The organism is Allobosea massiliensis (assembly GCF_042655245.1).
Lineage (GTDB): Bacteria > Pseudomonadota > Alphaproteobacteria > Rhizobiales > Beijerinckiaceae > Allobosea > Allobosea massiliensis.
The window spans coordinates 1-56,047 of the sequence record NZ_JBHSLU010000063.1 but is presented as its reverse complement, the minus strand read 5'-3'; the positions used below and the strand labels follow the sequence as shown (position 1 = coordinate 56,047).

Genomic DNA, 56,047 nt, shown 5'->3' with positions numbered 1-56,047 from the left:
CCTGCTGGCGGCGCTGGGGGAACTCGTCACGGAGAAAGCCGGCGTGCTCAATCTCGGCGTCGAGGGCATGATGCTGTGCGGCGCGGTCGCGGGCTTCGCGGTCGCCTTCAGCACCGGCAGCACGATGCTGGGTCTCGTCGCGGCAATGGCGGCGGGCGTGGCGACGGCAATGGTCTTCGCCGTGCTGACGCTGTCGCTGACGGCCAATCAGGTCGCGACGGGGCTGGCGCTGACGATCTTCGGCATCGGCGCCTCCTCGCTGATCGGGGCGGGTTTCGTCGGCCGCACGATCACACGGCTCGGCCCGGTGTTTCCGGCCGCGCTCTCCGAGCATCCCTGGCTGCGCGCCATCTTCGGCCACGACATCGTCGTCTATCTCTCGCTCGCGCTCGTGCTCGGCGTCAGCCTGTTCCTGCGCCGGACGCGGCCGGGCCTGATCCTGCGCGCGGTCGGCGAGAACGACGCTTCGGCCCATGCCATCGGCTACCCCGTCATCGCCATCCGCTATGCCGCGATCGCCTTCGGTGGCGCGTTGGCGGGGCTGGGCGGGGCCTATTTCTCGCTGGCGCTGACGCCGATGTGGGCCGACGGGCTCACCGCCGGTCGGGGCTGGATCGCACTCGCCCTCGTCGTCTTCGCCGCCTGGCGGCCGGGACGCCTGCTGCTCGGCGCCTATCTCTTCGGCGCGGTGATGACGCTCGAGCTGCAGGCGAAGGCGGCCGGCATCACCTGGCTCGCGCCCGAGCTTCTTGCGATGACGCCCTATCTTGCGACTATCGCGGTTCTGACCATGATGTCGCTAGGCCGCAGATCGGGCCGGCTCAACGCGCCGGCCTGTCTCGGCAAGCCTTTCTCGGCGTCCTGACGCCGCCCCGCAACCGGAGAACCCCTTCATGACCTCGATCATCACCCGCCGCCGGTTCAATTTCGGTGCCGGCGCCAGCGCCGCCGCCCTGCCGCTGCTCGGCACGGGCGCGCGGGCCCAGGCGCCGCTCGGCGTCGGCTTCATCTATGTCGGCCCGATCGGCGACCATGGCTGGACCTGGACGCATGACCAGGGCCGGCTCGCGCTGGAGAAGGAATACGGCGCGAAGATCAAGACGAGCTTCATCGAAAAGGTGGCGGAGGGCCCCGACGCCGCCCGGGCGATCCGCCAGTTGGCCCAGGCCGGCAACCAGCTGATCTTCACGACGTCATTCGGCTTCATGAACCCGACGATCCAGGTCGCGAAGCAGTTCCCGAAGCTGAAATTCGAACACGCCACGGGCTATCAGCGCGCCGAAAACGTCGCGACCTACAATGCCCGCTTCTATGAGGGGCGCGCCGTGATCGGCACGATCGCCGGGCACATGTCGAAGTCCGGCCAGGCCGGCTACATCGCCTCCTTCCCGATCCCCGAGGTGGTGATGGGCATCAACGCCTTCACGCTCGCGGCGCGGAAGGTGAACCCGAATTTCCGGACCAAGGTGATCTGGGCGTCGACCTGGTACGACCCCGCCAAGGAGGCCGACGCCGCCAAGGCGCTGATCGACCAGGGCTGCGACATCATCACCCAGCACACCGACTCGGCGGCAGCCCTGCAGGCGGCCGAGCAGCGCGGCGTCTTCGCCTTCGGCCAGGCCTCCGACATGAAGGCTTTCGCCCCGAAGGCACATCTGACCGCGATCGTCGACGACTGGTCGGGCTACTACATCAAGCGCGTCAAGGAGGTGATGGACGGCACGTGGAAGAGCGGCGACGTCTGGGGCGGCATCAAGGACGGCATGGTCAAGATCGCGCCGTACAACGACGCCGTGACGCCGGCCGCTCGTGCCGCCGCCGACGAGGTCACCAAGGGCATCGTCGCCGGCACGCTCCACCCCTTTACCGGGGAACTGAAGGACCAGAAGGGTACGGTGCGACTCAAGGCCGGCGAGAAGGCGTCCGACGAGATGCTGTCCAAGATGGACTGGTATGTGGACGGCGTTCAGGCGTGAGATCGCCGTGACGGTGACGCCATCCACGGCGTCATCCCGGACGTAGCGAAGCGGAGCTCCGGGATCGATCACAGGGAACTGCGCTCTACGATGGATCCCGGATCGGCGCGAGATCGCCGCTTGTCCGGGATGACTTGGAGGTTCACCGGGCCGTCAAAGATTCTCCGGCAAGAACCCCTTGCAGATATTTTAAGCTTGAAACAATATGCCTTCATCGCGCGGTCAAGGAGGTCGAGGGGACCCCTGTCGCACTCCGGCTTTCTCGTTCGTCCCGGGAGGACATCCGACATGACACTCAAGCTTTCGCTTTCGCTCGGTGCCGGTCTGCTCGCGCTCGGCATCGCCTCGGCCCAGGCGCAGGAGCCGCTCAAGATCGGCGTCGTCAGCGTGCTGACCGGCCCGGCGGCGGCACTCGGCCAGCAGGTCCGCGACGGCTTCCAGCTCGCGGTCGACCAGAACGGCGGCAAGCTCGGCGGCGTGCCGGTGCAGATCACCGTGATCGACGACGAACTCAAGCCGGACGTCGCGGTCGGCAAGGTCAAGGCCTATGTCGAAAGCGCGAAGGCGGATTTCGTGGTCGGCCCGGTGTTCTCCAATATCCTCGGCGCGATCGCCAAGCCAGTGCTCGACTCGGGCGCCTTCCTGATCTCGCCGAACGCCGGCCCCTCGACCATGGCCGGCAAGGGCTGCCACCAGAACTTCTTCGTCACCTCCTACCAGAACGACCAGGTGCACGAGGTTCTCGGCAAGCATGCCCAAGACCAGGGCTACAAGCGCGCCTACATCATCGCGCCGAACTACCAGGCCGGTAAGGACTCGCTCGCGGGCTTCAAGCGCTACTTCAAGGGCGAGATCGTCGACGAGGTCTATGCGCCGCTGACCTCGATGGACTTCGCCTCGGACCTCGCCAAGATCGCCTCGACCAAGCCCGACGTCGTCTTCGCCTTCCTGCCGGGCGGGCTCGGCGTCAACTTCGTCAAGCAGTGGTCGCAGGCGGGCCTGCAAGGCAAGATTCCCTTCCTCTCGGCCTTCACGGTCGATGAATCGACGCTGCCGGCGCAGCAGGATGCCGCGGTCGGCCTGTTCGGCGGCATGACCTGGGCGCCGAACATGGACAATCCGCAGACCAAGACATTCGTCAGCGCCTATGAGGCGGCCTACAAGATCGTGCCCGGCTCCTATGCCCAGCAGGCCTATGACGCCGCGATGCTGATCGACTCGGCCGTCAAGGCGGCCGGCGGCACGGCTGATAAGGACAAGCTGCGCGCGGCCCTTAAGAAGGCCGATTTCACCTCGCTGCGCGGCAAGTTCAAGTTCAACACCAACGGCTACCCGATCCAGGATTTCTATCTCGTCAAGGCCGCCAAGCGCCCCGACGGCAAGTTCCAGACCGAGATCGTCTCGAAGGTCTTCACGGACTATGCCGACCCGCACGCCAAGGAATGCCCGCTGAAGTAAGCCTCTTCGTCATTCTCGGGCGAAGCGCAGCGCAGACCCGAGAATCTCTTTCCTGAGATGCTCGGGTCACGCCCGAGCATGACGGGCGACATGACATGACCACAGGCCTCCTTATCGTCCAGATCCTGAACGGCCTCCAGCTCGGCATCCTGCTGTTCCTGGTGGCCGCCGGACTGACGCTCGTCTTCGGCGTGATGGACTTCATCAACCTGGCGCATGGCGTGCAGTACATGCTCGGCGCCTATCTCGCGGTGACCTTCGTCGGCATCACCGGCAGCTTCGTGCTGGGGCTCGTGTTGGCGCTAGCCAGCGCCCTCGTGATCGGGCTGGCGCTGGAGTTCCTGGTCTTTCGACATCTCTACGCGCGCGACCATCTCGACCAGGTGCTGGCGACCTTCGGGCTCATCCTGCTGCTGAACCAGGGCGTGAAGATGCTCTGGGGCGCTGCGCCGCTCTCGGTGCCGGTCCCGGCCTTCCTGTCTGGCAACGTCGCGCTGCTCGACGGCATCCTCTACCCGACCTATCGCTTCGCGCTGATCGGGGCGGGGCTTGCCGTCGGGGCTCTACTCTGGTTCGTCGTCGAGAAGACGCGCACGGGCATGCTGCTGCGGGCCGGCGCCTCGAACGCCCCCATGGTCTCGGCACTGGGCGTCGACATCAACAAGCTCTTCATGATCGTCTTCGCCTTCGGTACCATGCTGGCCGCCTTCGCCGGGGTGATGGCGGCACCGATCCTCTCGGTCGAGCCGGGCATGGGCGACAACATTCTGATCCTCGCCTTCGTCGTCATCGTCGTCGGCGGCATCGGGTCGATCCGGGGCGCCTTCGTGGGAGCGCTGATCGTCGGCCTCGTCGACACCCTCGGCCGGTCCTTCATGAACGACCTGCTGCGGCTGTTCATGAGCGCCCCCTCGGCCCGGGCGGCGGGCGCCGCGCTGTCCTCGATGCTGATCTATCTCGTGATGGCGATCGTGCTGTTCGTCCGGCCGGAGGGGCTCCTGCCCTCGAAGGGCCGGGCATGAGCGAAACCGCCACGACCCGGGCCGGCTCGACCGGGCGCGCGATCCCCCTGCCCGCCCGGCGCCTCCCGCTCGTTCCCATCCTGCTGTTCGGGCTGCTGGCGCTGCTGCCGGTCGCGGTCTCGCTCGGCCTGCCCTCGCACTGGCTGACGCTGGTGACGCGGGCCATGATCTTCGCCATCGCGGCGCTGTCGCTCGACCTCATCCTCGGCGTCGGCGGTCTGGTCTCCTTCGGGCACGCCGCCTTCGTGGGGATCGGCGCCTATGCGACCGGCATCATGATCACGGAAGGTCTGGCGGAGACGCTGCTGATCCTTCCCGTCGTGCTCGCGGTGTGCGGCGTGTTCGCCCTCGTGACGGGCTATGTCTCGCTGCGCACGCGCGGCGTCACCTTCATCATGATCACGCTGGCCTTCGGGCAGATGGTCTACTTCCTGGCGCAGGCGCTCTCCGCCTATGGCGGCGACGACGGGCTGACGCTCTACCAGCGCAGCACGGTGCTGGGGTTCAACGCCTTCGGCAACCGGACCGGCTTCTTTTATGTCGTGCTGGGCGTGCTGCTCGCCTGCTACCTCCTCGTCCGCGTGATCGTCGCCTCGCGCTTCGGCCGCGTGCTGAGGGCTGCGCGCGAGAACGGCACGCGAGTCTCCGTTACCGGGTTCCAGGTCTCGCAGGTGCGCCTCGCCGCCTATGTGATCAGCGGGCTGATCGCGGGCCTGTCCGGCTTCCTGCTCGCCAACCAGACCGAGTTCGTCAGCCCGGCTTTCATGTCCTGGCCGCGTTCCGGCGAGCTGATCTTCATGGTCGTGCTCGGTGGCGTCGGCTCGCTGCACGGCGCCATCATCGGGGCGCTGGCCTTCCTCTTCGCCGAGGACATCCTCGCCGGCTGGACCGAGCACTGGAAGGTCATCTTCGGGCCGATGATCGTGCTCTTCGTGCTGTTCACGCGCGGCGGGCTGGTCGGGCTGATGCGCAAGCTCGGGATCGGCCGCGATGACTGAGCCCGTGCTCGTCCTCTCCGGCATCCAGAAGGCCTTCGGCGCGCTGAAGGTCACGGACGGCGTCAGCCTGTCGGTCGCACCGGGCGAACTCCACGCCCTGATCGGCCCCAACGGCGCCGGCAAGACCACGCTGGTCCACCAGATCTCCGGCATGCTGCGGCCCGACACCGGCAGCATCCGCTTCCGGGGGCAGGACATCACCGGCTTCTCACCGGAAAGACGGGCGCGCGCCGGCCTCGCCCGAACCTTTCAGATCACCTCGACAATCCCGTCGCTCTCGGTGCTCGAGAACGTCGCACTCGGCGTCCAGGCGCGCGCCGCGCATCCGTTGGCGCTGTTCCGAAACGCGGCCCGGGACGAGACCCTGAACGCCCCGGCTTGGGCGGCGATCGAAGCCGTCGGCCTGACGGAGCGTGCCCATGTGCTCGCCGGTCAGTTGTCGCATGGCGAGAAGCGGGCTCTCGAAATCGCGATGGCGCTGACATTGGAGCCCGCCGCGATCCTGCTAGACGAGCCGCTCGCCGGCGTCGGCCGTGAGGAGGGCGAGCGGCTGATCGCGCTGCTGGCGAGCCTGAAGGGCCGCTACGCCATGCTGCTGGTCGAGCATGACATGGAGGCGGTTTTCGCCCTGGCCGACAGCGTCAGCGTGCTGGTCTATGGCCGCGTGATCGCCTCGGGCCATCCCGCCAACGTGCGGGCCGACCCGGCGGTCCGCGAGGCCTATCTCGGCGAGGAGGGGTAGGATGCTCGTCGTCGAGGGCCTCGATGCCGGCTATGGCGAGGCGCAGATCCTGTTCGGGGTCGATCTTTCGATCGGCGAAGGCGAGGTCGTAACGCTGCTCGGCCGCAACGGCATGGGCAAGACCACGACGATCCGCGCGATCATGGGGCTGATCCCGCCGAAATCCGGCCGCGTCAGCGTCGCGGGGCGGGATCTCACCGGTGCCCCCGCGTTCCGGATCGCGCAAGCCGGCATCGGCTTGGTCCCCGAGGGGCGGATGATCTTCCCGACGCTTTCTGTCGAGGAGAACCTCATCGCCACGGCCGCCAGCCGCTTCGGCAAGCCCCGCTGGGACATCGAGCGGATCTACGCTTTCTTCCCGCGCCTGAAGGAGCGCCGCGCCAACCGCGGCAACCAGCTTTCGGGCGGCGAACAGCAGATGCTGGCGATCGGCCGGGCGCTGATGACCAATCCCCGGCTGATCATCCTCGACGAGGCGACGGAGGGCTTGGCGCCGATCATCCGCCAGGAGATCTGGGCCTGCCTTGCGGCGCTGAAGGCCGAGGGCGAGTCGATCCTGGTGATCGACAAGAATGTCGATGCGCTGGCCAAGATCGCCGACCGCCATGTCGTGCTGGAGAAGGGCCGCGTCGTCTGGCGCGGCAGCAGCGACGACCTGCGCAGCGACAGCGCGGTCAAGGACCGCTTCCTGCATTTCTGACGAGCGAGGACATCTGCCATGAAGCCACTGACCGCCGGCGTCACCCGGGCCAATGAGGGGCTCGATTCGATCTCCTGGAACATCCTCGGCCAGACCTATGTGCCGAAGTCGCTGAGCGAGGAGTCCTTCTCCTGGCACGCCACCTTCCCGCCCGGCACCTTCGTGCCCCCGCATATCCACACCACGCAGGACGAATTCATCTACATGCTCGAGGGACGGCTCGACCTCGTCCTCGACGGGGCCGAGAGCCATGCCCTGCCGGGCGACCTGATCCGGCTGCCGCGTAACGTCCCACATGGCCTGTTCAACAAGAGCGATGCGCCTGTGAAGTGCCTGTTCTGGGTGGCGCCGACGGCGCGTCTCTACGATCTGTTCTGGGGCATCCACTCGATGGCCGAGCAGAACCCGGCCGATGTCGTGGCGCTCTCGGCCAAGCACGAAGTCGATTTCCTGCCGCCGCCGCCGGACGGTGCCTGACGCCGTCGAGGTAAGGTTAAGCTGCGGTAAAAGCTGCGCCGGCGCCCGGTTTCCGGCAGACTCCCCCCGATACAGCCTCCGCCCCGGAGGCCTGTCGCGGGAGCCTGCCGATGATCGCCGACCGCCGCCTCGAGACGCGCAGCCGCCTCCACCAGCCGGCTCGCGTCATGTTCAACGGCGAGCAGTCCGTCCTCGCCTGCACCGTTCGCAACCGGTCGCGGACCGGCGCGATGGTGCGCATGGCGGACTGGATCGAGCTGCCGCAGACCTTCGAACTCACCATTCCGGAAGGGCACAGCCGCCGCGTCCGGCAGTGCTGGCGGCGCGGCGACGATGTCGGCGTCGCCTTCCTGACGCCCGAGGAATCCGCCCCCTCGCCTGTGGTCTCGCTGGCCGAGGCGCGAGCTCGGCGTGCGGGCCGCGGCGACACGGGCTGAACCCTGTTCTTTCGCGGATTCGGGCGACCGATCGTTAAACACTGACCGAACCGGTTGCTGCGGCGCAGCGCGGACTCTGGCATGGTTTTCGTGAGGCGGCATGGGGCCGCCCGGTGAAGACGGCCGGACTCGAGCCATGACGACGGAGCGACGCCAGACCCCGCGCCTTCGCTCGCTGCTGGGGGCGCAGGCCCGCTACAACCAGCAGCGCAGCACCCTGGACTGCGTCGTGCGCAACATCTCGGAGGGCGGCGCCCTCATCGTCGTGCCGGAGACGGTGCTGCTGCCCCCGGACTTCGAGCTCGCGATCGCCCAGCGCCAGCGTTGCTACCAGGCCCATATGCGCTGGCGCAGCGGCACGCGCATCGGCGTGTCCTTCGAGGCCGAAGAGGCTTCGCAGCCCGGAGGCTCCTCCGACGCTGACGTCGCGATGCGCCTGCGCATGGCCGAGCGCGACAACGCCCGCATGAAAAGCCGCATCGAGCAACTGACTGAAGCCGGCTGAGCGCGTCAGGCCCTGCGAGCGAGTTGCTCCTGCGAGAAACCCGCCGTGCCGGCATAGGATTTCACGATCGCCTCGCGCTTGGCGTAGCTGAGCACGCGTTCGACATCGTCGAAGCCGTTCGGCGCGAGCTGCTCGACGGCGTCGATGACGCGCTCCGGGCCGCCCTTGCGGTTCAACGCCACGATTTCGGCCGTCGCCGGCAAGCGCTGCGCCTCATAAGCCGCGAGCGCATGACGCGGATGCTCGGAACTCACCAGCCGGTCGGCGAGACAGCGGGCGTCGAGGATCGCCTGGGAGGCCCCGTTCGAACCCACCGGATACATCGGATGGGCGGCATCGCCGAGCAGGGTCACGCGGCCGTGGGTCCAGCGCGGCAGCGGATCCCGGTCGCACATCGGATAGTCCCAGAAACCCGGCGTGGCTTGGATGAGGGCGAGGATGTCGACACCGGGTACGGTGAAGCGCCGCGCGAAGGGCAGCACATCCTCGAGCCGCCCGGGTTTGGACCAGGCCTCCTTGGGCGGCGGCTTGGCCGGATCTCCGGTGCGGATGTTGACGACCCAGTTGGTCAGCCGAGTCTGCGGCGTCGTGCCTTTTGCGATGGGGTAAAGCACGAGCTTCCCCGCCATGCCGCCGGCGACGATCATGCTCTCGCCATCGAGGAAGACGGGCCAGTCGCAGGCGCCGCGCCACATCTGTACGCCGTTCCAGCGCGGTGCGCCCTGGTTCGGGAAGTAATGCGCCCGCACCGCCGAATGGATGCCGTCGGCCGCGACCAGGATGTCGCCTCGCGCCGTCTCGCCAGCCTCGCCGCGCCTGGCGTCGGTGAAGTGGGCGGTGACGCCACCCTCGTCCTGCACGAAGCCCTGCAGCCGCCGGCCGGTCCTGACCGCGCCCTCCCCCAGACGCGCCACCACGGCATCGCGGATGACGCCCTGAAGCCGGCCGCGATGGATCGAGAATTGCGGCACCGGCGCACCGGCATGCAGGCCGCGCGGCTCGCGCCAGACGGTCTGGCCGAAGCGGTTCATGTAGACGAGTTCGCGGGTGCGGATCGCGACGGCGTCGAGCGCCGGCAGCAGGCCGAGTTCGGCCAATTCGCGGATCGCATGAGGCAGCGTGTTGATGCCGACGCCGACCTCTCGGATTTCGCCCGCCTGCTCGTAGACGGTGGCGCTGACGCCGCGCGCGTGCAGCATCAGGGCGAGCGTGAGACCGCCAATGCCGCCTCCGACGATGATGACCTTCATGCCGATCCCCCGGGCCTTATTATTTCAAGCTTGAAATATCCGGCTTCGGCTTGTCAATCGCGACCGTGAGGGACGTCCAGCGGTTGCAAGCGGGCCTTCCCTCGCGGAACGAACGCGATTCCTGTGCGTATCTTGCGCTGCGGCCATCGCCTTTCGACGTCGACCATGGCAACTGCCGCAATCGCACCGCGCGGTCCGTGGCCATCGCGCGCTTCGATTCGATCGTTATCGACGTGCCGCGGGACGTGACACCACTCCGAAGGAGCTTCTAATGACCAAGAATGAACTGATCGCCGCGATCGCGGACGAGACCGGCAAGTCGAAGACCGACGTCTCCGCCATCCTGACCGCGCTGGGCGCCGTCGTCGCGAAGACGCTCAAGTCCGGTGACGACATCACGCTCGGCGGCGTCGGCAAGTTTTCGGCGGCCAAGCGCGAGGCCCGCGAGGCCCGCAACCCCTCGACCGGCGCGACCATCAAGGTCCCGGCCAAGACCGTGGTGAAGTTCAAGGTCACCAAGGACCTCGCCGACGCCGTGGCGTGAGCGGCCGGTTCTGCCGCACTTCCCGCTCTGCGCGGGAGGTGCGGCGGTCCGCGCTTGACGGCAGCGCCTCCGGCGCCAGAGTAGCGCCATGTTCCTGCGCCTCTTCACCGATCTGCGGGCCGCCAAGGTCCCCGTCACGCTGCGGGAGTATCTCGCCCTTCTGGAGGGCGTGGAGGCTGATCTCGCGGAGCATCGCGTCGAAGATTTCTACCACCTCGCACGCTGCTGCCTGATCAAGGACGAGCGCCATCTCGACCGTTTCGACCGAGTCTTCGGCGAGGTCTTCAAGGGCCTGGAGACGCTGGGCCAAGCGGTCGAAGAGCAGGCCATTCCCGACGAATGGCTGCGCAAGCTCGCCGAGAAATATCTGACAGACGCCGAAAAGGCACAGATCGAAGCCCTCGGCTGGGACAAGCTGTTCGAGACGCTGAAGCAGCGCCTGGAAGAGCAGAAGAGCCGCCATCAGGGCGGCTCGAAATGGATCGGCACCGCCGGCACCTCGCCCTACGGCGCCTATGGCTACAATCCCGAAGGCGTGCGCATCGGGCAGGACGGCAACCGCAACTTCCGGGCGGTGAAGGTCTGGGACAAGCGCGAGTTCAAGGATTTCGACGACACACGCGAGCTCGGCGTTCGAAACCTGCGGATTGCGCTCCGCCGCTTACGCAAATTCGCCCGGACAGGCGCGGCCGAGGAACTCGATCTGGATTCCACGATCAGCGAGACGGCCCGGCACGGCTATCTCGATGTGAAGCTGCGGCCGGAGCGGCGCAACGCCGTCAAGGTCCTGCTGTTTCTCGATGTCGGCGGCTCGATGGACTGGCATATCGAGCTGGCCGAGGAGCTGTTCTCGGCGGCGCGGGCCGAGTTCAAGCATTTCGAGCATTTCTACTTCCACAACTGCCCCTATGAGCGGGTCTGGCGGGAGAATCGCCGCCGGCACGACCAGACGATCCCGACCTTCGAGCTGCTTCGGACCTACCCGGCCGATTACCGGCTCGTCTTCGTCGGCGACGCCTCCATGAGCCCCTATGAGATCGCGATGCCGGGCGGCTCGGTCGAGCATTGGAACGAAGAGGCCGGAGCGGTCTGGATGGAGCGCCTGACCTCTCGTTTTCCCAAATCGGTCTGGCTGAACCCGGTACAGCAGCATCTGTGGAGCTACACCCAGTCGATCCGCCAGATCGGCACGCTGATGGGCGGGCGCATGTTCCCGCTGACGCTCGACGGGCTCGACGGGGCGATGAAGGTGCTGGCGCGCTGAGGCCTCCCCGAGAGGCCACCAGATCAGGCCAGCCATCCTTGATGCGTATATGATCAGGGTAGACAATCGTGATCGATCTCAATCTCGTCATCGGCTTCGATTGGGATCAGGGAAATGCGCGCAAGAGCGTCGACAAGCATCATGTCGGTCAAGCAGAAGCGGAGCAGGTCTTCATGAACCAGCCGCTGCTGCTGATGGACGATCAGCAACACAGCCTATCGGAACGCAGGTTCTGAGCGTTGGGCCAAACCGATGAAGGTCGTTGTCTCTACGTGGTGTTCACCCTGCGCCGAGAGAACAGCCTCATCCGCGTGATCTCGGCGCGCGACATGAACCGGAAGGAGCGTCGTCATTATGCCGAAGCCGCTTAAGGCGATACCGTCATTCCAGAGCGAAGCCGAGGAGCGAGCCTTCTGGGAAACGCACGACTCCACGGATTATGTCGACTGGACGAAGGCGTCCGCCGTTCGTTTTCCCAACCTCACGCCGTCCTCGACATCAATCTCGATCAGGTTGCCCAACGCGCTTCTGGAAAGCATCAAGATCGCGGCCAACGAGCGCGATGTTCCCTACCAGTCGCTCATCAAGATCTGGCTTTCGGAAAAGCTGGAGAACTCCAAAAGGTGATGCGCGGGTCTTGAGTCCGCGACAAGCCTGAGCACAGCCGCTATGGCTCACGCCATGACGCCGACATCAGACGACGACACCCAGCTCCCCTCCTGGCGCCAGCGCGCGCGCCCAGTCGGATTCGAGATCGCCTATCGGCTGGAGGGCGAGACGCTGGTGGTCGATTCGACCCGCAAGGTCGATCGCGTCCGGCTATCCGCCGTCGAGCAGGTCCGCTTCACCTATGCGCCGAGCAATCTCAGCTCGAAAGGCTTCAGGACACAGCTGCGGCTCAGCGATGGCCGCAGCATCACCTTCGGCAACCTCTCCTGGCGCTCGCTGACCGAACTGGACCGCGACGATGCCGGCTATCACGCCTTCGTCAGCGCTTTGTCGGCGGCCATCGCACGGGCCAATCCGAAGGCGCGCTTCGTCGCCGGCAAGCCTACGCCGCTCTGGGCGGCGCTCGCCGTGGTCAGCGGCGCGTCGCTGCTGATGCTCGCTTTCTTCATCGCACGCGGCTTGCTGCAGGGGCAGCATTCGGTCGCGCTGCTCGGGCTGCTGCTCGCGGCGGCCTCCTATTGGCAGGTGAAGCCGATGGTCGTGCTCAACCGGCCGCGCGACCTCGCGACCGGCGAGGTGCCGGACGACCTCGTGCCCGGCCGGGTGGGCTGACGTCGCCTCAGCGGACGACCAGCACCGAACATTTGGCCCGCCGCACGATGGCCGAGGCGTTGGAGCCGATGACATAGGCGAGCATGCCAGGCTCGTGCGAACCGATGACGATCAGGTCGGTGCCGCTGGCCTCCGCCTCCGCCAGGACCTCGCCATGGACGGAGCCGATCAGGACCTTGGCCGAGACCTGCGCCTCGGGCAGATCGATCTTGGCGGCGATCGCCGCGAGCTTGGCCTCGGCGTCCTCCTGCTGCTCGGCGTCGAAGCCGGCCGGAACGAATTCCATATAGGTAATCGGCACCAGCGAGCGGACATAGACCAGCCGCACGGACGCGCCCGCCCCCTTGGCCAGACCGACGGCCGCCGCGATGGCCGGCTCTGCCAGCTCCGGTTCGGCGATGTCGACGGGGACCAGAATCGACTTGTACATGACGCGGCTCCTCGTTGCTGTGACCCGCACATTACGAGTTCCCGGCCCGGCGACGATGATCCAGCGCAAACAAGGCCGAGGGCCGTCCGGCGATCACGTGGACGGCCGCGCGCAGGCTGCGCCAGACGCGCCGCCGCATCAAGACGTTTCAGGATCTGGGACGATGAAGGCCGCTGACGCGGCGGAGCGTTTCAGCCTTGGCGCGTCGGCGTCCGCACGATGAGGCCGTCCAGATCGTCGCGCAGCTTGATCTGGCAGGACAGCCGCGAGGTCGGCTTCACCTCGAAGGCGAAGTCCAGCATGTCCTCTTCCATGGGCTCGGGGCTGCCGGTCTTTGCCGCCCAGGCGTCGTCGACATAGACATGACAGGTCGCGCAGGCGCAGGCGCCGCCGCATTCGGCCTCGATGCCGGGCACGCCGTTGCGGATGGCGACTTCCATCACCGTGGCCCCGGCTTCGCCCTCGACCGTGCGGCTTTCGCCATGCGCGTCGATGAAGGTGACCTGCGGCATCTCGAACTCCAGCGTGCGAAGGGACGCGCACGCCTTAGAGCATTTCAAAGCGCCGGGGAAAGCCCTTTCCGTCGCAACGGGCTGCGGCGGATCGGTGCGGGCTGCTCTCAGGCCGCGCTGTCGTAGCGGGCAATGACGGCGCGCGCCTCGGCGGCGGCCAGTGCGAGCGTGTCCATCGCCTGTTCGAGACGCGGATCGGCCGCGGCGAGCCGCTGCTCGATGGCGTCCGCCGCATCCGCAACCTGCCAGGCACCGATGGCGCGCGCGGCACCCTTCAGCGTGTGCGCGGCGTCGAGACGGGCGGTCCTGTCCTCGGCCTGGTGGATGGCGCGCAGATGCCGCACGCATTGCTGGGCGAAGAGTGCGAGAAGCTCGCGTTCGAGATCCTGATCGCCGCCGGTCTGGCGGGAGAGGTGGTCGAGATCGATGGCGGTTTGAGGCATCTGGGGCCCTGGAGTGATGGTCTGGCGGGGGCAGCCGGCGCGTGCCCGCCCCTTCCAACAAGCGCCTTCATGGTGAATGAGGCGTTAACGACGTTTGTGAATCGGCGCCCTAAGCGGGTTCCCAAGGCTTAGAGCCTCAACTACCCTTTCAATTGGTAAACGATGGGCGCAGTGTCGCTTTCCTGCCGGACCAGAGGCGGTCCGTCCGGTGCGGCGACACGATCGGGCTCCTGTCCCCAGTAGCGTGGCGAAGGCGGCACAGCATGAATCGGCAAAAGAAGCTTCAGGATCCGACCGAGGCTGCCATGTCGGCCATCGAGGAGGCTCTCCGGCTGGACCAGCCCAAGGCCGACGCCGAAGGCGCTGCCACGCCGGAGCCGAAGCTGCCCGCGACCACCGAGAACGATCTGAAGCTTGACCTGCCGCGCATCGAGCAGCCGGCTGCGCCCCCCGCGGCGGCGCCGGCCGCCGCGCCCCCGCCGCGCCCCGCCATCGCGCCCGACACAAGCCGCGTCGCCAATGACGACCGGCGCGATTCCAGCTCCCTGGTTCAGGCCTTCTCCGTCCGTCCCTCGGCCAAGCCTTACTGGTTCGCCGGTCTGGCGACGCTGACCTGGCTCGGTGGCGCGGCTTTCGTGTTGCGCAACCGCTTCGGCGCCGTCGACGGCGGCCTGCAGGACCGTTTCGCCGCCTTCGGGGTCGGCGAGTGGACACTGCTGGCGCTCGCCATCGGCGCGCCCGCCGTCTTCTTCTTCGTGCTGGCGGCGCTCTACCGCCGGACGCAGGAGATGCGCCTGGTCTCCCGCGCCATGACCGAGGTCGCGCTGCGGCTGGCCGAGCCAGAGGTCGTAGGCGCCGATTCGGTGCTTTCGCTGAGCCAGACGATCCGGCGCGAGGTCGCCGCGATGGGCGACGGAATCGAACGCGCCGTGGCGCGGGCCGGCGAGCTGGAGACGATCGTGCGCGGCGAGATCGCCACGCTCGAGCGCGCCTATGCCGACAACGAGATCCGTCTGCGCGCCCTGATCGACGAGCTCGTCACCCAGCGCGAGGCGGTCGTCGGCAATGCCGAGCGGGTGAAGTTCGCGATCAGCGGCGCCCATGAAAACCTGTCCAAGGATCTCGATAACGCCAGCCGCGCCATCGCGGAGGCCGTGACCCAGGCGGGCGACCGCGTGACCGGCTCGCTCGGCGAGAAGGGCGACCAGATCACCCTGGCTCTCGGACGCGCCGGCGAACGGGTCATCGACGAAATCAGCGGCCGCGGCAGCGAGCTGGTCGAGCGCCTCCAGGTGACCTCCGGCGAGGTCAGCGAGCGGCTCTCCGGCGCCAGTGACAGCCTCTCGACGCTGCTGGACGGCCGCGCCCGCGATATCGCGACGTCGCTCGAGCGCACGGGCGCCGTGCTGGCCGAGGGCCTCGCGACGGGCGCCCGCGACGTCACCCGCGCCATCACCGAGACCGGCTCGCAGGTCGTCGATACGCTGACGGCTCGCGTCGAGACCGTGAATGAAACCCTGCGTGCCACCGGCGAAAACCTGGCGCAGGACATTGCCGCCCGCGGCACCGAGGCGGCGGAGCGCTTCGAGACCAGCAGCCGCACCATGGTGGCGCTGATCGACAGCCAGAGCGAGACGCTGCGTCAGCGCCTGGCCGAGACCGGCGAGACCCTGCGCGCCTCGCTGGCCGAGGAAGGCGACAGCGTCACCACCCGCTTGGCCGAAGTCGGCCGCGGCGTGAACGGTCTGCTCGCCCGTCAGAACGAGCTGATCGCCACCCGCCTCACCGAAGTCGGTGAGAACGTCAACGCGCTGATCGGCACACGAAGCGAAACGCTGGTCAGCCGCCTCAACGACACGGCGCGGACCGTGGACGACATCCTGCGCGAGCGCAGCGACGCCATCATCCTGCGTGTGGACGAAGCCGGCCAGTCGCTGGGGAATGTCGTCGCCCGTCACGGCGAGGAACTGGCGACTCGCGTCGCCTCCGTCACGGAGGGGCTCGAAGGCGTGATCGACGGGCGCGGTAGCCTGCTCGTGTCGCGTCTTTCGGAGACGGGCGAGACCGTGCAGTCGATGCTCGACCGCCAGGCGGAGACGCTAGCGTCCAAGGTGTCAGGCACGGGCGAGCAGGTCACGAGGCTGCTGGCGGACCAGAGCGAGGCGCTCGTCGCACGCGTTTCGGGCACGGGCTCGGATGTCGCCAAGTTGCTGGAGGAGCAGAGCGAAGCCCTGGTGGCCCGCGTCTCGGGCACGGGGGCCAACGTCTCCAGCCTTCTCGCCGGACAGAGCGAGGCGCTGGTCAGCCGCGTCACGGATGCCGGCACAGAGGTCGCCAAGCTCCTCGACGGGCAGAGCGAGTCGCTCGTCCTGCGTCTCGGCGAAGCCGGCGAACAGGTCCATGGCCTGATCGGCGTCCAAAGCGACGCCCTCGCCGCCAGCCTGACGGAGACAGGCGCCCGCGTCGGCGCCCTGCTCGACGAGCAGGCCGCCTCGCTAACGGTGAAGCTGTCGCAGGCCGGGCTCGAGGTGAAGGACCTGCTCGGCAATGAGAGCCAGGCCCTGGTCACGCGGGTCGCCGATGTCGGCCGCTCGGTCCACAGCGTCCTGGCCGAGCGCAGCAGCGCCCTGATCACCCGCCTCGCCGAAACCGGCGACAGCCTCGACAAGCGCCTGGACGAGCGCGGCAACGCCCTCGCCGCCCGCCTGGCCGGCGCCGCCGAGGCGGCCCAGGCCGCCCTGGAGCAGCAGCAGAGCGGCTTCATCCAGCGTCTCTCCGAAACGGGCCAGGAAGTCGGCACGCTGCTCGGCGACCAGCGCGAGACCTTGCTGCGCGAATTGGCCGGCGCCGGCCGCGAGGTCCACACCCTGCTCGGCGAGCAGAGCGAGGAGCTGGCCCGTCGCCTCTCCGATGCGACACGCTCCTTGTCGGACACCATCAATGTCGACGGTCGCGACGTGGCCGAGCGGGTCAGCGAGGCCACCCGCGGATTGCGCGAGACCTTCACGGTTCATGCCGAGGAAGCGCGCACGCTGCTCGCGGGCACCGGCCGGGAAATCGTGCTGGCGCTCACCCAGCAGGGCGGCCGCGTCAACGAGGCGCTATCCGCCAATGCCGAGTCGATGCTGCGCTCGGTCGAGAGCCGCGCCCAGGCGCTCACCGAGGCCCTGGCCGGTCGCCATGACGCGCTGACGCGTCTGTTCGACGAGCAGGGCCGCGCGATCGAGACGACGATGGGGCAGCGCCTCAGCGCGTTCGCACAGCTCTTCGAGAATCAGGGCCGGGAGGTCGAGACCGCGTTGGGCTCGCGTCTGGCGGCCTTCGAGGACGTCATCGTCCACAAGGGCGGCGAACTGGGCGGCCGTCTGTCGCATGACGCCCAGGCGCTGACGCTCGCGGTCACGACCGGGATCGCCAGCGTCGAGAAGCTCATCGGCGAGGACGGACTGGCACTGGCCGACCGTGTCGGCACGCGCGCGGCGGAGGCTGCCGCGATCCTGGCGGAGCGGACGCGCGAGGCCACCGACGCGATGGAGAGCCAGATCAAGCTCTTCGAGGAGCGCTCCGGCGCCAAGAGCGCCGAGATCGCCTCGTCGCTCGACAGCCTGATCGCCCGCATCGACGGCAATCTCGGCTCGCGCGCCACGGCGCTCAACGAGGCTCTGGTCGAGCGCACGGTCGACATTGCCCGGGTGCTGGCCGAGGGCGGCCGCGAGGTCACCCGCGCGCTCGCCGCCAAGGCGGACGAGATCGGCGAGGTCGTCACCTCCAAGAGCGAGTCGCTCACCCGCACGCTCAGCGACAAGGCCGACACCATCAACGCCACGCTGGGCGGCCGCGCGCTCCAGATCGCCGACACGCTGGACCGCAGCGTCGCGCGCTTCGAGGAGCGCGTCGTCAACCGGCTCGACACCGTCTCGGGCACGCTCGACACGCGGGGCCAGCAGATCGCCGAGACGCTGCAGAACAAGTCCGACGCCATCTCTTCGGCTCTCGGAGCACGGGCGGAGGAACTGCGCGAACTGTTCGACGACAAGGGGGGCGGCATGGTCGCGGCGCTCGGGCAGCGCGGCGAGTCGATTGCCAACGAGGTCGCCAATATCGGCGAGACAGTCGTGCGCGCCATCGAGACGCGCGGCTCCTCGATCATCGAGGGTCTGCGCGAGCGCGGAGCCGCGATCACGACCGCGCTGGACAGCTCGTCGAGCGCATTGCGCGATACGCTCGAGAACGGCACGCGCCAGTCGGTCGAGGCGCTTGTCGCCACCAACGAGCAGCTTCGCGGCGAGCTCGGCGGCATGCTCGGCCGCCTCGGCGAGGCGAACAAGCTGATGCAGCAGATCGTCAACGGGGCTAACAAGAACCTCGCTGCCGTCGAAGGCGGCCTGTCGGCCCGCGTCGGCGACCTGCAGAGCGTCATCGCCACCGTGATGGACGAGACCGGTAAGGCCTCGCAGCAGATCTCGCAGCAGATCGCCGAGCTGAAGGCCTTTTCGGAAGGCGCTCTGCGGGAGACCGCCGTTCTCGTCGGCCAGCTCGACGACAAGGGGCACGCCCTGGGCGAGGTCACCGAGGCCAGCACCACGGCGCTCAACGCGGTCGCGAGCCGCCTCGAGCAAGTCGAAGCCCGCGTCGGCAAGGCGCTCACCGAACGCAAGCAGGCGCTGGAGGAGATCCATGGGCTGATCACCACCCGCACGGATGACGTCGAGTCGATCACGCGCTCCTTCGCGGCGCTGATGGACGAATCGCTGAGCACCGCCGAAGCGCGCGCCCGCCAGATCGGTTCCGTGCTGACGGATTCGGCCGATGCGACGACGACCGCCATCACGGAGCAGTTCGACCTGATCCGGACGACGACGAGCCAGGAGCGCGAGCGCACTGCCCAAGCGCTGCGCCAGGCCTACCAGCAGGTTTCGGCCGAAGTCGGCAGCGAACTCGCCAAGGTGACCGAGCGCTTCCAGGGCGCGGCGCAGGACATGCGCGGCGTCGCGGCCGAGATCCAGCGCGAGCTGGAGGAGACGCGCGCCGAGCTGAAGCGTGGCGTGCTCGACCTGCCGCGCGAGACGCAGGAATCGACCTCCGCGATGCGTCGCGTCGTGGCGGAGCAGATCAAGGCGCTCAACGAGCTGACCGAGATCGTCACCCGCTCCGGCCGCCGCAGCGACGTCGCCCTGCCGGTCGATGCCGGCCAGAGCCGGCGGTCCGCGCCCGCGGCCACCCTGCCCCGCCAGGAGCCGGCCTATGCCACGGTGACGACGCAGGCCCGGCTGCCGGCCGCGGAGCCGCTGCTGCGGCCATCGCTCGACGCCGCACCCGAGCCAGAGGAGCCCGCGACGCCGCGCGCCGAGCTGCGCCCGAGCCTGCCGCCGCGCCCGGCTGCGGCGCCGACGCCGGCTCCTGCTCCCGCTGCAGAGGCGCCGCGTCGCCCGGCCGCAGCAGAGCCGGCGGCGCCTGCTAAGGGCGGCTGGCTTTCGGACCTGCTGAACCGCGCCTCGCGTGAGGAGAAGGCGCCAGAGACGCCAAAGCCGACGGCGCATTCGATCGAGCGGCTCGACTCGCTTTCGGTCGACATCGCCCGCATGATCGACCACGACGCGGCCGTGGAGCTCTGGGACCGCTACAAGCGCGGCGAGCGTAACGTCTTCACGCGGCGCCTTTACACGCTGCAGGGTCAGCAGACCTTCGACGAGATCCGTCGCAAGTACCGTCGCGATGCTGAGTTCAAGGAGACCGTCGACCGCTATATCGACGAGTTCGAGCGCTTGCTGGCGGAAGCCGCCAAGGACGACCGCGACTCGATGGTGGCCAAGACCTATCTGACCTCGGAGACCGGCAAGGTCTACACGATGCTCGCCCATGCGAGCGGCCGCTTCGAGTAGGAGCGCCTTCCTGGCTGGACATTGAAAAGGCCGCCCCCTCGGGGCGGCCTTTTGCATGAGTGTCGGGGGAACGGTGCCGAAAAGCCGCTGCTTTACGGGCAGCAGGCTCGCCGAGCGTCAGCTCGCGAGAGCGGTTGGGGCGCTTGTCAGCGCGCCCAGCGCACGATCTCGACGAGCACCTGCGACAGTGCCCGGTCGAGCGCCTGGGCGGCGCCGGGGCCGTCGACCGCTCCCGCCGGCACGCGAGCCGTGAACAGCCTCGCCCGGCGGATGTCGCCGGTGCGATCTCCGACGAGCTTCGCCGTGATCTCGACGACCGCGCTGCCACTGGCCGCGTCGATGTTGAAGCTGCGGATGTCGGTGAGAAGCTGGGTCTCCGGCGTGACACGGTCGCCGGGGCGGGCGACGGAGCCGACGCGGCCGGCGTTCTCAAAGGTCTGGATCAGGCGCACCTGCACCAGCTTGGGCACGCGGTCGGCCCATTGCGCGCCGCCGACGAAGGACAGGGCTCCTGCGGAATCGCGCACGATGACCCGGTCGGAATCGAGCGCCTGAACGGTCGTCGGCTCCTGCACCATCAGTGTGGCGCGCGAGCCGCCGACGCGGCCGACATTCTGCGGGGCTGAAAGGTCGAACGTGGTGGGAACGCTGCCCCCGCCGCAGCCGGCCAGGAGCAGCGCGGTCGCGAGGGAGAGCGCCAGCGCACGCGGCCTGCGGAGATTCGAGAACGAGATCGGGATCGACATGGGTTTAGCGGGATCCACCATATTGAGGGAGCGGAGGCTTGCCGCCGAAGATGAACTGCTGCGGGTTACGCTCCAAACTCCGCAGGGTGCGATTCAGGTCCGTCAGGGTGCGCCGGCCGTCGCTGGCCAGCGCCTCGATGTCGCGCAGGCCCGGCCCGGTGAAACGGCTGATGCCGCTGGTGATCTCGGCGGTGCGCTTGTCGAGGTTGTCGGCGAGCACACGGATCGACTTGGCGGCGTCGCTGACCTCGGTGAAGGCGCTGCGCCCGTCCTTGCCGGCGGCGGTGTTGAGGAAAGCCTGCGCGCTCACCAGCACGCCCTCGACCTGATCCGCCGCCTTGTTCAGCTTCTCGGTGATGGAGGCCACGTCCTTGACAGCCTTGCCGACATCGCCGCTGGAGCCGCCGAGCGCCGCCGTGAATTTGTCGACGTTCTCGACGATGGAGGCGACCTTCTTCTGGTCGACCGAGCGGACGATGTCCGTCAGTTCCTGGCTGAGTACGCCGAGTTTCTCCGACAGCGGCGCGATCGTCTCGGCGATGCTGCCGAAGCTCTTCATCAGCTTGTCGACGCCATCGGCGTTGTCGCCGAGCGCCGCGGAGAACTTCTCGACATTGCGGACCGTGTTGCCGATCGAGCCGGCATTGTCCTTCACGAGATTGTTGAGGCCGCTCAGAGTCGCATCCGCCTTGGCGGCGATGTTGCGGACCGTTTCGACGATGTCCTGCAGCTCGGAGCGCTCGGCCACGATCACCGGCAGGGTCTGCCCCTCCGGCGGCTTGAGCGGCAGCGATTTCGGATCGCCGCCGACGAGCTGGACCGCGACGATGCCGGTCGCGAGGCCGACCGTCTCGAGCCTGGCGCGCGTATCGACCCGCAGGGGTGTGGTGGCATCGACGGAAATCACCGCATTGATGCGGCTGGGATCATCCGGCTGCAGTTCGATCTTGGTCACCTCGCCGACGCGCAGGCCGTTGAACAGCACGCTGGAACCGCGGCCCAGCCCCGTCACGGTGCCGCTGAAGATGACGCGAACATCCTGCCGCCCCCCGGCGTTGCCGCTGTTGAACCAGTAGACGAAGCCGAACAACGCGGCGAGGACCGCCAGCGTGAACAATCCGACAAGAGCGTAATTGGCGCGCGATTCCATGAGCTAGACTGTCGTTTCCCGGTGCTTCGCCGGCATGCGGGCTCGTGCCCGCTCGCCGCCGAAATAGGCTTTGAGCCATGGATGGTCGGATGCCAGCATCGTGGCCAGCGGGCCGACGGCGATGACGCGCTTGTCCGCCAGGGCGCCGATGCGGTCGCAGGCGGAATAAAGGCTGTCCAGATCGTGGGTTACCATGAACACGGTCAGCCCCAAAGTCTGCTTCAGCGTGACGATGAGATCGTCGAATTCCGCGGCGCCGATCGGGTCTAGGCCCGATGTGGGCTCGTCGAGGAAGACGATGTCGGGATCGAGCGCGAGGGCACGCGCCAGAGCCGCGCGTTTGATCATGCCGCCAGAGAGTTCCGAGGGCGATTTGTCGGCGGCGTCCGGCGGCAATCCGACGAGATCGAGCTTCACCATCGCCAGGTCGTCGAGCAGACCCGGCGAAAGCTGCAGATATTCGCGCATCGGCACCTGGATGTTCTGCTTGACCGTCAGGGCCGAGAACAGGGCTCCCTGCTGGAACATCACACCGAAGCGGCGTTCCAGGGCGCGGCGCTGGACGGTGCTGAGCGTGTCGACGTCTTCGCCGAAGACCTCGATCGTGCCGCGCGCCTTCTGAACGAGCCCGAGGATGGTGCGCGTCAGAACCGATTTGCCCTGACCCGACCCGCCGACGAATCCCAGGATCTCACCGCGCATCACGTCGAGATCCAGCCCGTCCATGATCACCTTCTCGCCAAAGGCGACCTTGAGGTCGCGCACGCGGATCACGACCTCGTCCTCGGGCGCGGTCCCCTCCGATCCCCGCTCGGACCGTTCGCGCCCGCCAACCGGCGGCTCCTGTATCCCCTGTTCGCTCATTTCCGGGATACGGTCCTCAAAACGCGATGGATGAAAAAAACATGGCGAAAAGCGCGTCCACGACGATGACCATGAAGATCGCCTTGACCACCGAAGCCGTGACCTGACGGCCGAGCGACTCCGCCGAGCCCTTCACGGCCAGCCCCTCCATCGAGGCGATCAGCCCGATGACGAAGGCCATGAAGGGCGCCTTCACCAGCCCGACCGCGAAATGCTTCCAGGTGATGACCGACTGCAGCCGCGCCAGGAAGGTGTCGATGCCGATGCCGCCGTAGAGCCAGGAGACCAGGGCGGCGCCGGTCAGGCCGGACATGGCCGAGATGAAGGTCAGGATCGGCAGCGACACGATCAGCGCGAGGATGCGCGGCACGACGAGCACCTCGATCGGATCGAGCCCCATCACCCGCAGCGCATCGATCTCCTCGCGCATCTTCATCGAGCCGATCTCGGCCGTGATCGCGGAGCCGGAACGCCCGGCGATCATGATCGAGGTCAGCAGCACCGCCAGTTCGCGCAGGATCAGGATGCCGGTCAGGTTCACCACGAAGGCGGTGGCGCCGAACTGCTGGAGCTGAAAAATGCCCTGCTGAGCGACGATGCAGCCGACCAGGAACGAAATCAGCATGATGATCGGCGCGCCGTTGAAGGCGATCAGCTCGATCTGGTTGACCATGGAGGGGCCGCGGAACTTGCGCGGGCCGACGACCACGCTCGCCGAGCCGACGACCACCTCTCCGAGGAACATCGAGCCGGCTACCATGTCGCGGCCGAAACGGATGACCGCGGCACCGATGCGCACGAGGACGTCGACGACGCGGAACGGCGGGCCGGCATGGTCTGCCTTCCGGTCATGGACTGTGACCTCGGAGAGCAGGACACCATGTTCCGGCCGCCGGCTGACGATCTCGACGGAGGCGCCGCCGCTCTCGCGCTCATGCTTGACCCGGTTCAGGACATAGGCACCGAGCGTATCCAGCCGCTCGACCGAGGAGAGGTCCAGTCTCGCCCTGTTCGCCTTGGCGACGCGCTCGCCGATCTCGGCCGCGAGACTTTCGACGCGCGGCGCCCGGTCGGCGCTCCAGGACCCGGCCAGAGCTACGGCGAGCGTTCCGGAGTCGTCGCGGAAGACCGCCTGAGGTTCAGCCGTATCGGGGACTGCCATGTTCCGCGTGATGTCCTGGCCCGCGATCGACGATACCGTCATCAATCCGCGACGCCTGTTGCAGGCACCGGTCCACCCCTCAGCGCCTGTATCGCCGCGGCGGTGACGCTTGGCAATGGCGCGGATGCAACAACCATACAGAGAACCGCCTGTTTCAGTGGCCTGGGCGATGCCGCGCGCGCCGACCGGCGCCCGCACCTGCCGCATGGGAACCATTCGTTAAGTCCTCGGATGTCAGGAATCGTGACGGTGCATCAGGACCTGCCCTTCCGATTCGCGCAGTCCTCCAAGAGCAGATCGGCCATGAGCGAAGTACGTTCGCTGACCCCGTTGAGCGAAACGGATTACGAGGCGATCGAGGCTGCGGTGATGGAAACCGCCCGCGGCCGCTGGTTCATGGCGGAATTCGCCCGGCGCAACCGGCAGGCCGATACGCTGCAACTGCTCGGCGCCCTGCAGCGGATCGAGCGCGTCGTCGGCTCCGGTCTCGCCGAGCCCTCAACCGCCACCCCAGCCACGGAGCCGGAGATCGGCGAGGCGGCGGCTCTCATCGCGGATCTGCGGATCGATCTGGAGCGCATCAGCGGGCGTGCCGAAGAGCGGGCTTCGGGCCTCGCGGCGCGGATCGAGGCCGCGGCCGGCACGATCGTTCAGGCGACCGAGAGCATCCAGGAAGTGGCCTGGCATTTGCGCGAAGCCGGCGCCAGCGAAGAACTCTGCGACCGGCTCGACCATCGCGCCGCCGAAATCTCGGCCGCGACGGGGATCGTCGACGGGACGGTGCAGCAGATCGACAAGATCGCCGATACGATTGCGATGCTGGACAGCAGCCTGCGGGCCGTCGCAGGAGCTGCGCCCACTTCCGGGATGGTCGAGCCCTTTGTGGCGCCGATGCCGACACCCATCGATTTCGGCTTGCGCGAGACCGTCCCCTACCCCGCGCCGGACGACATCGAGATTATCGAGATCGACGATCTCCCGCCGGCTCCCGTCAGCAGTGGCGCGAACGCCACGAACCTGCTCGGCAGCGAGCCGACCATCGGCTCGATGATGATGCTGGACGACGACGTGGTTTTCGAGGAGCCGGAGGCCGCCCTGACGCCTGATCACGGCGCCGGCGACGACGTTTCGCCCTGGCGCGACGGAGCTTCCGGCCCGGCGCCGATGGCCGCCGCCTCCGGACTGCCGTTGCTTGGGGCAGAGGCCGCGCTACGGGAGATCGACGCGATGCCCGCCTCGCGGAAGCTCGCCTATTTCGGCTGACCGACCGGGACGAAACTCGCCATCTTGCCCGGGTTCAGCAGACCCTGCGGATCGACCTCGCGCTTGAAGCCCAACTGGTCGGCCTCCGCCCGCTTGTGGCGGCTGCCGTCCTCCAGAGAAACGACATGCGGGTTGGCGATGAAGACGCCCGCCGCCTCGTGCTGGGCGATGACCTCGTTCAGCCGCTCCGGTGTCGAGTAGCGCAGGATCGGCAGCGCGCTCGCCGTCACCTTTCCACCGAAGCGGATGAACTCGTGATGCGGCAGCAGCTCGTCGCCGAAGGCCGCGATCGTTTCGCGCGCGCTCTCGACCAGCCGGTCATGCGGGAAGAGGCACTGCAGATAGGTGATGGAGCGGTCGCTCTTCAGCCACTGCAGCGTCGTGTGGTTCCAGGTGTATTCATAGAGCGGCACGGTGCCCGGCCCCTCTTCCGAGGGGCTCTCATAGGTCACGGTACCGCGCTTGCCGACGATGGCCTTGAACGGCCCGAGCGAGCCTTCAGCGATCATGCAGATCAGGATGCTCTTGCCCTCCGGGCAATGGGCCTTGAGCGCCCCGAAATAGGGCGTGATCACCGACGAGATCGGCGTCACCAGCTTCTTGACGATGCCGTCCGCGAGCGCGACCTCGTAGCCCGTTTCGAAGGCGTCCATGTAGCTGTCGAAGGCGACGATGACGTCGATCCAGGGCCAGGCCGGTGCCAGCGGCATTTCCAGCGCCGTGATGATGCCGGTCGTGCCGTAGGCGCGGTTGACCTTCTGGGCCGCGTCGTCGCGCAACTCCAGGATGCGCGGCTCTTCTTCCACCGTGACGACCCGCGCGGCAAGGATGTTGCCGGGTTCACGCAGCCCGCCATAGGTCACCGAGCCGACGCCGCCCGAACCGCCCGCGACGAAACCGCCAACGGTCGCGCTGCGCTTGGTCGAGGGGTGCATGCGCTGCTCGAAGCCGGTCTCGCGCAGCGCGATGTCGACATCCAGCATGCGGGCGCCGGCGGCGATGCGGGCGATGCCGGGCTTCTGCCATTCGATGCCGGTGAGGCCAGTAATGTCGAGCAGCACGCCGCCCTCGAGCGGCACGGCCTGGCCGTAATTGCCGGTTCCGGCGGCGCGCACGGTCAGCGGAATGCGTCGACGCGCGCAAGCGGCCGCGATCCGCACCACCTCAGCCTCGTCTCGGGGCATGGCGATGATGTCGGCGGACTTGTCCGCCAGCTGCTGGTTCAGGATCGGCGAATACCAGAAGAAGTCGCGCGAGCGCTTGCGGACGACCTGCGCCTCGTCGATCAGCGCGATGCCGGCGAGATCCTCCTTCAGCGCGGCGATGTCGTAGCGCGAGACCCGCTCGGACCTCGGTTGGCGTTCGGGCAGTGCGCTCATCTCAGTTCTCCCGCTTCAGGGCGCTCTCGTGCCAGCGCCGCAGCAGCATGTGCGAAATCCAGCTGGTGCAAAGGAAGATCGCGATGCCCGACAGCGAGATCATCAGCAAGGCGGCAAAGACACGCGGGATCTTGAGCTGATAACCGGCCTCGAGGATGCGATAGGCCAGTCCCGAGGCGTTGCCGCCGGTGCCGGCGACGAACTCGGCCACCACCGCGCCGATCAGCGCGAGCCCGCCGGAAATCTTCAGCCCCGCCAGGAAATAGGGCAAGGCGGCCGGCAGCTTCAGATAGCGCATCGTCTGCCAGCGCGTCGCGCCATAGAGCTGGAACAGGTTGACGAGGTTGTGGTCGGCCGAATTCAGTCCGAGGATGGTGTTCGACAGGATCGGGAAGAAGGCGACGATCCAGGCGCAGATCAGCAGCGCGAGATTGATGTCCCCGGCCCAGATGATGATCAGCGGCGCGATCGCCACGATCGGCGTCACCTGCAGGATCACCGCGTAGGGCAGGAGCGACATCTCCAGCCATTTCGACTGGGTGAACAGCACGGCGAGCGTGACGCCGACAATGACCGCTGCGGCCAGCGCCATGAAGGTGATCTTCAGCGTGATCCAGAGCGAGCCCGACAGCGTCGCCCAGTCGGCGACCAGCGTCTGGCCGATCAGGAGCGGCCCGGGCAGGATATAGGACGGGATGCCGTTCCAGCGGACCGCGAATTCCCAAAGCGCCAGCGAGAACACGCCGATCGCGATCGGCGCGAGGATGCGTGGCCAGGCGCTGGCCGGCAGGCCGAGTATCCGCTGTTCGGTCACGAAGACCGGCCGCGCCTCGGCGTCGGTGCCGCCATGAGCGGGGGCCGGGGCGTCGATCGATGGCATGCTCATGAGCCGATCGCCTCCTTGAGCTTGCCCGAGACCACTCGGCAGAGATGGGCGTATTCCGGCGAGGTGCGGAAGAGGTCGTCGCGCGGATAGGGCGCGTCGACGTCGAGATCGGCCATGACGCGGCCGGGCCGCGCCGCCATCACCACGATCCGCTTCGAGAGGTAGACCGATTCGAACACCGAATGGGTGACGAAGACCGCGGTGAACTTCTCCTTCCACCACAGCTCGAGCAGATCGTCGTTGAGGCGGTGGCGGGTGATCTCGTCGAGGGCGGCGAAAGGCTCATCCATCAGCAGGATCTTCGGCCGCAGCACCAGCCCGCGCGCGATCGAGACGCGCATCTTCATGCCGCCGGAGAGCTCGCGAGGGTAGGACTTCTCGAAGCCGGAGAGGCCGACGAGCGCCAGCATCGCGGCTGCCCGCTCACGCGCCTCGCTGGTGCGCACGCCCTTCAGGGTCAGCGGCATCATGACGTTGGCTAGCGCCGTCGCCCAGGGCATCAGCGTCGGGTCCTGGAAGACGAAGCCGAGATCGCGCTGCGGCTCGCCCGACGCGTCATGCACCGTGGTCGGCCACTCGATCGTCCCGCTGGAGGGCGCGCCGAGGCCGGCGATCATCCGCAGCAGCGTCGATTTCCCGCAGCCGGAGGGGCCGAGCAGGCTGACGAACTCGCCCTCCCCCAGGCTCAGATTGACGTCGCGCACGGCGAGCGTGCCGTTGCCGAACTGCTTGGAAACGTGGCGCACGCAGACCAGGGGCTTGCGACCCTCGGGGCGAACGGCATGGGGAGTGCTCAGAGAGGCCGTGTCCAAAGCCTGATGATCCGCTTCTGCAATGTGAGCCGTCATTCTCGGGCCAGCGAAGCGCAGACCCGAGAATCTCGGTCAGGAGATGCTCGGGTCAAGCCCGAGCATGACGTGTCATCACGCCTTGCCGACGCCCTTGTTGATGAACTCCAGGCTGTAAGCCTTCTTCAGGTCGATGCCGGCCGGAAACACACCCGCATCGGTCATGGTCTTGTAGAAGCTCGCCCAGCGCGCATCGGTCATGGCGCCGATGCCGAGCGTCAGCGCATCGCCCGAGAGCACGATGCCCTTCTCGTTCATCACCTTGACCGCGTAGTCGATCTTCTCCTGATCCATGTCGGGGTTGTCCTTCAGGATCTGCGCGTTCGCGGCGGCGACATCCTGCCCCTTCATATAGGCGGCCCAGCCTTCCAGCGAGGCGGTGACGAAGCGCTGGACCAGGTCCTTCTTCTCGTCGACCATTTTGCGGGAGATGTTGATCGTCGTGTTGTAATTCTCGAAGCCGGCATCGGCGATGAGATGCACGATCGGTGTGACGCCGCCCTGCTTCTGGATGGCGAAGGGTTCCGACGACAGGAAGCCCTGCTGCGAGATGGTCTTGTCGGCCAGAAACGGCGCCATGTTGAAGGTGTAGGGCCGGATCTGCTCGTCGGTGTAGCCGAACTTCGCCTTCAGGAAGGGCCAGTAGCTGGTACGGCCGGCGGCGCCGACCAGGATCGGCTTGCCTTTCAGCGCGGCGAGCGAGTCGTTGCCGACGCCCGGATGCGAGATGATGACCTGTGGATCCTTCTGGAAGATCGAGGCGATGCAGAGGAAGGGGATGTTCTCCTGGGCATAGCGGATCGCCTCGAAGGAGTTCGACATGATCATGTCGACACGGCCGCCGAGCAGGAGCTGCGAGGGGTTCTGCTGCGGGCCGCCGGGGCGGATCTCGGCGTCGATGCCGTACTTCTTGTAGATGCCGTTGGCGGCGGCGAGGTAGAAGCCGCCATGCTCGGCCTGGGCGCGCCAGTTGGTCTGGTAGGACACCTTGTCGAGCGTCTGCGCGCTCACCCGCGCTCCGGGCACGGCGACCAGCGCCGATCCACCGATGAGACCGAGCGCACCACGGCGCGTCAGGCGGTACTTCGTCATCGTCATCCCTGTGACCTCCCCTGAAAATCCTCGGCTGAACGCCTCGGCTGCGCGCCAGCAAACTGTATGCCATGGCAAGCTCTCGGCAGGAACCGCGACACCGCGTCATGGTGCCGCCGCTGGCGCTTGCCCACAGGCGATCGCGCCTGCCTTTTCCGGCGGAGCAGGCTAGACTTTGGTGACACACGAGGGGAGACGGAAACAGGATGGGCGCGCGCTTCTGGGGCGATCTGAAGACCACTGACTTTGCCGGGCTTAAGGCGGAGGGCACCGTCGCCGTGCTGCCGCTGGCGGCGATCGAGCAGCATGGCCCGCATCTGCCGGTGTCGGTCGACACCACGATCATGAACGCGATGCTCGCGGAAGCGATGCCGCTGGTGCCGGCCGGGCTCGAGGTGCTCGTGCTGCCGACGCTGGCGATCTGCAAGTCGAACGAACACCTGCATTCGCCGGGCACGCTGACGCTCTCCTGGGAGAGCGCGACGCAGAGCTGGATCGAGATCGGCGAGAGCGTCCGGCGCGCAGGGCTGCGCAAGCTGGTGATCCTGACCTCGCATGGCGGCAACATCGACCCGATGAAGGTGGTCGCGCGGGAGCTGCGGGTGCGCCACGGCATGCTCGCGGTGACGACCGCCTGGCGCGCCTTCGGCCTGCCGCCCGGCCTTTATGCCGATCTCGACGCCAATCACGGCATCCATGCCGGCGACATCGAGACCTCGCTGATGCTGCATTTCCGGCCTGATCTCGTCGATATGAGCCACGCCGCGGCCTTCAACCCTCTGACGGTCGAGATGGCGGCCGAGGGCTATAGCTGGCTGCGGCCGACCGGGCTGCACGCGATGGCCTGGATGGCGCAGGACGTCCACCCGTCCGGCGCCGCGGGCGACGCCTCGCTCGCCACCGCCGAGAAGGGCAAGGCGACGGCCGCCTTCCAGGCGAAGGGGTTCGTCGAGCTGTTGGCCGATGTGGCGCGGTTTCCGCTGGAGCGGCTGCACAAGGGGGCCGGTTAGCCCCCGAGAACTCGCCTTTGGCCGCCGAGGGCCGGCCGGTATCAAGCGACCTTCTGCGCTCGCTCGACGGTGTCGGGAGCGTGGTCGATGACTTTGAGCAGCGCCCGGGCCGTCCTGTCCAGGCTGCGGCGTCCCTGCTCCCAGTCGCGCAAGGTCGCCGGGCTCAGGCCGAACTTGCGGGCAAAGGCCTCCTGAGAAAGGCCCAATTTCTTGCGAATGGCCGCGACATCGACGACCTCCACGGCGATCGTCTTGGCGGGTTCCTTTTCGCCTCGTGCGATCGCCACCGCTTCGGTCGCGCTCGCGACCAGATCCTGCCCGAATGTCGGCATCTCAACGATCTCCTGAATTGGTCGCCTGCCGGTAGGCATCCGCGATTTTCGGCAGCGTCCTGGCGAGGTCATTGCGCTCGGCCTGGCTCAGATTGGCCCGCTTGCCTTTGTCGATCAGAGCCAGAAGGAAGATCGGAACATCGTCGCCGCCGAAGTAGTGGATCGTGCGGTAGCCGCCGCTTTTTCCTTCACCCCGGCCGGCATGACGCAGCTTGCGCGCGCCGCCGGTCCCCACCATCAGGTCACCGCCGAGAGGATTGCTCGCAACGGCGACCGCGATGTCCTGAATCTCGTCGTCGCCGAGACCAGCCGCCTTGGCCTGCCGTTCGAAAACCGAGGTCAGCAACACGGCCTGCATCTGCCGATACTACGGCAATGCCGTATTTCGCAGCAAGTGGAATCACAGAGGGCGGATTGCTTTAAGCCCCCGCCTAGGCCTTCGGGGCGTAGATGTCCTTGTACTGCTCGCGCAGCAGGTTCTTCTGGACCTTGCCCATGGTGTTGCGCGGCAGGTCGTCGACGATGAAGACTTGCTTGGGCAGCTTGAACTTGGCGAGGCGCTGTTCGAGCGTCTGCGCGATCGAGGCGGCGGTGATGGTCGCGCCGGGCTTCACCACCACGACGGCGGTGACGCCTTCGCCGAAATCCGGATGCGGGCAGCCGATCACGGCACTCTCGATCACGCCCGGCATCTCGTCGATCTCGGTCTCGACCTCCTTGGGGTAGACGTTGTAGCCGCCGGTGATGATGAGGTCCTTGCCGCGCCCGACGATGTGCACATAGCCGGCCGCATCGATCTTGCCGAGGTCGCCGGTGATGAAGAAGCCGTCCGGCTTGAACTCGGCCGCGGTCTTCTCCGGATTGCGCCAGTAGCCCTTGAAGACGTTGGGGCCCTTGACCTCGATCATGCCGATCTCGTCAGCGGCCAGCCCCCTGCCCGTCTCGGGATCGACGACGCGGGCGGAGACGCCCGGCAGCGGAAAGCCGACGGTGCCGGCCACCCGCTCGCCCTCGTAGGGGTTGGAGGTGTTCATGTTGGTCTCGGTCATGCCGTAGCGCTCGAGGATCGCGTGGCCGGTCCGCTCGCGCCATTCGCGATGCGTCTCGGCCAGCAGCGGCGCCGAGCCGGAGACGAAGAGGCGCATATGTTTGGTCGCCTCCTTCGTCAGGCGGGCGTCCTGCAGCAACCGGACATAGAAGGTCGGCACGCCCATCATGCAGGTCGCCTGGGGCAGGTGCTTGAAGACCTGGTCGGGATCGAATTTCGGCAGCAGGATCATCGAGGCGCCGGAGAAGAGCACGCAGTTGGTCGCGACGAAGAGGCCATGCGTGTGGAAGATCGGCAGCGCGTGGAGCAGCACGTCGTCCTTGGTGAAGCGCCAGTAGTCGACCAGCGCCAGTGCATTCGAAGCGAGGTTGTCGTGGCTGAGCATCGCGCCCTTGGAGCGCCCGGTCGTGCCCGAGGTGTAGAGGATCGCGGCCAAGTCATCGGGCCCGCGCGCGACGTCGGCAAACGCGGTCGAAGCGGCGAGCGCCTTGTCGGAGAGCGAGCCGGCGGAGACGTCGGCCGAGCGCCAGACGCCCAGCGTCTCGAGCTTCGCGCCGGCCTTGTCGGCATAGGGCTTCAGGGGGTCGGCCTTGGCGGGATCGCAGACGAAGACGGCGGGCTGCGCGTCGCCGAGGAAGTACTCGATCTCAGCCGGGGTATAGGCTGTATTGAGCGGCAGGAAGATCGCCCCGGCCCGCACGGCACCGAGATAGAGCATCAGCGCCTCGACGCTCTTTTCGACCTGCACCGCCACCCGGTCACCCGGCTGGACGCCGAGCGCGACGAGCGCATTGGCGAAGCGGGCCGAGACGTCGACCATGTCGCCATAGGAATAGCGCCGACCGTCGTCGAGGAGGGAAAAGGGAGCATCCGGCGCGGGAATGCGCGACCTGACCAGGTCGAACAGGTGGTTGCCCATGATCAGGTCCTTTCAGGCATAGACAGCGCGAGCGGCGCCCCGCCGGGGCGGAGCGCATTTCCATTGGCGTCAGGCGGATCGCAGGTCAACTCGCGGCCGGCCGGAGCATCTTGCGCACGGCGGAGGAGGCGACCACCGTGTCACGGGTGGCATACGCTTCGTGGTTGGTCTCGATGTCGTTGAGATCGTAGCGGTAGTTCACCATCACGCCATGCGACTCGCGCAGGCCGCGCGCGGAGAGATTGCCGCCGACATTGATGCGTTCCAGCCGCGCGCCGTTGCCGAGATGGAAACGAGCCACGGGATCGATGACGCGACCGGCGGGCGTCCGTGCCCGCAGCATGTAATGCGCCATCATCTGGCCGAGCAGCTTGTCACGGCGGGCACGTGTCGCTTCGTCGAGCGAGATCGTCTCCCCGGCCGGGCGGGCGAGTTCCGAGCGCTCCTCATTGGTGAGGGCGAGGTCGCCCGGCGCGGCGACGAGGCCTTCGAGCCAGCGGGCGAAGCCTGGCACCGGCGACAGGGTGACGAAGGTGTCCAGACCCGGCAGTTCGCGCTTCAGATCTTCGGCAACCTGCTTGATCAGGAAATTGCCGAAGGAGATGCCACGCAAGCCCTCCTGACAGTTGGAAATCGAATAGAACACCGCCGTCGTCGCCTCGGCCGCCGGCAGCACCTCGCGCTCGCCGCTCAAAACCTCGCCGATGCTGCGCGGGATCGCGCGCGTCAGCGCCACTTCGACGAAGATCAGCGGCTCGTCGGTGAGCTGCGGATGGAAGAAGGCAAAGCAGCGCCGGTCCCCCGGCTCCAGCCGGCGACGCAGATCGTCCCAACCCTGGATCTCGTGGACGGCCTCATAGCGGATGATCTTTTCCAGCACATTGGCCGGCGAGCGCCAGTCGATCCGACGCAGCACCAGGAAGCCGCGGTTGAACCAGGAGCCGAAGAGATGCCGGAAATCGGCATCGACGGTCATCAGGTCGCGGTCGCTCTCCATCGCCTCGAACAGCGCCTCGCGCATCCGCACCAGCACATGGGTGCCGCCGGGCGCGAGATTCAGCCGCCGCAGCAACTCCTGGCGGCGTGGCTCGGAGGCGACATGGAGCGCCGAGATCGTGCCCGCTCCGGGCGCTTTCCGGTAAGCTTCGATCGCCCGGTCGAGCCGCTCGTGATCCGGCCCGAAGCGTTCCTGCAGCATGGCGAAGAAGGCGCGCCGCCCAGGCTTGTCGAGCCGTTCCCAGGCATCGAGCACACCCTGCGCCAAAGCCATGCCCGAGGCCTCCCCCCGGCCCGAGAGCAGATCCTCGCAGAGGCGGTCGATCGGGCGGTTGCGCTGCGCCATGAAGCGCTCGAAGCCGATCAGTGCCCGGCCGCGATCGGCCACATTGGTCAGCAATTCGCCGAGAAACGCCATGTCGCTGTGGACCTCCTGGCGCCATCATGCCCGGCCCGGCGGAGGGTGCAAGCCCACTCTCTCCCCTTCAGTTCAGCGGAGCAGAGCCCACGCTTTTAGGAAGAAGTCGGGAGCGCCGAAATTGCCGGATTTCAGCGCGATCACCATGTCGCGGCCCTGCGCCACGCGGGTCCAGGGCACGCCGGGGTCGATCTCCGGGCCGATCTCGAGCAGGCCGATGCCGAGCCCTTGGACGACCGCGCCCGAGGTTTCGCCACCCGCGACCAGCAGGCGCGAGACACCGCCCTCCGCCAGCAGCGCCGCCGTCTGCGCGAAGGCGTGCTCGACGGTCTCGCCAGCCCGCTCGCGCCCGAGCTTATCCTGGATCGCCGCGACCTCGGCCGGATCGTCGCTCGAATATAGCAGGAAGGGGGTCTCCGGCGCCTGCGCCAGCGCCCAGGCGGCGAGCTTGCCGGCGTCCTGCTCGCCCGACACCAGCGCCATCGGATCGACCTTCAGGGCCGGAAAGCCGGCCTCGATCGCCTTGGCGATCTGGCCGCGCGTCGCCGTCGAGCAGCTGCCGGAGATGATGCCGGGGCGGCCCTTGGGCGCGGCCAGGCTCGCCGCGATCTCGCGCTCCGGCAACAGGCCGGCGCGGCGGAAATTCTGCGGCAGGCCCATCGCGATGCCGGAGCCGCCGGTGAGCAGCTTGTGATCGGCAACCGCCTCGCCGAGGACCATCAGATCGGCGTTGGTGAGCGCATCGGTCACGACATAGCGCACACCCTGGTCGGCCAGCGCAGTGAAGCGGGCCTTCACCGCCCCGGCTCCGGCCAGCACGGTCGCATAGTCGACCAGCCCGACGGCGCCCGTGGTCTGTGCGCTCATCAAGCGGATCAGGCTCGAATCGCGCATCGGCGTCAGCGGGTGGTCCTTCATCGAGCTTTCGTGAAGCGGCACCGCGCCGACGAAGAGATAGCCTTGGTAGATCGAGCGGCCATTGGCGGGAAAGGCGGGGCAGACGATGGCGAGACCGGCGCCGAGCCGCTGCGCCAGCGCGTCGGCGACAGGGCCGATGTTGCCAGCGGGCGTCGAATCGAAGGTCGAGCAGTATTTGAACAGGATCTGCTTCGCCCCCGCAGCGAGCAGCGCCTCACAGGCGGCGAGCGAGTCCGCGACAGCCTCGGCGACGGGGTTGGTGCGCGACTTCAGCGCGACGACGACGGCATCCGCCTCCGGCAGGGCTTGGCCCGGCCGCGGAACGCCGATCGTCTGCACCGTGCGCATGCCGCTGCGATTGAGCATCAGTGCCACATCCGTCGCGCCCGTCATGTCGTCGGCGATCACACCCAGCAGCATCGTCGTTCCTCCGTTCGGCTTCGTGCCGGTCTCGTTGGGTGGTCTTGTAGCGGCCCGCCGCCGTCAAGGCGATCCGGAGCGTGCGGGGAGCACGCATGCGAGCTCTGACGACCGAAGCTGGCCGCCAAATTGCATGCAGGCCGCCGCCGTAACAGCATGCAATCCGGACGCGCATGCGACGGTGCGGCATCGACGCCGCTGCAAATTTGCATCAGGCTGGTACCAACCGGAACGATCTTCGGCGATCATGACGGCAAACGACAACAGGGGACATCCGATGAAGCTGCTCACCGCCCTGGCCTGCGCCACCGCTCTGACGTTCGCGGCCCTGCCCGCCGTCGCGCAGGCGCCCTCGACCCTGCGCATCGGCCTGCAGGAAGATCCCGACGTGCTCGACCCGCACAAGGCGCGCACCTTTGTCGGCCGGATCGTGTTCAAGGGGCTCTGCGACAAGCTGCTCGACATCACGCCCGACCTCAAGCTGGTGCCGCGCCTCGCGACAGAATGGTCGTTTTCGCCTGACGGCCTGACACTGACGATGAAGCTGCGCACCGACGCGAAGTTTCATGACGGCGACGCCTTCAATGCCGAGGCCGCCAAGGCCAACATCGAGCGCGCACGCACCCTGCCCGACTCGCTGCGCAAGTCCGAACTCGCTTCGGTCGACAGCGTCGAGACACCCGACGCCTCGACGCTCGTGCTCAAGCTGAAGCGCCCGGATGCGACGCTGCTCGCACAGCTCACCGACCGCGCCGGCATGATGCTGGCGCCCAAGAGCCTCGCAGGCGACATCGGCTCGAAGCCGGTCTGTTCGGGACCCTATAAATTCGTCGAGCGGGTGCAGAACGACCGGATCGTTCTGGAGCGCTTCAAGGAGCATTGGGAAGCGCAGAACTACCATTTCGACCGCGTGATCTACCGCGCGATTCCCGACACGACGGTGCGCCTCGCCAATCTGCGCTCGGGCGAGCTCGACATGCTGGAGCGTCTGGCGCCGACCGACGTGAAGTCAGCCCGGTCCGACAAGGCGCTCACCGTCACCAGCATCGCCAATCTCGGCTATCAGGGCATCACCATCAACACAGCCCATGGCGACGCCGCCAAGCAGCCGATGGGGCAGGACAAGCGGGTCCGCCAGGCGCTCTCGCTCTCGATCGACCGCAAGGTGCTGAGCCAGGTCGTGTTCGAAGGGCTCTATGAGCCCATCGTCCAGCCCTTCAACCCCGGCAATCCTTATGTCAGCGCCGATTTCCCGGTGCCGGCGCGCGATGTCGCCAAGGCCAAGGCGCTGCTCAAGGAGGCCGGCCATAGCAAGGTCTCGGTCGAGCTCTTCGTCACCAACAACCCGGTCGACGCCCAGCTCGGCCAGGTCATTCAGGCCATGGCGGCGGAAGCCGGCATCGACATTCAGATCCGCTCGACGGAATTCGCCAGCCAGCTTCGCGATCAACAGCAGGGCAAGTTCCAGATGAGCCGCATCGGCTGGTCGGGCCGCATCGATCCGGACGGCAACCTGCACCAGTTCGTCACCACCCGCGGCAACCAGAACGACGGGCGCTATTCCAATGCCGAAGTCGACAAGCTGCTCGACGAGGCGCGGACAATCTATGACGTCGCCGAGCGCAAGAAGCGCTACGACGCCGCACAGAAGTTCCTGCAGGACGAGCTGCCGATCGTTTATCTCTACAACCAGACCGTCTTCTTCGCGCTGCGCTCCAACCTCAGCGGCTTCGTCACCAATCCGGACGGCATGATCCGGCTGGCGGGGATCAAGCGGTCTTGAGGATCTGGTCTTTCGGGAACGCAGACCTGTCCCCTTCCCCCCGCTTGCGGTGGGGAAGGGCTAGGGATGGGGGGCCGCAAAGCCAGAGCCCCGTCCTTGATCGTCTCGCCGAGCGGCACTGCCCCCCACCCCGGCCCTCCCCACCGCAAGCGGGGGGAGGGAGGCGCCCATGCTCGCGCTGATCGGCCGCCGCGTTCTGATCGCGATACCGACGCTGTTCCTGGTGTCGCTGTTCGTGTTCGCCCTGCAGCGTGCGCTGCCGGGCGATCCGTTCCTCGTGATTGCGGGCGAGGAGCGCGATCCGGAGGTGATCGCACGCTTGCGCGCGATCTACCGCATGGACGATCCCGTCGTGGTGCAGTTCTTCGCCTGGCTCGGCCAGGTGATGCAGGGCGATTTCGGCCGGTCGCTGCGCACCGGCGAGCCCGTGCTCGGGCTGATCCTGCAGAAGCTGCCGGTGACGCTGCAGCTCGCCATCGCCTCGATCCTCGTCGCCATCGCCATCGGCATTCCCGCCGGCGTGCTGGCGGCGCGGCGCAAGGACACGGTGGTGGACTACTCGACCAGCGCGCTCGCGCTGTCGGGCTTGTCGATCCCGAATTTCTGGCTGGGCATCATGCTGATCCTGGTCGTGTCGGTCGAGCTGCAGTGGCTGCCGGCCTCCGGCTATGAACCGTTCTTCAAGAGTCCCTGGGGGGCCATCGAGCGCCTGATCATGCCGGCCTTCGTGCTCGGCTCCGGCCTCGCAGCCTTCCTGATGCGCCACACCCGCTCGGCCATGCTCGAGGTGCTGCGCTCCGACTATGTCCGCACCGCCCGCGCAAAGGGGCTGGACGAGGACGCGGTCGTCCACCGTCACGCGCTGCGCAATGCGCTGGTGCCGATCATCACGCTGACGACGATCCTGTTCGGTGAATTGCTGGCCGGCGCGGTGCTGACCGAACAGGTCTTCACCATCCCCGGCTTCGGCAAGCTCATCATCGATGCGGTGTTCAACCGCGACTATGGCGTCGTACAGGGCGTGGTGCTGTGCACGGCAATCGGCTTCATCCTGATGAACCTCTTGGCGGACGTGCTCTACATCCTGGTCAACCCGCGGCTGAGGGCGCAGTGATGACGACCGCTGCCACCGGCACGCTCGCCACGCCTCCCGAACTCGCCTTGCGCCCACGGCCCGGCGTGCTGGCGCGGCTCGCCCGCAACCGCTCGGCGCTGATCGGCGGGGCGATCGTGCTCGTCTTCGTGCTGATGGCCGTGCTGGCGCCGCTGCTGCCGCTGGCCGATCCGCTGAAATCGAACTTCCTCGCCATCCGCAAGCCGCCCTCCGAACTCTACTGGTTCGGGACAGACGAACTCGGACGCGACCAGGTCGCGCGGCTGTTCTTCGGCGCGCAGGCCTCGCTGCTCGCGGGCATCGTCTCGGTCGTGATCGCGCTCGCCATCGGCATCCCCTTCGGGCTGCTGGCCGGCTGGTATGGCGGCTGGATCGACGCCGCGATCTCGCGCGTCACCGAGGCGATGCTGGCCTGCCCCTTCCTGATCCTGGCGATCGCCTTCGCCGCCGTGCTCGGCCCCTCGCTGACCAATGCGATGATCGCGATCGGCCTCTCGGCCGTGCCGGTCTTCGTGCGGCTGGTGCGGGCGCAGGTGCTGAGCGTCAAGGCGGAGGACTTCGTCGAGGGCGCGAGGGCGGTCGGTGCCCGCGACCTGCGCATCGTGCTGCGCCACATCCTGCCAAACATCCTCTCGCCGATCGTGGTGCAGTCGACGCTGTTCATGGCGCAGGCGATCATCCTCGAGGCGGCGCTCTCCTTCCTCGGGCTCGGCCAGCAGCCCCCTGCCCCGTCCTGGGGCCAGATGCTGAACGTCGCCAAGAACTTCATGGAGCAGGCGCCTTGGATGTCGGTGGCGCCGGGCGTCTGCATCTTCCTCGCCGTGCTCGGCTTCAACCTGCTCGGCGACGGCCTGCGCGACGTGCTCGACCCGAAGGAGGGATGAGTTGCTTGCACCGCGCGCCCCTCATACCCGGCACGGCGCAGCCGGGCTCGCCATTTCGCCCTAAGCTCCCGCCCGCCCGTTTCGCACCGATTTCGCCTGCACTGGATCCCCCGCATGTTCACGACCCGGCCTGAAATCCTCGGCACCTTCGGTGTCTGCACCTCGACGCATTGGCTCGCGACGGCGACCGGCATGGCGATGCTGGAGAAGGGCGGCAACGCCTTCGACGCCTGCGCGGCGGCCGCCTTCGTGCTGCAAGTCGTCGAGCCGCATCTGGTCGGCCCCGCCGGCGAGATGCCGGCGGTGTTCTATTCGGCCAAGACGAAGAAGGTCGAGGTGATCTGCGGCCAGGGCACGGCGCCGGAGGCCGCGACCATCGAAGCCTTCAAGGCGCTGGGGCTCGATCTCGTGCCGGGTTCGGGCCTGCTCGCCGCCGTCGTGCCCGGCGCCTTCGGCGGCTGGATGACGCTGCTGCGCGACCATGGCCTGCTGCCGCTGCGCGAGGTGCTGGAGCCCGCGATCAGCTATTTCGAGAACGGCCATCCGATGCTGCCGCGCGTCTCGGACACCATCGCCGGGCTGACCGACCTGTTCACGAACGAGTGGCCGACCTCGGGCGAGGTCTATCTGCCCGGCGGGCAGGTGCCGCAGGCCAAGGCTCTGTTCCGCAACACCGCCGCGGCCGAGACCTATAAGCGTATCCTGAGCGAGGCGGAGGCTGCGGGCGGCAGCCGCGAGAAGCAGATCCAGGCGGCCTATGACGCCTGGTACAAGGGCTTCGTCGCCGAGGCGATCGACTCCTTCTGCCGGACGACGGAGGCGATCGATTCCTCCGGACGCCGCCACAAGGGTCTGCTCACCGCCGACGACATGGCGCGCTGGCAGCCGACCTACGAAGCGCCTGCCAGCGTGACCTATCACGGCTGGGAGGTCTTCAAGATCGGCCCCTGGGGCCAGGGTCCCGTCTTCCTGCAGACGCTGAAGATCCTCGAGGGCATCGACATCGCCGGGATGGGCCCCGACAGCGCCGCCTTCATCCACCATGTCGCCGAGGCGATGAAACTCGCCTTCGCCGACCGCGAGGCCTATTACGGCGACCCCGATTTCGTGAAGGTGCCGCTGGCGACGCTGCTCTCGGAGGACTATGCCCGCGGCCGCCGCAACCTGATCACGGACACGGCCTCGCAGGAGTTGCGGCCGGGCATGATCCCCGGCTTCGAGGCGCAGGTCGCGCAGGCGCTGGCCGGCGTGCGCTATGCCGGACAGGCCGGCAAGAGCGACGCGACCGTCGGCGAACCCACGACGGCGGCGATGGTGGCGGCCGGGCGGCGCGGCGACACGGTCCATATCGACGTCATCGACAAATGGGGCAACATGATCGCCGCCACCCCTTCGGGCGGCTGGTTCCAGTCCTCGCCGGTGATCCCGGCGCTCGGCTTCCCGCTCAACGCACGCGCCCAGGCCTTCTTCCTCGACGAGGGGCTGCCCTCGGCGCTGGCGCCGTTCAAGCGGCCGCGCACGACGCTGACGCCGTCGCTCGCCTTCGAGAATGGCGAGCCGCGCCTCGTCTTCGGCACGCCGGGCGGCGACCAGCAGGAGCAGTGGCAGCTCGGCCTGTTCCTGCGCCGCGTGCATCACGGCCTCAATCTGCAGGAGGCGATCGACCTGCCGCTGTTCCACACCCAGCACTTCCCCTCGACCTTCTATCCGCGCGAGGCCAAGCTCGGCCATCTGGCTGTGGAGGAGAGCATCGGCGAAAGCGTGCTGGCTGATCTCACCCGCCGCGGCCACAAGCTGGAGCGGGCGCCGGCCTGGACGATCGGCCGCCTCACCGCTGCCGAAAAGAGCACCGACGGTCTCTTGCGCGCGGCCGCGACGCCGCGTCTGATGCAGGCCTACGCGGCCGGCCGGTGAGGAAACCCGCATGACCTGGTCCATCGTCGCCCGCGACGCCGCCACCGGTGCCTATGGCGTCGCCGTCTCGACCTGCGCCTTTGCGGTCGGCTCGCGCGTGCCCTATGGCGGCGGCCGCATCGGCGCCATCGCGACGCAGGCCTTCGTCAACCCGCTCTACGGTGTCGACGGGATGCGCCTGCTCCAGGAGGGGCGCTCGGCGGTCGAGATCATCGCGACGCTGACCGCGGCCGATGAGGGCCGCGCCCATCGCCAGCTGCATGTCATCGACCGCGAGGGCAAGATCGCCGCCTTCACCGGCGCCTCCTGCATCGACTGGTGTGGCGCCGTCGACGGGCCGCAGGTCTCCGTCGCCGGCAACATGCTGAGCGGGCCGGAGGTGATCCAGCAGACGCTGAAGGCTTACATCGCCGCCTCGGCGCTCGACTTCGACGAGCGGCTGCTGGTTGCGCTCGAAGCTGGCGAGAAGGCGGGCGGCGACAAGCGCGGCCGGCAATCGGCGGCGATCCGGATCTGGTCGGGCGAGCCGGTGCCGAGCTTCGACATCCGCATCGACGACCATGTCGATCCGCTGGCCGAGCTGCGCCGGCTCTGGCGCGTCGCGCATCAGCGCTACGTCCCCTTCCAGCAGGCGTCGCCCTCGCGCTCGCGCCCGGCCGGCGTGACCGACCGCAACGAGCTCGACCGCCTGTGCAACGAGTACGCGGCCGCCTGGAACGCGCGCCATCCCGAATAGCTGTTCCGGAAGGAACTTCTGTCCGGCTGGGTAAAGCGCTAAGCTTCCCCAACGTCCGCATGGTCGGACGAAAGCGAGGACGCCGCCATGGCCAGCGACAGCGACGCTCTGGAACGCCGGATCGCGAAACTGGAAAGCCATATCGCGGCCCTGACGGCGATGATCTCGGCCACGCCCGGCGGCGCGCTGGCGATCAGCGCGCCGGGAGGCATCAGCGTCACTGCCGGTGGAGCGATCTCGATGACGGCCGGGAGCGCCTTCGCTCTGACGGCCGGGAGCATGATCGGCGTCAGTGCCGGAACGCGGATCAGACTGGCCGGCGGTCAGGAGGTCGCCATCGACAGCCGGCAGTGCCATGTCGAGGCCACGGTCGATCTGAGCCTGTCCAGCACGCAGTCGATGTCGATCGAGACCGGTAAGAAGCTCACCGTGACAGCCGCCGACGAAGTGGCGGTGAAGAGCGGCAGCGCCCAGATCGAACTCAAGAAGGACGGGTCGGTCACGACGCGAGGGCGCGACATCACGACCACCGCCTCGGGCCGCGTCACCGTGAAGTCGAGCGCCGACACGGTGATCAAGGGCAGCAAGATCATCCAGAACTGAACGCGGGACAGGTCGGAGAGGCCAGAGCCTCCCCGGCCCGGCCGTTCAGACCAGCTTGCCCCGAGCCGCGACCGGCAGGTCGCCGATCAGGCGGTCGCCGCGCACGGTCACCAGCCGGTCGACCATGTTGACGACGACGCAGACATGGTTCGGCACCACGCGGACGATCTCGCCCACGCCCGGCCGGTCATTGCTGGCCGAGAGATCGAGAAAGCCGTGTTCCTCCGCGAATTTCGCGATGCGCGCCGCCGGATATTCGAGAATGTGGCCATGGCCGTCGAGCCCGCCGGAATCGCTCGTCAGCGTCTTGGAGCCGGAATCGAGGATGCCGCGCTCGGGGCCGGCCCGGCTGACCACCGTGGCGTAGACGGTCAGCGCGCAATCCGCCAGACTCGCCACCCCGGCCGCGACCTGCATGCGATCGTTGAAGATCGAGGTGCCGGCACGGTGCTCGGTCGCGCCCTTGAGCTCGCCGATATGGGGAATGTTGGGCGAGCCTCCGGTGGAGACGATCGACGCCTCCAGACCCGCCTCGCGCAGGCCGGCATTGGCGGTGTCGAGGAACACTTGTGTACGCGCCCAGCCATCCTCCGGCGGATACATCAGGAAGCCGGCGAAGCGCAGCCCCTTCGAGCCCGCGATCAGCTTCGCCAGTTCGACCGCCTCGCCGGGGGTCTCGACGCCGGCGCGCTGGCGGCCGGTGTCGCATTCGACCACGACCTCGAGGTCGCGCCCAGCGATCTCCGCCGCCTGGGGCAGGCCGGCGATGGTGACGGGGTTGTCGGCGGCGACGATCATCCGCACCCGGCGCTGGAGATGGCCGAGCCGGCCGAGTTTCTGCTCGCCGAGGATGTTGTAGCTGATCAGGATATCGTCGATGCCGCCATCGGCCATCACCTCGGCCTCGCCGAGCTTCTGGCAGGTGATGCCGCGCGCCCCGGCCTCGATCTGGAGGCGGGCGAGTTCGGGCGACTTATGCGTCTTGATATGCGGGCGGTTGGCGACGCCCTTGGCATCGCAGACGGCCTGAAGGCGCGCGATGTTGGCCTCGACCTTGTCGAGATCGATCACCACGGCCGGCGTGCCGTAGATGCGGGCGATCTCGTCCTTCAGCGTCTCGTGACGCAGCCTGTCCTCGGCGAGAGCGCTCACGGCAGCACCCGGATGATCGCTTCGATCTCGACCGGCATGTTGCCGGGCAGCGAGCCCATGCCGACGGCCGAGCGCGCATGGCGCCCGTTCTCGCCGAGTACGGCCACGAGCAGGTCCGAGCAGCCATTGATGACCTTGGGCTGGTCGCCATATTCCGGAACGGCGTTGACCATGCCGAGCAGCTTGATGACCTCGACCTTGTCGAGCGAGCCGGCCGCCTCCTTCATTGCCGCGAGCAGGCCGAGCCCGGTGTTCCTGGCGAAGTCATAGGCCTGCTCGGTCGTGAACTCCCCGCCGACCTTGCCGTTGGGGATCGAGCCGTCGGGGTTGCGCGGGCCCTGCCCCGAGAGAAAGACAAGATCGCCGGCCTTCCTGAAGCGCACGTAGTTAGCCATCGGCGCCACCATCGCGGGCAGTTCCAGGCCCAGATCCTTCAGTTTCTGCTCGGCGCTCATGGTGTCGTTCGTCCCTCTGCGGTCGTTTCATGTTCTGGTCGGAGCGCACGCTCCATATAGCGGGCGGCATCGTCATAGCTGGCGAGCTTCTCCGCAAGGGCAGGCGCATGCACCTCGCGAAAGCCCTGCCGCCGCCAGAAGCCGGACGAGCCGTCGATGGCAACGAGTGCGAGGCAGGAGAGGCCGGCGTCGGCCGCGATCTCCGCCAGCCTCGCGGCGGCGATGCCCCCTGCCCCGCTGCCGCGGGCCTGCGGCAGGAGCGCGAGATCGTGGATGTAGAAGCAGCCGGCCTGCGACGGCAGCGCGCCGAGCAGCCTGTTCAGGGCCGGCGGGGCGGCGCGGCGCCAAGGATGGGCAACGACATAGCCGATCGGGCCGACCGGCCCGTCGAGCACGAGGCAGCCCAGCGGAAAGAGCCGCAGCCGCTCGGCGAAAACGGCCTCGTCTTCCGGGTAGCCGGGATGCACCACGGCCGCGACCGCCAGCACGGCCGGCAGGTCGGTCGCGGTCATCGGGCGCCAGAGAGTATCGGACATGCGAGTCGGTCAGCGATGAGACACAAGCGTCATTCTCGGGCGGAGCGTAGCGCAGACCCGAGAATCTCAGGCAAGAGATGCTCGGGTCGAGCCCGAGCATGACGAGCCGTTCGCTTACGCCGCGACCTTCCTGAACTTGTTCGTCCGCTTCGGGTGCCACCAGGCGCCCTTGAGCACGACGCCCTCGGAGACGATCCTGCGGTCGCCGATCATGTGCTCGCCAGTGACGTCGGCATAGTCGAACTTGCCCTCCTTCACCGTCAGGATCGTCGCATCGCCGAGCGAGCCGACCTTGAGCGAGCCGTATTCGGGCCGCTTCAGCGCCATGGCGGCGTTGACGGTGGAGGCCGCAACGACATCGTTCAGGCTCATCCCCATCACCAGGAACTTCGACATGGTCGTGACCTGGTCATAGGCCGGGCCATCGATGCAGAGCTTGTGGACGTCCGAGGAGATCACGTCGGGCTGGAAGCCGTTGGCGAGCATGGCCCGCGTCGTCTTGAAGGAAAACGAGCCCTTGCCGTGGCCGATATCGAAGATGACGCCGCGCTTACGGGCGGCCGCGACCTCCGGCTTCACCGTGCCCTGCGCCGTGCAGGGCGCGTTCGGGAAGGGGCGGAAGGCATGGGTCAGCACGTCGCCCGGCCGCAGCATGTTGACCACCTCCTCGTAGGAGGGCGGCGGATGGTCGATATGGCACATCAGCGGCATGCCGACCTCGTTGGCGACCTGCAGCGCGACGTTGAGCGGGGCGGTGCCCTGGTCGCCCGAGGCGTGCAGACCGACGCGCACCTTGATGCCGACGATCAGGTCACGGTTCTTGTCGGCGACCTCGGCGCAGTCGATCGGATTCATCATCGCCATGTCGCGGCTCTCGCCGACCATGACGCGGTGGTCGAAGCCGTAGATGCCGGCGTGGCTGACATGGAGATAGGCGAGGATACGGGCCTGGCTGCGCTCGATGACGTGCTTGCGGAAGCCCGGCCAGTTGCCCGGCCCGGCCGAGCCGGTGTCGACCGAGGTGGTGACGCCCGAGGCCCGACAGAATTCGTCAGCGTCGATACCGAGCGACGTGCCGCCCCAGTAGACATGGGTGTGCAGGTCGATCAGCCCGGGCGTGACGATGTAGCCGGAGACGTCGCGGATTTCCTTGGCGCCCTTCAGGTCCTTGCCGAAGCCGGAGACCTTGCCGTCGGTGAAGGCGACGTCGCAGACGCCGTCATGCTTCTGCGAGGGGTCGATGACGCGACCGCCCTTGAGAATGAGATCATGGGTCATGGAGCTTCCTCGCCCGTTGCTTGGATTTCAGAACAGAATGTCGGTGTTGAGAGCGCCGCCGAGCGGCGAACGGTCATGACAGAGCATCGGGTCGAGCGCTCACGCCGGCTCGACCGCGCCCTTGCGCTCGACGATGAGGCCATAGGCCTGTGGCTCGCGATGCTTGGCGAAGTTGAAGGTCGAGGCCTTGTAGCTCTTGCCGAGATCCATGTCGCAGCGGGCGACGACCAGTTCGTCCCCTTCCGTCACCGCCTGCGCCACGACCTCCCCGGTAGGGGCGATGATGCAGGAGCCGCCGATCTGGTCGACGCCGGCTTCCACACCCGCCTTGGCGACGCCGACCACCCAGGTGGCGTTCTGATAGGCGCCGGCCTGCATGACGAGCTGGTTGTGGAAGTTGCCGAGCCGGTCGTGATCGGGGGCCGGTGGATTGTGCTTGGGGGTGTTGTAGCCCAGCAGGATCAGCTCGACATCCTGCAGCCCCATGGCGCGGTAGCTCTCGGGCCAGCGCCGGTCGTTGCAGATCATCATGCCGATGTTGGCGCCCATGCTGCGCCAGACCGGCCAGCCGAGATCGCCCGTCTCGAAGTAGCGCTTCTCGAGATTCTGGAACGGTGCTTCGGGGCGATGCTCCGGATGGCCCGGCAGATGGATCTTGCGGTACTTGCCGACGATGGCGCCGGATTTGTCGACCAGGATCGCCGTATTGAAGCGACGCTTGCGGCCAGCCTCGTAAGCGAGCTCGCAATAGCCGAGATGGAAACCGACGCCGAGGCGCTTGGCCTCCTCGAAGAGCGGCGCGGTCTCGTTGGAGGGCATCGCGCTCTCGAAATGGCTGTCGATCTCGTCCTCGTCCTCGATCCACCAATGCGGGAAGAAGGCGGTGAGTGCCGCCTCAGGATAGACGACCAGATCGGCGCCATGGCTCTTGGCCTGCCGCATCAGCTCGATCATTCGCGCGACGGCGGAGGCACGGCTCTCGTCGCGCTGGATCGGGCCGAGTTGCGCAGCGGCGATGGTGAGGAAGCGGCTCATCCCAAGGCCTCCAGGGTCCGTGCCGGAGCGGAGGCGGCGGCTTCGTGGTGGGAACGATCAGGCATCGGCTCACGCTCGGCAGTCAGGCGCCGCCGCTGCGGCTTGTTCTGGTCCCGGGCGCCAGACGCCCGGGCAAAGGATCGGGCCCGGGGCCCCTACTGCGCCCCTCAGAGCGCCTTGGCGAGACGCGGATCGAGCGAGTCGCGCAGGCCGTCGCCCAGCAGGTTGACCGCCAGCACGGTGATCGAGAGGAAGATCGCCGGGAACAGGATGATGTGCGGCTTGACCTGCCAGAGCGCGCGCCCCTCGGCCATGATGTTGCCCCAGGACGGCGTCGCAGGCGGGATGCCGGCGCCGATGAAGGAGAGGATCGCCTCGATGATCATGGCGCTGGCGCAGATATACGTCGCCTGCACGCTCATCGGCGCGAAGGTGTTGGGCAGGATGTGACGCAGGATGATGCGGGGCGTGCGGGCGCCATTGGCGATCGCCGCCTCGACATAGGGCTGCTCGCGCAGCGACAGCACGACGCCGCGCACGAGCCGCGCCACGCGCGGGATCTCGGCGATGGTGATGGCGATGATGACGTTCTGGATCGAGCCGCGGGTCAGCGCCATCAGGGCGATGGCGAGCAGGATCGGCGGGATCGACATCATGCCGTCGATGATCCGCATGACGATGCCGTCGGCCCAGCGCACGAAGCCTGCGAAAAGGCCGATCGCCAGTCCGATGACCGAGGACAGGATCGCGACGCTGAAGCCGACGACCAGCGAGACGCGGGCGCCGTAGACGACGCGGGAGTAGATGTCGCGGCCCAGCATGTCCGTGCCGAACCAGTAGAGTTCGGAAGGCACGCGGGTGCGCCGGGACGTCGCGATGGCGGTCGGGTCCACCGTCCACAGCAGCGGCGCGAAGAGGCCGATCAGCGCCATCAGAACGAGCAGCGATCCGCCGATGGCGACGGCCGGGTGGCGGCGCAGGTAGCGCCGGAAGCGGGCGAAGCGGCCGGGAACCGGGGCGACGCCGGGTTCGGGCGCAGCGGCCAGTGCGGCGGGCGCCGGGAGGGAGCTCGGCATCGTCAATAGCGTATCCTCGGATCGACGATCGTGTAGGTCAGGTCGATGATCAGGTTCACCAGCACATAGACCAGGCTGAACATCAGCACGACGCCCTGGATGACGGGGTAGTCACGCCGCAGGATGGCATCGACGGTGAGGCGTCCAAGACCCGGAATGGCGAAGACGCTCTCGGTGACGACGGCGCCACCGATCAGCAGCGCGATGCCGATGCCGATGATCGTGACGATCGGCACGGCGGCGTTCTTGAGCGCGTGCAGGAAGAGTACCTCGCGCTGACCGACGCCCTTGGCCTGGGCGGTGCGGACATAGTCCTGCTGCAGGACCTCCAGCATGGTGGCGCGGGTGATGCGCGCGATCAGGGCGATGTAGACCAGCCCGAGCGTCATCGCCGGCAGGACGAGGTTCTTGAACCAGGGCACGAAGCCTTCGGAAATCGGCGTGTAGCCCTGCACGGGCACCCAGTCGAGCTGCAGGGCGAAGACATAGGCCAGCAGATAGCCGACGACGAAGACCGGCACCGAGAAGCCGAATACCGCGAATGCCATGGCGCCGCGATCGATCCAGGTGCCGGCTTTCCAGGCCGCGATCACGCCCATCGGCACGGCGATCGTCACCGCGAAGATCAGCGTGAGGATCATCAGCGAGAGCGTCGGCTCGATACGCTGGGCAATGAGCTGCGTCACCGGCAGCGAGGTGAAGATCGAGGTGCCGAGGTCTCCCTGCAGCACCCGGAACGACCATTCGGCGAAGCGCACGAGATAGGGCCTGTCGAGGCCGAGGCTGGCGCGGATGCGCTCGACGTCGGCGGGCGAAGCCTGATCGCCGGCAATGACCGCCGCAGGATCACCCGGCGCCACATAAAGAAGAGAAAAGACGAACAGCGCCACGAAGGCCATCACCGGGATGGTCGTAATGATGCGTCTGACGATGAAGGCCAGCATTGCGGCTCACGCGTCCTTGTTTGGTTGCACGGGAGGTCGGTCGGCACGGCTGGCCCACCGCCAGGCCCCGAGGCGGAGCCGAAGCGGCGCACCGGCGCGCCGCTTCGTCACGAGGACGCCGAAGGGCGCCCCCGTCGATCAGGCCTTCGTGACGCCCCAGAGGACCGGAAACGGCCCGCTGGTCACGCCCGAGACGTTCTTCCGCCAGGCCTGGTAGCCGAGATAGAAGCCCGTGGGGCAATAGACGACGTTCTCGACCGCGGCCTTGTTCAGGCGGCCCATGGCGGCCTTCTCCTCCGCCATGTCCTTGGCGTTGAACCAGTTCGTCACCTCAGTTTCCACCGCGGGGACGTCCGGCCAGCCGAACCAGGCCTTGTCGCCATTGGCGCGCACGGCCGTATAGGAGGCCGGGTTCACGCAGTCGGCGCCAGCATGCCAAGTGTGGAACATGCTCCAGCCGCCCTGCCCCGGCGCCGTCTTCTGCGCGCGGCGGGCACCGACCGTACCCCAGTCGGTGGCGACGAAGTCGACCTTCATGCCGATGCTCTTCAGAAGCTCGGCCGTCACGTCGCCCATCGCCTTGGTCGCGGTCATATCCTGCGCGACCACGCAGATCACCGGCTCATCCTTGTAGCCGGCCTCGGCGAGCAGCTTCTTGGCCTCCGCGACGCTCTTCTTCTTCATCATCTCGCCGCCCTCCTCGGTGTAGAGGGGCGTGCCGGGGGTGAAGAAGCTCGCCATCGGCTTCCAGAGCTTGTCGTCGTCGCCGACGATCGAGCGCATGTAATCTTCCTGGTTCAGCGCCGTCATCACCGCCTGGCGCACCTTCACATTGTTGAAGGGCGGATGCAGGTGATTCATGCGGAACGCGCCGATATTGCCGAGCGGATCGCCGATATCGACGTTGATGTTGGCATTGCGCTTGAGAATCGGCACGAGATCCGCCAGCGGCGTCTCCCACCAGTCGACCTCGCCATTCTGCAGCGCGGCGGCGGCGGTCGCCGGATCGGGCATGATGACCCACTCGATCCGGTCGAAATTCATGACCTTGCCGCCTGAGAGCCAGTCCGGCTTCTCGGAGCGCGGCTTGTAGTCGGCGAATTTCTCGAACACCGCCTTGGCGCCGGGCACCCATTCGTTGCGGACGAACTTCATCGGCCCGGAGCCGATGTATTCGGTGATCTGGGTGAAGGGATCGGTCTTGGCGATCCGTTCCGGCATGATGAAGGTGCAGGGCGAGTTGTTCTTGCCGAGGGCCAGCAGCATCTTCGGATAAGGCTGCTTGAGCGACCATTTCCAGGTCAGGTCGTCGACCGGGACCAGCTCGTTCTGGATGGCGCGGATCATCAGGCCCATCGGGTCGCGGGCCGACCACCGGATCAGGCTCTGGACGACGTCCTTCGAGGTCACAGGAGCGCCGTCGTGGAACTTCAGGCCCTCGCGCAGCTTGAAAGTCCAGGTCAAACCGTCGGCCGAGACGGTCTCGCTCTCGACCATCTGGCGCTTGGGCTCGAACTTCGAGTCGATGCCGTAGAGCGTGTCCCAGACCAGCAGCGCGGCGTTGCGCACGACATATTGCGTGCCCCAGATGGGGTCGAAATTCGCAAGGTTCGCCTGGGGCACGAAGCGCAGCGTCTTGGAGGCCGCCGCCCCTTGGGCAAGGGCCGGCATGGCGAGGCCGCCTGCTGCGGCGAGCGCGCCCGTCCCGGCCGCGGTCTTCAGAAATGTTCTGCGGTCCATCATTCTCTCCCCTGACACGGCAACCTCTCGACGGGTGACCTTGGCGCGAGTTTGGGCAGAAATTTCTGCCGTGACAACTCGTCTGGCCGGCCCTCCGCAGGCGGCGAGCGGCTTGCACGCATCGTGCCAAACGGAACCGCCTCGGGCTTTTTGGCGAGAACGGGCCTCCGGCTCGGTTTTGAGGGCAGAGAATATTTTTCTGAAGACAGCGACGGCGGCGCGAGATCGCGCCGCCGCGGGTGGGTTCGCGCGCCCGCCTGCTTCTCAGGCGGCGCCGACAGGCGCGTCGATACGGGGGAAGGGTCGTGCCGCCTCGAAGGCCGCGGCGGCGCGCAGAACCAGCGCGTCGCGTCCAAAGGGCCCGACGATCTGGAGCCCGGCCGGAAGCCCCGCCGCCGTCAGCCCGCAGGGCAGCGAAATCGCCGGCGCCTGGGTGATGTTGAAGGGGTAGGTGAAGGGCGTCCAGCGCGTCCAGTCCTCGCCATAGCCGCCATGGCGCGGCGTGTTGGCGCCGGCCTCGAAGGCCGGCAGCGGCAGCGTCGGCGTCAGCAGCAGATCGAAGCGTGCATGAAATTGCGCCATCCGGTGCGCAAGCGTATTGCGCTGGTTCAGCAGCGCATCGACATAGGCCGCGCCCGGCACGCGCTCGCCCTGTTCGGCCACGGCGACGAGGCCGGGGTCCATCCGCGCGCGCTCTGCGGGGCCGGCCGTGCGCAAGGCCAGCGCCGCACCGGCCGACCAGATCGTCATCAGCGTCTCGATCGGGTCCTCGAAGCCCGGATCGACCTCCTCGACGGTCGCGCCCAGATCCCGGAAGGCGAGCGCCGCGGCCCGCGTCAGCGCGGCGATCTCGGGATCGACCGGGACGTCGCGGCCGAGCGTCGGCGACCAGGCGAGGCGCAGCCCCTTCACCCCGCCCTTCAGCCCGTCGACATAGTCGGGCGGGCGGTCGATCATCGCCGTCATGTCGCGGCTATCGGGCCGGCCGATCGCGTTCATGGCGAGCGCGGTATCCGCGACCGTGCGGGTCAGCGGGCCGAGATGGGCGAGGAAGCCCATGGTGGAGACCGGCCAGGCCGGCACGCGCCCATAGGTCGGCTTCAGGCCGACGACCCCGGTGAAGGCCGCGGGGATCCGCACCGAGCCGGCGCCGTCCGTGCCAATATGGATGCAACCGAGATTGAGGGCGGCGCAGGAGGCCGCACCCGCCGAGGAGCCGCCGGGGCCGGTGGCGATGTTCCAGGGATTGCGGGTGATGCCGGAGAGCGGCGAGTCGCCGACGCCCTTCCAGCCATATTCCGGCATCGTCGTCTTGCCGAGGAAGACGGCGCCGGCCTCGCGCAGCCGCGCGGCGGCGGGAGCATCCTCGGCGAAGGGCGCGTCGGAGGCCATGGCCGAGCCGCGGCGCATCGGCCAGCCGGCCACGCCGATATTGTCCTTGATCGTGACGGGCACCCCGTCCAGCGGGCCGAGCGGCTCGCCCTTGAGCCAGCGGGCCTGGGCGGCCTCCGCCATGGCGAGCGCCACCTCGGCGTCGCGCACGACGAAGGCGTTGATCTGCGGCTCGAAGCGCTCGATGCGCTCGAGCGCGTCCCGCGCGACCTCGACCGGGGAGAGGTCGCGGCTGGCGTAGAGCGGGCCGAGTTCGGCGGCCGACAGCGATGCGATGGTCGTCATGGGGCTGATCCTGTCTGCGTCGTTTCGGGTGGCCTAGGCGTTGGCGACGCGCCAGGCCGCGTTCAGCAGGACATTGGCGCCCGCCGCGATGTCGTATTCCGTGCTGAACTCCGCCGGATTGTGCGAGAGCCCGCCGATGGAGGGGATGAAGACCATCGCCGTCGGGCAGATGCGCGACATCATCTGCGCGTCGTGCCCGGCGCCGGAGATCATCCGCCGGATCGGCAGACCGAGCTCCGCAGCGCTCTCCTCCACGGTCGCGATCAGCGACTCGGTGAAGGGCGTGGCGGGAAAGCGGGCGAGGTCGCGGAAGGCGATCTCGATGCCGTCGCGCGCGGCGAGCGCGGCGCAGTAGCTCCGCACGGCGGCCTCGGCCTGGGCGAGCCGGGCGTCGTCAGGATTGCGCAGGTCGAGCGTCATCACCACGGTCTCCGGCACGACGTTGACGTTGGCCGGCTGGACGCGGATGACGCCGCTATTGGCGAGCTGGCCGGGGATCGCGCGGGTCAGGTCGTTGGCGTAGAGATTGATACGCGCGGCGGCGAGGCCGGGATCCTTGCGATAGGCCATCGGGGTGGTGCCGGCATGGCTCGGCCGGCCCTTCAGCGTCAGCTCGAGCCAGCAGATCGCCTGGATGCCGGTGACGGCGCCGAGGCCACCGCCCTCGTTCTCCAGCACCGGCCCCTGCTCGATATGGAGTTCGAGATAGGCATGGGCGGGCAGGAAGCCCGGCCGCTCCGGGCCCTCATAGCCGATACGCCGGAGTTCGGTGCCGAGCACGGCGCCGTCGGAATCCTGCTCGGCATGGGCTGCCTCCACGCTCATGCCACCTGCCCAGACATAGGACCCCAGCATGTCGGGATGGAAACGAGCGCCCTCCTCGTTCGTAAAGGCGATGACGGCGAGGTCTCGCTTCGGCACGAGGCCGGCATCGCGCAGCGTCGCCAGAACCTCGACGCCTGCGACGACGCCGAGCGCGCCGTCATAGCGGCCGCCCGTCCCCACCGTGTCGATATGGGAGCCCAGGATGACCGCCGGCCCCTCTTCCCGGCCCTTGAGGATGCCGACGATGTTGCCGATGGCATCGATCTTCACCGCGAGGCCGAGCGCCGTCATCTCGGCAACGAGCCAGTCGCGGCCCTGCCGGTCCTCGTCCGTCAGGGCGAGGCGGCGGCATCCGCCTTCCGGCGTCGCGCCGATCGCTGCCAGCGCCATGAGCCGCGACACCAGCCGCGTGCCGTCGACCCTGAGATTGCTGCCCATGCTCGTCTCCCCGCCAGGCGGTGCCGGAGCCGGATCCAACCCCCGCTGCAACGCCCATCCTGCATAGTCGCGCCGGCCGCGACCTGTCGATGCCTGCGGCGGCAAGGCGGGCCGGCGCAAATGCAACGGGCGCAGACTTGCGTCTGCGCCCGTCGGATCGGAGGCGCCCCATTCAGGGCGCCGAGCGGTGGAGATCAGAACTCCTCCCAGCCCGTATCGCCCGAGCGGCTGTTGACCACCTTCTTGGCCGGAGCGGCGGGCATGGGCGCCGGTTCGCGCGGCGCAGGCGCCTTGGTCTGGCCGAAGGCGGCTGCCGCGAGCTGGCGCAGGCGTGCCGGCTCGGTCGCCGGCTTCGGCGCGGCGGTGACGGCCGGCGCCTCGTGGCCGGTGCGGAAGGAGGCGACGAGATCGTTGAGCTGGACGATCTTGCCCGAGAGGGAGCCGGCAGAGGCCGCGCTCTGTTCCGCGAGCGCCGCGTTCTGCTGGGTCATCTCGTCGAGATGGGCGACCGCCTGGCTCATCTCGTCGATGCCGCTCGCCTGTTCGCTCGATGCGGCGGAGATGTCGGCGATGGTGGCCGCGACCTTCTCCGAAGCGGAAAGGATGTGGCTGAGCTGCTCGCCGGCCTGGCGCACCAGCTTCACGCCCTCGCCGACCTCGTTGTTGGACGACGAGATCAGCGCCGAGATGTCTTTCGCCGCTTCGCTGGAGCGCTGGGCGAGCGTGCGCACCTCCGAGGCCACGACCGCGAAGCCCTTGCCGGCATCGCCAGCGCGCGCCGCTTCGACCGCGGCGTTCAGCGCCAGCAGGTTCGTCTGGAAGGCGATGTCGTCGATGACGCGAATGATGTCCGAGATCTTGGTCGAGGCGTCCTCGATCCGGGCCATGGCGTCGACCGCCCGGCCGGCGATGGCGCCGCCGTTCTGCGCCGCCTTCATCGCCTCGTCGGCGATGGCGGCCGCATTCCGGGAGGCCTGTGCCGAGGCCTTAACCGAGGCCGCGAGCTCTTCGGTCGTGGCGGCGGTCTCCTCGAGCGAGGAGGCCTGTTCCTCCGTGCGCTTCGAGAGGTCGTCCGCGCCCATGTTGATCTCGCGGGCGGCCAGACCGACATCGGCCGAGGTAACCTGGATGGTGCGGACCGTGGCCGAGAGACGGTCGATGGTGGCGTTGAAGTCGTCGCGCAGCTTGGCGTAATCGGCCGGCATCTCGGACCCGATACGATGGGTCAGATTGCCATGCGCGAGCTCGGACAGGCCAGCCGCGATCGAGCTGACGACCTTCTCTAATTCCTGTGCCTGCTGCAGGCGCTGCTGCGCCGCAGCCTGCCGCTGTTCCTCGGTCGACCGGCGGCTCTCGTCCATCAGGCTGGCCTGGGTCGCGGCCTCGCCTTCGAGGCGCTCTTTCTCGATGGCGGCCTGACGCAGAACGCTCACCGCTCCGGCCATCTGGGCGAATTCGCCGGCCCGGAATGTGGGAACCGCGGTCACGAGGTCACCAGCCGCGAGCCGGTCCATGGCGCCCTTCAGGCTGCCGAGCGGCTTCATCATCCGGCGAACCAGGAAGAAGAGAGCGAGGCCCGCGACGAGGGCGATAATCAGGCCCGCGATCACATTGCCGGTGATCATCTCGCTGACGACGGTCATGAAGTCGGCCTGCTTGATGCCGACGAACAGGATGCCGATGACGCGATTGTCGGATTTCTGGACTATCGGCTCGTAGATCGTGAAGTAGGGCTGGCCGAGGATGTCGGCTGCGCCCGAATAGGTCTGGCGCTGCTTCAGCACGGTGTCATAGGCCGTGCCCTGCGCCAGCTTGGTGCCGACCGCGCGTCCCCCGTCGGGGCGCTGGACGTTGGTGGCGATGCGGACATCGCCCATGAAGATCGTGGCGACACTGCCCGCCAGCGCCTTGACCTTGTCGACCGCGGCGAAGTTGCCGTTCATCAGCTCGTCGCCGAAATAAAGCTTGTCGCCGTCGAGGCGGGGCTCGCCCTTCGCGGCGACGAGATCGCGCAGCAGGTTGATGTTGACGACGAGGCTCGCCTGCGCCCGTTCGCGCATCGCCGTCTCGGCCGCGCGCAACGACACCATGACGGAAGCGGCGACCGCGACGCCGACGAAGAAGACGCCGAGCAAAGCGAGGCGGGTGGCGATGGGAAGGCGGGTCGACAGAAGCTTTTTCATCAGCGGATCCGGTTGGCAGCGGCGCCGGCCCGGCACCGGCCCGCAAAGGCGGTCCGGGCTCCGGTCGGACGGCGCCGGGGGGGCATCGATGCGCAGTCGATGCGCACCAGGAAATCAGTAGAGCAGGCAGGCCAGGCATCTCGTCAGGCCGGCAAGCGGCAACGGCACCGACATGCCGTTGCGCTCTTCGGCGACATTGGAATTAGAGTCCGTCCCGGAACTCATGACGCTCGCGCGATGCGGCGGATAAGAACCATGGCGGCGGCTGCGTAGAGGAAGGCCGTCGCGGAGGCGATGGTGGC

At 67.7% G+C, this 56,047-nt stretch carries 54 protein-coding genes (1 of these 54 cut by a window edge); 25 read left to right on the top strand and 29 right to left on the bottom strand.

Features of this window, described 5'->3' with window-relative positions:
• From ACFPN9_RS18025 to ACFPN9_RS17980, 10 genes are all read left to right on the top strand, one after another.
• On the top strand, positions 1-865 hold the 3' portion of the coding sequence (locus ACFPN9_RS18025) for an ABC transporter permease (protein WP_066721377.1). 59 nt of this gene lie to the left of the window's left edge; 865 of the gene's 924 nt are visible here — the last part of the coding sequence; its start codon lies off the left edge, out of view; it ends in the stop codon at positions 863-865.
• A gap of 28 nt (positions 866-893) precedes the next feature.
• A complete protein-coding gene (locus ACFPN9_RS18020) occupies positions 894-1,976 on the top strand; it encodes a BMP family ABC transporter substrate-binding protein (protein ID WP_066721375.1) in 1,083 nt (360 codons plus the stop codon).
• 288 nt (positions 1,977-2,264) lie between these two features.
• Entirely contained in the window at positions 2,265-3,434 is a 1,170-nt protein-coding gene (locus ACFPN9_RS18015; protein WP_066721372.1) for an ABC transporter substrate-binding protein, read from the top strand.
• Positions 3,435-3,529: 95 nt separating this feature from the next.
• Positions 3,530-4,456 carry a branched-chain amino acid ABC transporter permease gene (locus ACFPN9_RS18010; RefSeq protein ID WP_066721370.1) on the top strand — a complete coding sequence of 309 codons (927 nt, stop codon included), beginning with the start codon at positions 3,530-3,532 and terminating at the stop codon, positions 4,454-4,456.
• Positions 4,453-5,454 carry a branched-chain amino acid ABC transporter permease gene (locus ACFPN9_RS18005; protein WP_066721368.1) on the top strand — a complete coding sequence of 334 codons (1,002 nt, stop codon included), beginning with the start codon at positions 4,453-4,455 and terminating at the stop codon, positions 5,452-5,454. The genes ACFPN9_RS18010 and ACFPN9_RS18005 overlap by 4 nt, the downstream gene beginning before the upstream one ends.
• Complete coding sequence (locus ACFPN9_RS18000; protein ID WP_066721366.1) at positions 5,447-6,196, top strand: ABC transporter ATP-binding protein; 750 nt, start codon at positions 5,447-5,449, stop codon at positions 6,194-6,196. The genes ACFPN9_RS18005 and ACFPN9_RS18000 overlap by 8 nt, the downstream gene beginning before the upstream one ends.
• 1 nt (position 6,197) lies before the next feature.
• A complete protein-coding gene (locus tag ACFPN9_RS17995; protein WP_066721364.1) occupies positions 6,198-6,896 on the top strand; it encodes an ABC transporter ATP-binding protein in 699 nt (232 codons plus the stop codon).
• 18 nt (positions 6,897-6,914) lie between these two features.
• Positions 6,915-7,373: a cupin domain-containing protein gene (locus ACFPN9_RS17990; RefSeq protein WP_066721362.1), complete on the top strand. Its 459-nt coding sequence runs from the start codon at positions 6,915-6,917 to the stop codon at positions 7,371-7,373.
• A 110-nt stretch (positions 7,374-7,483) separates the two neighbouring features.
• Positions 7,484-7,810 carry a PilZ domain-containing protein gene (locus tag ACFPN9_RS17985; protein WP_066721360.1) on the top strand — a complete coding sequence of 109 codons (327 nt, stop codon included), beginning with the start codon at positions 7,484-7,486 and terminating at the stop codon, positions 7,808-7,810.
• Positions 7,811-7,946: 136 nt separating this feature from the next.
• The gene (locus ACFPN9_RS17980) at positions 7,947-8,315 is read left to right on the top strand and encodes a PilZ domain-containing protein (protein WP_066721358.1); all 369 of its coding nucleotides are present in this window, start codon (positions 7,947-7,949) and stop codon (positions 8,313-8,315) included.
• Positions 8,316-8,320: 5 nt separating this feature from the next.
• Here the strand turns inward: ACFPN9_RS17980 and ACFPN9_RS17975 are convergent, their stop codons facing one another.
• Positions 8,321-9,565 carry a flavin-dependent oxidoreductase gene (locus ACFPN9_RS17975; protein WP_066721356.1) on the bottom strand — a complete coding sequence of 415 codons (1,245 nt, stop codon included), beginning with the start codon at positions 9,563-9,565 and terminating at the stop codon, positions 8,321-8,323.
• Positions 9,566-9,836: 271 nt separating this feature from the next.
• Between ACFPN9_RS17975 and ACFPN9_RS17970 the strand changes: the two genes are divergently transcribed.
• The 6 genes from ACFPN9_RS17970 (at position 9,837) to ACFPN9_RS17945 (ending at position 12,654) form a co-directional block, all read left to right on the top strand.
• Complete coding sequence (locus ACFPN9_RS17970) at positions 9,837-10,109, top strand: HU family DNA-binding protein (RefSeq protein WP_066721353.1); 273 nt, start codon at positions 9,837-9,839, stop codon at positions 10,107-10,109.
• 88 nt (positions 10,110-10,197) lie between these two features.
• A complete protein-coding gene (locus ACFPN9_RS17965; RefSeq protein WP_066721352.1) occupies positions 10,198-11,373 on the top strand; it encodes a vWA domain-containing protein in 1,176 nt (391 codons plus the stop codon).
• 68 nt (positions 11,374-11,441) lie between these two features.
• Positions 11,442-11,609, top strand: coding sequence for a BrnT family toxin (locus ACFPN9_RS17960; protein WP_348626263.1), 168 nt, complete (start codon positions 11,442-11,444; stop codon positions 11,607-11,609).
• Positions 11,610-11,612: 3 nt separating this feature from the next.
• Positions 11,613-11,744, top strand: a complete 132-nt coding sequence (locus ACFPN9_RS17955) for a BrnT family toxin (protein ID WP_348626264.1) — start codon at positions 11,613-11,615, stop codon at positions 11,742-11,744.
• Positions 11,728-12,000, top strand: a complete 273-nt coding sequence (locus ACFPN9_RS17950; RefSeq protein ID WP_066721350.1) for a BrnA antitoxin family protein — start codon at positions 11,728-11,730, stop codon at positions 11,998-12,000. The genes ACFPN9_RS17955 and ACFPN9_RS17950 overlap by 17 nt, the downstream gene beginning before the upstream one ends.
• A 54-nt stretch (positions 12,001-12,054) precedes the next feature.
• A complete protein-coding gene (locus tag ACFPN9_RS17945; protein ID WP_156446549.1) occupies positions 12,055-12,654 on the top strand; it encodes a hypothetical protein in 600 nt (199 codons plus the stop codon).
• Between the two features lie 7 nt (positions 12,655-12,661).
• On the opposite strand, the gene ACFPN9_RS17940 is transcribed toward ACFPN9_RS17945, so the two are convergent.
• The 3 genes from ACFPN9_RS17940 to ACFPN9_RS17930 form a co-directional block, all read right to left on the bottom strand.
• On the bottom strand, positions 12,662-13,084 hold the full coding sequence (locus ACFPN9_RS17940; protein ID WP_066721347.1) for a universal stress protein: 423 nt from the start codon (positions 13,082-13,084) through the stop codon (positions 12,662-12,664).
• A gap of 191 nt (positions 13,085-13,275) precedes the next feature.
• The gene (locus ACFPN9_RS17935) at positions 13,276-13,596 is read right to left on the bottom strand and encodes a 2Fe-2S iron-sulfur cluster-binding protein (protein ID WP_066721341.1); all 321 of its coding nucleotides are present in this window, start codon (positions 13,594-13,596) and stop codon (positions 13,276-13,278) included.
• A gap of 107 nt (positions 13,597-13,703) precedes the next feature.
• Positions 13,704-14,039 carry an Hpt domain-containing protein gene (locus ACFPN9_RS17930; protein WP_066721339.1) on the bottom strand — a complete coding sequence of 112 codons (336 nt, stop codon included), beginning with the start codon at positions 14,037-14,039 and terminating at the stop codon, positions 13,704-13,706.
• A 263-nt stretch (positions 14,040-14,302) separates the two neighbouring features.
• On the opposite strand from ACFPN9_RS17930, the gene ACFPN9_RS17925 reads away from it, so the two are divergent.
• Positions 14,303-19,921 carry an apolipoprotein A-IV repeat region-like domain-containing protein gene (locus ACFPN9_RS17925; RefSeq protein ID WP_066735503.1) on the top strand — a complete coding sequence of 1,873 codons (5,619 nt, stop codon included), beginning with the start codon at positions 14,303-14,305 and terminating at the stop codon, positions 19,919-19,921.
• A gap of 146 nt (positions 19,922-20,067) precedes the next feature.
• Here the strand turns inward: ACFPN9_RS17925 and ACFPN9_RS17920 are convergent, their stop codons facing one another.
• The 4 genes from ACFPN9_RS17920 to ACFPN9_RS17905 all read right to left on the bottom strand — a co-directional run bounded on the left by ACFPN9_RS17920 (position 20,068) and on the right by ACFPN9_RS17905 (position 23,843).
• The gene (locus ACFPN9_RS17920; protein WP_066719410.1) at positions 20,068-20,667 is read right to left on the bottom strand and encodes an ABC-type transport auxiliary lipoprotein family protein; all 600 of its coding nucleotides are present in this window, start codon (positions 20,665-20,667) and stop codon (positions 20,068-20,070) included.
• A gap of 4 nt (positions 20,668-20,671) precedes the next feature.
• On the bottom strand, positions 20,672-21,817 hold the full coding sequence (locus tag ACFPN9_RS17915) for an MlaD family protein (protein ID WP_066719412.1): 1,146 nt from the start codon (positions 21,815-21,817) through the stop codon (positions 20,672-20,674).
• Positions 21,818-21,820: 3 nt separating this feature from the next.
• Complete coding sequence (locus ACFPN9_RS17910) at positions 21,821-22,543, bottom strand: ABC transporter ATP-binding protein (RefSeq protein WP_245282279.1); 723 nt, start codon at positions 22,541-22,543, stop codon at positions 21,821-21,823.
• Between the two features lie 154 nt (positions 22,544-22,697).
• Positions 22,698-23,843 (bottom strand): MlaE family ABC transporter permease, encoded by a 1,146-nt coding sequence (locus ACFPN9_RS17905; RefSeq protein ID WP_066719437.1) that lies wholly within the window; start codon positions 23,841-23,843, stop codon positions 22,698-22,700.
• Positions 23,844-24,146: 303 nt separating this feature from the next.
• On the opposite strand from ACFPN9_RS17905, the gene ACFPN9_RS17900 reads away from it, so the two are divergent.
• Entirely contained in the window at positions 24,147-25,106 is a 960-nt protein-coding gene (locus ACFPN9_RS17900; protein ID WP_156446497.1) for an FUSC family protein, read from the top strand.
• On the opposite strand, the gene ACFPN9_RS17895 is transcribed toward ACFPN9_RS17900, so the two are convergent.
• The 4 genes from ACFPN9_RS17895 to ACFPN9_RS17880 form a co-directional block, all read right to left on the bottom strand.
• Positions 25,094-26,485 (bottom strand): FAD-binding oxidoreductase, encoded by a 1,392-nt coding sequence (locus tag ACFPN9_RS17895; protein WP_066719416.1) that lies wholly within the window; start codon positions 26,483-26,485, stop codon positions 25,094-25,096. The genes ACFPN9_RS17900 and ACFPN9_RS17895 overlap by 13 nt on opposite strands.
• Position 26,486: 1 nt before the next feature.
• Complete coding sequence (locus tag ACFPN9_RS17890; protein WP_245282277.1) at positions 26,487-27,371, bottom strand: ABC transporter permease; 885 nt, start codon at positions 27,369-27,371, stop codon at positions 26,487-26,489.
• Positions 27,368-28,183 carry an ABC transporter ATP-binding protein gene (locus ACFPN9_RS17885; RefSeq protein ID WP_236840521.1) on the bottom strand — a complete coding sequence of 272 codons (816 nt, stop codon included), beginning with the start codon at positions 28,181-28,183 and terminating at the stop codon, positions 27,368-27,370. The genes ACFPN9_RS17890 and ACFPN9_RS17885 overlap by 4 nt, the downstream gene beginning before the upstream one ends.
• Positions 28,184-28,294: 111 nt before the next feature.
• Entirely contained in the window at positions 28,295-29,317 is a 1,023-nt protein-coding gene (locus tag ACFPN9_RS17880; protein WP_245282278.1) for an ABC transporter substrate-binding protein, read from the bottom strand.
• A 200-nt stretch (positions 29,318-29,517) separates the two neighbouring features.
• Between ACFPN9_RS17880 and ACFPN9_RS17875 the strand changes: the two genes are divergently transcribed.
• Complete coding sequence (locus ACFPN9_RS17875) at positions 29,518-30,321, top strand: creatininase family protein (protein WP_066719418.1); 804 nt, start codon at positions 29,518-29,520, stop codon at positions 30,319-30,321.
• A gap of 41 nt (positions 30,322-30,362) precedes the next feature.
• On the opposite strand, the gene nadS is transcribed toward ACFPN9_RS17875, so the two are convergent.
• The 5 genes from nadS to otnK form a co-directional block, all read right to left on the bottom strand.
• Positions 30,363-30,653, bottom strand: coding sequence for a NadS family protein (gene nadS, locus ACFPN9_RS17870; RefSeq protein WP_066719421.1), 291 nt, complete (start codon positions 30,651-30,653; stop codon positions 30,363-30,365).
• 1 nt (position 30,654) lies between these two features.
• Positions 30,655-31,002 (bottom strand): type II toxin-antitoxin system RelE/ParE family toxin, encoded by a 348-nt coding sequence (locus ACFPN9_RS17865; RefSeq protein ID WP_377817381.1) that lies wholly within the window; start codon positions 31,000-31,002, stop codon positions 30,655-30,657.
• An 82-nt stretch (positions 31,003-31,084) separates the two neighbouring features.
• The gene (locus ACFPN9_RS17860) at positions 31,085-32,620 is read right to left on the bottom strand and encodes a malonate--CoA ligase (protein ID WP_082735076.1); all 1,536 of its coding nucleotides are present in this window, start codon (positions 32,618-32,620) and stop codon (positions 31,085-31,087) included.
• An 85-nt stretch (positions 32,621-32,705) separates the two neighbouring features.
• Complete coding sequence (locus ACFPN9_RS17855; protein WP_066719426.1) at positions 32,706-34,034, bottom strand: malonyl-CoA decarboxylase; 1,329 nt, start codon at positions 34,032-34,034, stop codon at positions 32,706-32,708.
• Between the two features lie 72 nt (positions 34,035-34,106).
• Entirely contained in the window at positions 34,107-35,372 is a 1,266-nt protein-coding gene (gene otnK / locus ACFPN9_RS17850) for a 3-oxo-tetronate kinase (protein WP_066719428.1), read from the bottom strand.
• Positions 35,373-35,649: 277 nt separating this feature from the next.
• Here otnK and ACFPN9_RS17845 point away from each other — a divergent pair, with 277 nt between their 5' ends.
• The 6 genes from ACFPN9_RS17845 to ACFPN9_RS17820 all read left to right on the top strand — a co-directional run bounded on the left by ACFPN9_RS17845 (position 35,650) and on the right by ACFPN9_RS17820 (position 42,406).
• Positions 35,650-37,155: an ABC transporter substrate-binding protein gene (locus tag ACFPN9_RS17845; protein ID WP_066719431.1), complete on the top strand. Its 1,506-nt coding sequence runs from the start codon at positions 35,650-35,652 to the stop codon at positions 37,153-37,155.
• Positions 37,156-37,324: 169 nt separating this feature from the next.
• Positions 37,325-38,269: an ABC transporter permease gene (locus ACFPN9_RS17840; protein WP_066725390.1), complete on the top strand. Its 945-nt coding sequence runs from the start codon at positions 37,325-37,327 to the stop codon at positions 38,267-38,269.
• Complete coding sequence (locus ACFPN9_RS17835) at positions 38,269-39,153, top strand: ABC transporter permease (protein WP_066725387.1); 885 nt, start codon at positions 38,269-38,271, stop codon at positions 39,151-39,153. Before ACFPN9_RS17840 ends, ACFPN9_RS17835 begins: the two co-directional genes overlap by 1 nt.
• A gap of 114 nt (positions 39,154-39,267) precedes the next feature.
• Positions 39,268-41,067, top strand: a complete 1,800-nt coding sequence (locus ACFPN9_RS17830; protein WP_066725385.1) for a gamma-glutamyltransferase family protein — start codon at positions 39,268-39,270, stop codon at positions 41,065-41,067.
• Between the two features lie 10 nt (positions 41,068-41,077).
• Positions 41,078-41,803, top strand: coding sequence for a DUF1028 domain-containing protein (locus ACFPN9_RS17825; RefSeq protein WP_066725383.1), 726 nt, complete (start codon positions 41,078-41,080; stop codon positions 41,801-41,803).
• A gap of 87 nt (positions 41,804-41,890) precedes the next feature.
• Positions 41,891-42,406, top strand: a complete 516-nt coding sequence (locus ACFPN9_RS17820; protein ID WP_066725380.1) for a DUF2345 domain-containing protein — start codon at positions 41,891-41,893, stop codon at positions 42,404-42,406.
• 45 nt (positions 42,407-42,451) lie between these two features.
• Here ACFPN9_RS17820 and ACFPN9_RS17815 read toward each other — a convergent pair whose 3' ends face one another.
• From ACFPN9_RS17815 to ACFPN9_RS17760, 12 genes are all read right to left on the bottom strand, one after another.
• Positions 42,452-43,558 (bottom strand): alanine racemase, encoded by a 1,107-nt coding sequence (locus ACFPN9_RS17815; RefSeq protein WP_245282402.1) that lies wholly within the window; start codon positions 43,556-43,558, stop codon positions 42,452-42,454.
• Positions 43,555-44,013, bottom strand: a complete 459-nt coding sequence (locus tag ACFPN9_RS17810; protein ID WP_066725377.1) for a RidA family protein — start codon at positions 44,011-44,013, stop codon at positions 43,555-43,557. Before ACFPN9_RS17810 ends, ACFPN9_RS17815 begins: the two co-directional genes overlap by 4 nt.
• Positions 44,010-44,549 carry a GNAT family N-acetyltransferase gene (locus ACFPN9_RS17805; protein WP_377817377.1) on the bottom strand — a complete coding sequence of 180 codons (540 nt, stop codon included), beginning with the start codon at positions 44,547-44,549 and terminating at the stop codon, positions 44,010-44,012. The genes ACFPN9_RS17810 and ACFPN9_RS17805 overlap by 4 nt, the downstream gene beginning before the upstream one ends.
• Before the next feature lie 114 nt (positions 44,550-44,663).
• On the bottom strand, positions 44,664-45,827 hold the full coding sequence (locus ACFPN9_RS17800; protein WP_066725371.1) for an amidohydrolase/deacetylase family metallohydrolase: 1,164 nt from the start codon (positions 45,825-45,827) through the stop codon (positions 44,664-44,666).
• 99 nt (positions 45,828-45,926) lie between these two features.
• On the bottom strand, positions 45,927-46,862 hold the full coding sequence (locus tag ACFPN9_RS17795; protein ID WP_066725368.1) for an N-carbamoyl-D-amino-acid hydrolase: 936 nt from the start codon (positions 46,860-46,862) through the stop codon (positions 45,927-45,929).
• A 167-nt stretch (positions 46,863-47,029) separates the two neighbouring features.
• The gene (locus tag ACFPN9_RS17790) at positions 47,030-47,938 is read right to left on the bottom strand and encodes an ABC transporter permease (protein WP_082732735.1); all 909 of its coding nucleotides are present in this window, start codon (positions 47,936-47,938) and stop codon (positions 47,030-47,032) included.
• 2 nt (positions 47,939-47,940) lie between these two features.
• The gene (locus tag ACFPN9_RS17785; RefSeq protein ID WP_066725364.1) at positions 47,941-48,882 is read right to left on the bottom strand and encodes an ABC transporter permease; all 942 of its coding nucleotides are present in this window, start codon (positions 48,880-48,882) and stop codon (positions 47,941-47,943) included.
• A 138-nt stretch (positions 48,883-49,020) separates the two neighbouring features.
• Positions 49,021-50,622 (bottom strand): ABC transporter substrate-binding protein, encoded by a 1,602-nt coding sequence (locus tag ACFPN9_RS17780; protein WP_066725363.1) that lies wholly within the window; start codon positions 50,620-50,622, stop codon positions 49,021-49,023.
• Positions 50,623-50,886: 264 nt separating this feature from the next.
• Positions 50,887-52,299, bottom strand: coding sequence for an amidase (locus ACFPN9_RS17775; protein WP_066725361.1), 1,413 nt, complete (start codon positions 52,297-52,299; stop codon positions 50,887-50,889).
• Positions 52,300-52,332: 33 nt separating this feature from the next.
• A complete protein-coding gene (locus tag ACFPN9_RS17770; RefSeq protein WP_066725359.1) occupies positions 52,333-53,562 on the bottom strand; it encodes a Zn-dependent hydrolase in 1,230 nt (409 codons plus the stop codon).
• A 194-nt stretch (positions 53,563-53,756) separates the two neighbouring features.
• On the bottom strand, positions 53,757-55,745 hold the full coding sequence (locus ACFPN9_RS17765; protein WP_377817375.1) for a methyl-accepting chemotaxis protein: 1,989 nt from the start codon (positions 55,743-55,745) through the stop codon (positions 53,757-53,759).
• A gap of 114 nt (positions 55,746-55,859) precedes the next feature.
• Positions 55,860-56,047: hypothetical protein (locus ACFPN9_RS17760; protein ID WP_377817374.1), on the bottom strand; the 188-nt coding region annotated here is incomplete at its 5' end.

Coding starts and splice junctions, on each gene's coding strand:
- ACFPN9_RS18015 (WP_066721372.1), top strand. CDS start 2,265: ATGACACTCAAGCTTTCGCTTTCGCTCGGTGCCGGTCTGCTCGCGCTC.
- ACFPN9_RS17795 (WP_066725368.1), bottom strand. CDS start 46,862: ATGAGCCGCTTCCTCACCATCGCCGCTGCGCAACTCGGCCCGATCCAG.
- ACFPN9_RS17985 (WP_066721360.1), top strand. CDS start 7,484: ATGATCGCCGACCGCCGCCTCGAGACGCGCAGCCGCCTCCACCAGCCG.
- ACFPN9_RS17860 (WP_082735076.1), bottom strand. CDS start 32,620: ATGGGCAACCACCTGTTCGACCTGGTCAGGTCGCGCATTCCCGCGCCG.
- ACFPN9_RS17990 (WP_066721362.1), top strand. CDS start 6,915: ATGAAGCCACTGACCGCCGGCGTCACCCGGGCCAATGAGGGGCTCGAT.
- ACFPN9_RS18005 (WP_066721368.1), top strand. CDS start 4,453: ATGAGCGAAACCGCCACGACCCGGGCCGGCTCGACCGGGCGCGCGATC.
- ACFPN9_RS17775 (WP_066725361.1), bottom strand. CDS start 52,299: ATGACGACCATCGCATCGCTGTCGGCCGCCGAACTCGGCCCGCTCTAC.
- ACFPN9_RS17945 (WP_156446549.1), top strand. CDS start 12,055: ATGACGCCGACATCAGACGACGACACCCAGCTCCCCTCCTGGCGCCAG.
- ACFPN9_RS17965 (WP_066721352.1), top strand. CDS start 10,198: ATGTTCCTGCGCCTCTTCACCGATCTGCGGGCCGCCAAGGTCCCCGTC.
- ACFPN9_RS17830 (WP_066725385.1), top strand. CDS start 39,268: ATGTTCACGACCCGGCCTGAAATCCTCGGCACCTTCGGTGTCTGCACC.
- ACFPN9_RS17895 (WP_066719416.1), bottom strand. CDS start 26,485: ATGAGCGCACTGCCCGAACGCCAACCGAGGTCCGAGCGGGTCTCGCGC.
- ACFPN9_RS17935 (WP_066721341.1), bottom strand. CDS start 13,596: ATGCCGCAGGTCACCTTCATCGACGCGCATGGCGAAAGCCGCACGGTC.
- ACFPN9_RS17905 (WP_066719437.1), bottom strand. CDS start 23,843: ATGGCAGTCCCCGATACGGCTGAACCTCAGGCGGTCTTCCGCGACGAC.
- ACFPN9_RS17835 (WP_066725387.1), top strand. CDS start 38,269: ATGACGACCGCTGCCACCGGCACGCTCGCCACGCCTCCCGAACTCGCC.
- ACFPN9_RS17765 (WP_377817375.1), bottom strand. CDS start 55,745: ATGAAAAAGCTTCTGTCGACCCGCCTTCCCATCGCCACCCGCCTCGCT.
- nadS (WP_066719421.1), bottom strand. CDS start 30,653: ATGCCGACATTCGGGCAGGATCTGGTCGCGAGCGCGACCGAAGCGGTG.
- ACFPN9_RS17770 (WP_066725359.1), bottom strand. CDS start 53,562: ATGGGCAGCAATCTCAGGGTCGACGGCACGCGGCTGGTGTCGCGGCTC.
- ACFPN9_RS17975 (WP_066721356.1), bottom strand. CDS start 9,565: ATGAAGGTCATCATCGTCGGAGGCGGCATTGGCGGTCTCACGCTCGCC.
- ACFPN9_RS17920 (WP_066719410.1), bottom strand. CDS start 20,667: ATGTCGATCCCGATCTCGTTCTCGAATCTCCGCAGGCCGCGTGCGCTG.
- ACFPN9_RS17880 (WP_245282278.1), bottom strand. CDS start 29,317: ATGACGATGACGAAGTACCGCCTGACGCGCCGTGGTGCGCTCGGTCTC.
- ACFPN9_RS17800 (WP_066725371.1), bottom strand. CDS start 45,827: ATGACCCATGATCTCATTCTCAAGGGCGGTCGCGTCATCGACCCCTCG.
- ACFPN9_RS18000 (WP_066721366.1), top strand. CDS start 5,447: ATGACTGAGCCCGTGCTCGTCCTCTCCGGCATCCAGAAGGCCTTCGGC.
- ACFPN9_RS17925 (WP_066735503.1), top strand. CDS start 14,303: ATGAATCGGCAAAAGAAGCTTCAGGATCCGACCGAGGCTGCCATGTCG.
- ACFPN9_RS17930 (WP_066721339.1), bottom strand. CDS start 14,039: ATGCCTCAAACCGCCATCGATCTCGACCACCTCTCCCGCCAGACCGGC.
- ACFPN9_RS18020 (WP_066721375.1), top strand. CDS start 894: ATGACCTCGATCATCACCCGCCGCCGGTTCAATTTCGGTGCCGGCGCC.
- ACFPN9_RS17900 (WP_156446497.1), top strand. CDS start 24,147: ATGAGCGAAGTACGTTCGCTGACCCCGTTGAGCGAAACGGATTACGAG.
- ACFPN9_RS17780 (WP_066725363.1), bottom strand. CDS start 50,622: ATGGACCGCAGAACATTTCTGAAGACCGCGGCCGGGACGGGCGCGCTC.
- otnK (WP_066719428.1), bottom strand. CDS start 35,372: ATGCTGCTGGGTGTGATCGCCGACGACATGACGGGCGCGACGGATGTG.
- ACFPN9_RS17805 (WP_377817377.1), bottom strand. CDS start 44,549: ATGTCCGATACTCTCTGGCGCCCGATGACCGCGACCGACCTGCCGGCC.
- ACFPN9_RS17910 (WP_245282279.1), bottom strand. CDS start 22,543: ATGGACGGGCTGGATCTCGACGTGATGCGCGGTGAGATCCTGGGATTC.
- ACFPN9_RS18010 (WP_066721370.1), top strand. CDS start 3,530: ATGACCACAGGCCTCCTTATCGTCCAGATCCTGAACGGCCTCCAGCTC.
- ACFPN9_RS17950 (WP_066721350.1), top strand. CDS start 11,728: ATGCCGAAGCCGCTTAAGGCGATACCGTCATTCCAGAGCGAAGCCGAG.
- ACFPN9_RS17820 (WP_066725380.1), top strand. CDS start 41,891: ATGGCCAGCGACAGCGACGCTCTGGAACGCCGGATCGCGAAACTGGAA.
- ACFPN9_RS17890 (WP_245282277.1), bottom strand. CDS start 27,371: ATGAGCATGCCATCGATCGACGCCCCGGCCCCCGCTCATGGCGGCACC.
- ACFPN9_RS17840 (WP_066725390.1), top strand. CDS start 37,325: ATGCTCGCGCTGATCGGCCGCCGCGTTCTGATCGCGATACCGACGCTG.
- ACFPN9_RS17980 (WP_066721358.1), top strand. CDS start 7,947: ATGACGACGGAGCGACGCCAGACCCCGCGCCTTCGCTCGCTGCTGGGG.
- ACFPN9_RS17940 (WP_066721347.1), bottom strand. CDS start 13,084: ATGTACAAGTCGATTCTGGTCCCCGTCGACATCGCCGAACCGGAGCTG.
- ACFPN9_RS17915 (WP_066719412.1), bottom strand. CDS start 21,817: ATGGAATCGCGCGCCAATTACGCTCTTGTCGGATTGTTCACGCTGGCG.
- ACFPN9_RS17790 (WP_082732735.1), bottom strand. CDS start 47,938: ATGCCGAGCTCCCTCCCGGCGCCCGCCGCACTGGCCGCTGCGCCCGAA.
- ACFPN9_RS17855 (WP_066719426.1), bottom strand. CDS start 34,034: ATGGCGTTTCTCGGCGAATTGCTGACCAATGTGGCCGATCGCGGCCGG.
- ACFPN9_RS17995 (WP_066721364.1), top strand. CDS start 6,198: ATGCTCGTCGTCGAGGGCCTCGATGCCGGCTATGGCGAGGCGCAGATC.
- ACFPN9_RS17845 (WP_066719431.1), top strand. CDS start 35,650: ATGAAGCTGCTCACCGCCCTGGCCTGCGCCACCGCTCTGACGTTCGCG.
- ACFPN9_RS17785 (WP_066725364.1), bottom strand. CDS start 48,882: ATGCTGGCCTTCATCGTCAGACGCATCATTACGACCATCCCGGTGATG.
- ACFPN9_RS17875 (WP_066719418.1), top strand. CDS start 29,518: ATGGGCGCGCGCTTCTGGGGCGATCTGAAGACCACTGACTTTGCCGGG.
- ACFPN9_RS17970 (WP_066721353.1), top strand. CDS start 9,837: ATGACCAAGAATGAACTGATCGCCGCGATCGCGGACGAGACCGGCAAG.
- ACFPN9_RS17810 (WP_066725377.1), bottom strand. CDS start 44,013: ATGAGCGCCGAGCAGAAACTGAAGGATCTGGGCCTGGAACTGCCCGCG.
- ACFPN9_RS17825 (WP_066725383.1), top strand. CDS start 41,078: ATGACCTGGTCCATCGTCGCCCGCGACGCCGCCACCGGTGCCTATGGC.